The organism is Thioalkalivibrio sulfidiphilus (genome assembly GCF_000377945.1).
GTDB lineage: Bacteria > Pseudomonadota > Gammaproteobacteria > Ectothiorhodospirales > Ectothiorhodospiraceae > Thioalkalivibrio_A > Thioalkalivibrio_A sulfidiphilus_A.
Window position 1 is genome coordinate 1 of sequence record NZ_KB898931.1, and the last position, 56,241, is coordinate 56,241.

Sequence of the window (56,241 nt, forward strand, 5' to 3'; positions counted from 1 at the left end):
CAGGATGCGAAAGTGTTCGGTACAAGGAAATGTCCTGACGCGGTGATCTCCGCCATAGCGTGTGACGATGCGGGCGAAAGTCGTCCAAGGCAGAAAGTCCATCAACTGCGCGAACAAGGTCTTTCCGGTGTACATAGGGGGTCCTCGATGAAATACCCCTTGTACGATCCCTTGAACACGACCTCGCGCTCAAGTCGACACCACCAATTTTCAGAAAAATATGACTAAAAGTCATATTGTTATGCGAATATGCATCAGAGTTAACCGGACACTAGTGAAATGCGCTATTAAATTCAAGGATTTTTCTTCGCGCCTTCGCGCCTTCGCGTCTTTGCGAGAGACTCGGTTTTGGTTTTGATTTACCCCGCGCCGCTGCGTCTCCGCGAGAGAACAGGGTTTTCCAGACCTCAAGCGCAGATACAAAAAAGCCCACACCTTTCGGTGCGGGCTTTTTCACCGGCTGTGTTGGATGATCAGCCGACGTTGCGGCGACGCACACCGAAGGCCAGGGCCAGCAGGCCGATGCTCAGCAGGAGCAGGGTGCCGGGCTCAGGCACACCCACGGGCCGGGGCTTGATCACCAGAAGATCCTGGGAGTTGCCGGCAGTGAGCACATACATGGCGAACTGTCCTGCAAAATCGCCCATGTTGTTGAGCCAGTTGTCGGCCGTGCTCGCCGCGCCCCCGAAGCCGGTGGCGGTGAAATTGCCAGTACCCAGGCTGTAGCTGCTGCTGTTTTCGTTGATGATCTCCCACAGGGCCAGCTGGAAGGCCACGTTGCCAGCAGTGGTGCCAAGGCTTTCATGATAATTGCCGTACAGGCTTTGGATGGCGCCCAACTGGGTTGCGCCGAAGTAGTCGCCCGCATCCATCACGCTGTAGTGTGTAGTGCCGGTGTTCAGGGCGATACCCGTCTGGACGCAGAACGCCTCAACCCGGTTACCCCAGTCCATGTCGCCACTGCTGCCAAGGACGTCGAAGCCGAACAGGCCCGCATTGACGCCAAGGCTGGATCGGTTGCCGATCAGGCTGCTGGGGCTCGCGCTGTCGTAGAGCGTGCCGCTGGCGGAGCCACCGACGAAGCCGGTGTATCTCAGGTCGACGGTGTTAGCACTGGCGCTGCTGAATGCGAAGACACCGATGAGCAGCAGTACAACGGCGGATGTCCTTTTGATGAGTTTCATGTCCCCTGTCCTCATTGTCAGATTTCCTTACACAACCGCTCTTGCGGTGTGTCCCTGATCACAATGAAGCAGAAAGCGTGCCAGGATCCCAAGAACCTCATTGCGCATGGTTTTTTGTGATCTACGACGCGCGGGGCCAGGTGATTTTGTAAACTATTTCGACAAGGCGAAGTTGGGGCGCTGGGCAATCAACCCGTTTTCAGCGCCCGTTCCTTCTCCCTCTGCCAGTCCCGTTCCTTGATGGTGGCGCGCTTGTCGTGCTCCTTCTTGCCCTTGGCCAGGCCGATCTCCAGCTTAGCCCGGCCGCGCTTCCAGTAGAGTGCGAGCGGGGTGAGGGTGTAGCCCTTGCGCTCCACCTGGCCGATGAGCTTGTTGAGCTCTTCCTTGTGCAGCAGCAGCTTGCGGCTACGCATGGGGTCGGGGTGGATGTGGGTGGAGGCGGTGGGCAGGGGGCTGATGTGGGCGCCGAACAGCCAGGCCTCGCCGTCCTTGATGAGCACGTAGCTCTCATTGAGCTGTACGCGCCCGTCGCGCAGGCTCTTGACCTCCCAGCCCTCCAGGGCGAGGCCCGCCTCGAAGCGTTCCTCGATGAAGTATTCGTGGCGCGCCTTCTTGTTGAGCGCAATGGTGCTGGTGCCCGCTTGTTTGGCCTGTTTCGACATGGGGCGGGATTATACGCGAAGGCGGGCGCGGTTGAGCGCCGGGTTGGTATTGCTCACAATAGCGACGCCGATCAGGGAGATAGATAACGATGAGAAAAGAATCCTCCATCCACGGGCAGTGGTCGTCGAAACTGGTGTTCATCCTGGCGGCCACGGGTTCGGCCGTGGGGCTTGGCAACATCTGGCGCTTCCCCTACATCGCGGGCGAGCATGGCGGCGGGGCCTTCGTGCTGGTCTACCTGCTGTGCATCCTGCTCATCGGCCTGCCCATCATGATGGCGGAGATCCTCATCGGCCGGCGCGGGCGGCAGAGTCCCATCAACACCATGACCTCCCTGGCCCGCGAGGAGGGCCTGTCCCGGGGCTGGGGGCTGATGGGCTGGATGGGGGTGGTCGCCGGATTCCTGATTCTTTCTTATTACAGCGTGATCGCCGGCTGGGCGCTCTCCTACGTGTTCCGGGCCGGCACCGGCAGTTTCGTGGGGCTGGACGTGCAGGGTGTCCAGGCCATGTTCGAGGGCCTGGTGGCGGATCCGGAGCGCCTGCTGGCCTGGCACACCGTCTTCATGTGCATGACCCTGATCGTGGTGGCCCGGGGGGTGCGCTCGGGTCTCGAGCAGGCGGTGAAGTTCCTCATGCCCCTGCTGCTGCTCATGCTGGTGCTGCTGGTGGGGTATGCCATGGCCGAGGGGCATTTCATGGAGGGCCTGCGCTTCATGTTCACCCCGGACTTCAGCAAGCTCAGCGGAAATTCGGTGCTGGTGGCCATGGGCCAGGCCTTCTTCACCCTGAGCCTGGGCATGGGGGCCATCATGATCTACGGCTCCTACCTCAGTTCCCGGGCCTCCATCGCCAGGACCTCCGCCACGGTGGTGGGTGCCGATACCCTGGTGGCCATCCTGGCGGGCCTGGCCATCTTCCCCATCGTGTTTGCCGCGGGACTCGAGCCGAGCCAGGGGCCCGGGCTGATCTTCATCAGCCTACCGCTGGCCTTTGCCCAGATGCCCGGCGGGGTGCTGTTCGGCACGGTGTTCTTCGTGCTGCTGGTGGTGGCGGCCTGGACCTCGTCCATATCGCTCATGGAGCCGGCGGTGACCTACCTGGTGGAGAACCGGGGCATGACCCGGGTGAGCGCGGCCACGCTGGTGGCGGTGCTGTCCTGGCTGCTGGGCATCGGCACGGTGCTGTCCTTCAACCACTGGTCCGGCTACACCCTGTTCGACATGACCTTCTTCGGCGCGGTGGACTACCTCACCTCCAACATCCTGCTGCCCCTGGGCGGACTGCTCATCGCCCTGTTCGTGGGCTGGCGCATGACCGAACGCTCCGTGGCCTCGGAGCTGGACGTGCAGCGGCCGGTGCTGTTCCGCACATGGTATTATCTGCTGCGTTTCGTCGCGCCCATCGGCATCCTGCTGGTGTTCCTGCGCGCCATCAACGTCATCTGATCTGCCCGTCACTATGCCTTCCATCAGCCGCAGCGCCCTGGTGCCCTACAGCCCCGCCCAGATGTACGACCTGGTGAATGACATCGAGTCCTACCCGCGCTTCTTGCCCGGCTGCCGCAGCGCCAAGGTGCACGCCCGGGACGAGGACACCATCAAGGCGAGCCTGGAACTGGCCAAGGGGGCGGTGAGCAAGTCCTTCACCACCTGCAACCGCCTGCAGAAGAACAAGATGATCGAGGTGCGCCTGGTGGAGGGGCCGTTCCGGCACCTGGAAGGCTTCTGGCGCTTCGACGCCCTGGAGAGCGGCGCCAGCCGCGTGTCCCTGGACCTGGAGTTCGAGTTCTCCAGCCGCCTGGTGGGCCTGGCCATCGGCCCGGTGTTCAACCAGATCGCCAATACCCTGGTGGATTCCTTCGTGCGCCGGGCCCGGGAAGTCTATGGCGTCCGCTGAAGCCGGTGCCCGCGAGGGCATGACCGTCGAGGTGGCCTACGCCCGTCCCGACACCCAGCTGATCCTGGAGGTCATCGTCCCCGAGGGGGCCACGGTGGAGGATGCCCTGCGTGCCTCGGGGATCGACGCCCGTTTCCCGGAGATCGACCTGGAGGCGGCCAAGGTGGGTATCTTCGGCAAGCTCACCAAGCGCGACACGGTGCTCAAGCCCCGGGATCGGGTGGAGATCTATCGTCCGCTCTTCGCCGACCCGAAGGAGGTGCGCAAGCAGCGCGCCGCGGCCGGCAAGCGCATGAAGAAGGGGGGTGGAGACATAGAGGAGCCAGAGACAAGTAACTAGAGGCAAGAGACAGGATGGCGTCGGCTGTGGCCTTCACTTGTCTCTAGCCACTTGCCTCTTGTCTCTGTGCCTTACTGTCTCTGCGCCTTACTTCAGACCACTGTCCTCGATGCTGGACACCCGGTAGGCTCCGTCGAACAGGATGGTCAGGCGACGACGCTGCGCCTGACCGTCGCCGGGCTTGAGGTAGTAGACGTACTCCCACCGCCGGTCCCCGTGGAAGGGATCACGCAGCACCGGCTCGCCGAGCAGGAAGCGCACCTGCTCCGGGCTCATGCCCGTCTCCAGCTGGGCGATGCGCTCATCATCCAGGTGGTTTCCCTGTTGCAAGTCGGGGCGGAACACGGAGAACAGCCCCGTGCCGCAACCCTGGAGCAGCAGGCTTGCAATGAGCACGAGTCCGGTGAGAATCTTTCCCATATGAGATCGGTTATCCTTCATTGGGCCGCCCGAGTGGTATCCGGAGCGCCGGTGAGTGTGGCCGGATTGTACATCGATTCAGGGCCCGAACGGAGGACCCCTTGGAAAGCCAGGATCTGAAAAAGGCCGGATTGAAGGTGACCTTACCCAGGATGAAGATCCTGGAATTGCTGGAAAATTCCGACGATCGCCATCTGAGTGCCGAGACCATCTATCGCCAGCTGCTGGAAGGCGGTGAGGAGATCGGCCTGGCCACCGTCTACCGGGTGCTGACCCAGTTCGAGCAGGCCGGTCTGGTGAACCGCCACCACTTCGAGGGCAACCAGGCGGTGTTCGAGCTGGAGCGGGGCCGGCACCACGACCACATCATCTGCGTGAACTGCGGCCGGGTGGACGAATTCATGGACAGCGTCATCGAGGAACGCCAGAAGGCCATCGCCGAGAAGCTCGGCTACACCATCAAGGATCATGCGCTCACCCTCTACGGGGAGTGCAACAAGCCGGATTGCCCGAATCGGGACAAGGCGTAAAGACAATTCAATATTTAAGATTCAAGATTCAATGAAGACGCTGCGGCTGCACGTTCAGCCGGCGTCGGGTGTCACCCCTTTGAACCTTGAATATTGAATCTTGAATTGTCTTTCGCCTTCTCCACCATCTCCCGCGCGTGGGCCACGGTCTGCTCGGTGAGGTCCACGCCGCCCAGCATGCGGGCCACTTCCTGGATGCGGCTGTCGGCGTCCAGTACCTGGATGCGGGTGCGGGTGTCGGCCTTGCCCTTGTGCTTGCTCACCTGCAGGTGATGGTGGGCCTGGGCGGCCACCTGGGGCAGGTGGGTGACGCACAGCACCTGGCGGTGCTCGCCCAGGCTGCGCAGCTGCCGGCCCACCACCTCCGCCACCGCGCCGCCGATGCCGGAATCCACTTCGTCGAAGATGAGCGTCGGGATGGGCAGGGCCTTGGCGGCGATCATCTGGATGGCCAGGCTGATGCGCGACAGTTCGCCGCCGGAGGCCACCCTGGTCAGCGCTTGCAGGGGCTGACCAGGGTTGGCGGTGACCAGGAACTCGATGCGGTCCAGGCCATGGGCGGCGGGGCGGGTCTCCGGGTCGCTGTCCACGGCCACCTGGAACTTGCCGCCCTCCATGCCCAGGCCCTGCATGGCCTCGCTCACCTGCTTGCCCAGTTTCTTCGCCGCCGCCTGCCGTGATCGGGACAGGGCCGCCGCCGCCTCCCGGTATTTCGCTTCCGCCGCCTCGGCCTTGCGGGTCAGGGCGTCCAGGTCCTCGTCGTCGCTTTCCAGCTGTGCCAGTTCCTCCAGGAGTTCGCGCGCCAGCCGGGGCAGGTCCTCGGGGGGCACCCGGTGCTTGCGCGCGAGGTCGTGGATGTCGGAGAGGCGTTGTTCCACGAAGCTCAGCCGGCCCGGGTCCAGTTCCACCCGGTCGGCGTAGTGGCGCAGGGCATCGGCCGCCTCGCGGATCTGGATCTGGGCGCTGGCGATCAGCTCCAGCGGCTCTTTCAGGGATGGGTCCAGGCGGGTGACTTCCTCCAGCAGGTGGTGCAGCTGGCCCAGCTGGGTGTCGATGCTTTGGTCGTCGGCGTACAGGCTCTGGTGCACTGATTCGGCCACTTCCAGCAGGCGCCCCGCATGGGCCAGGCGACGGTGCTCCTCGTCCAGTTGCGCGACCTCGTCGTCGCCCAGCTCCAGGGCCTTGAGCTCGCCGGTCTGAAAGCGCAGCAGGTCACGTCGGGCGCTGCGGGCCTCGTCGTCACCGGCGGCCCTGTCCAGGCGTTCCTGGATCTCGCGCCAGGCCATGAAGTGGCTGCGGGTCTCGTCCAGCAGTTTCGGGTGGTCGGCGAACTCGTCCAGGATGCGGCGCTGCACCTCGCGGCGGGTGAGGGATTGGTGGGCGTGCTGGCCGTGGATGTCCACCAGCATCTCGCCCAGGGACTTGAGGTTCTGCAGGGTGGTGGGGGTGCCGTTGATCCAGGCGCGGCTCTTGCCATCCGCGCCCACCATGCGACGCAGCAGGCATTCATGGCCGGTCTCCAGGGCCTGCTCATGCAGCCAGACCAGGGCGTCGGCGTCGTCGGAGAGGTCGAAGCCGACGCTGATCTCCGCCCGTTCCGCCCCGGCACGCACTGCGGTGCTGTCCGCCCGGTCCCCCAGCGCCAGCCCCAGGGCATCCACCAGGATGGACTTGCCGGCGCCGGTCTCTCCCGTGAGCGCGCTCATGCCGGAACCGAGTTCTAGGCTCAGTTCGTCGATGATGGCGAAGTCGCGGATGTGGATGGAGGTGATCATTGTTATGAGGTGGGAAGGGGGAATTTGGAAGGGGGAATTAAAACCACCCTCACCCCGGCCCTCTCCCTGAGGGAGAGGGAGATAAACGTCCTGAGGGAGGTGGAGATCTGCGGCGTAAAGTGGCTGTCTCTTGCCACTAGCCACTGCCTTCAAGGCTGCTCCCCCCACCCCAGCTTCGCACGCAGGATCTGCAGGTAGTCGTAGCCCACCGGGTGGATCAGGCGCAGGCGGGTCTTCTTGCGGCGCACGATGAGGCGGTCGCCGGGTTCGAGGAAGGTGCTGGCCTGGCCGTCGAAGGCGGCCTGGGCGTTGCTGCGGTTCTGTTCGCAGACGCGGATCTCCACCTCGCTGTCCCCGTGGACCACCAGGGGGCGGTTGGACAGCCCGTGGGGGCAGATGGGCACCAGCACCAGGGCGTCCAGGCTCGGGGCAAGGATGGGGCCGCCGCCGGACAGGGCGTAGGCGGTGGATCCGGTGGGGGTGGCCACGACGATGCCGTCGGCCCGCTGGGTGTTCACGTGGCGGCCGTCGATGCGGGTCTCGAACTCGATCATGCGTACTACGTCGCGGATGTGCAGCACCACGTCGTTCAGGGACAGTTGCTCCACCGCATCGCCGTTCTGGGTGACCACCCGGGTGGCGAGCAGGCTGCGGTAATCCTCATCGTATTCACCGGCCAGGATCTCGTCCAGGCGGCTCTGCATCTCGTGGGGGGAGACGTCCACCAGGAAACCCAGGCGTCCCACGTTGATGCCCAGGAGCGGCACCTGGTGGTCCACCATGGCCCGCCCGGCGGCCAGGAAGGTGCCGTCGCCGCCGATGACGATGGCCAGATCCGCCGCCTGCCCCATGGCGTCCAGGTCCGCGGTCTCGCAGCCCAGGTCATCCTCCAGCCACTGGCATGCGCTCTCGTGCAGCAGCACGCGGCAGCCGTGACCGAGCAGGTGTCCCACCAGGGTCATCAATATGTGTACCAGGCGCTCGTCACTGGTCTTGGTGATGATGCCGACGGTCTGGAAATGGGGCTTGGACATGGTTGGGCATTATCGGCAAAAGACGGGGCTCGTGTATATGAGGGCGCAGAGACAAGAATTTTGAGATTACCGTGTGTGCAGGGGCATAACCTGAGATCATTACTTGTCTCTTGTCTCTTGTTACTTGTCTCTTGTCACTTGCATCTTGCCTCTGTGCCGTACTTGACTCCTGACCCCGCGCCTATACTATGGGATTTGGCACTCTCAAGCCGCGAGTGCCAAGCCCCGGAATCCCTGAATACCCGAGCTGCCATGACCGATACGCCGCCCATCACCGACCTCAGCGACCGCGCCCAGCGGCTGCTGCGCACCCTGGTGGAGAGCTACATCCGGGAAGGCCAGCCCGTGGGTTCGCGCACCCTGTCGCGCACCGCCGGCCTGGACCTGAGTGCGGCCTCCATCCGCAACGTGATGGCGGACCTGGAGGAGATGGGGCTGGTCAGCTCCCCGCACACCTCCGCCGGGCGCATCCCCACCGCCGCCGGTTATCGCCTGTTCGTGGACAGCCTGCTGGAGGTCAAGCCCCTGGACAGCCGCGAGGTGCAGACCCTGCGCGAGCGGCTCAGCCCGGAGCTGGAGACCAAGGCCCTGGTGGAGTCCGCCTCGGGGCTGCTGTCGGCGGTGACCCAGATGGCGGGCATGGTACGGGTGCCGCGCCGCGAGCACGCCTCCCTGCGCCAGATCGAGTTCATGAAGCTCTCCGAGCGCCGGGTGCTGGTGATCCTGGTGATGAACAAGAACGAGGTGCAGAACCGCATCCTGGAGCTGGACCGGGACTACAGCGCCGGCGAGCTGCAGCAGATGGCCAACTACCTGAACGACCGGGTGGTGGGCCGGGACCTGGCCTCGGTGCGCCAGCAGCTGCTGCGGGAGATGAAGGCGGTGCGCGAGCACATGAACTCCCTGATGCTGGCCGCCATCGAGCTGGGCGAGCAGGCGGTGGCCGCCGACCAGGGCGCCGATGACGTGGTGCTGGCCGGACAGTTCCACCTGCTGGATTACGCCGAGCTGACCAGCGTCGAGAAGCTCAGGCAGCTGTTCGAGGCCTTCAACGAGAAGCGCGAGATCCTGGGCCTGCTGGACCAGTGCATCCATGCCCAAGGGGTGCAGATCTTCATCGGCCAGGAGTCCGGGCACCGGATCCTGGACGACTGCAGCGTGGTGACCGCCCCCTACGAGGTGGGTGGTCACGTGGTGGGGGTGCTGGGGGTCATCGGCCCCACCCGCATGCCCTATGACCGGGTGATCCCCATCGTGGATATCACCGCCCGCCTGCTGGGCGCGGCCTTGAATTCCCGGCTCTGAATCCCACATTGAAACCAGTTGCTCTCGGGACACGCTCGTCCGTGGCCCGGAAATGCTTTTAGATTCAAGATCCTGAAGGGAGATGACCCATGTCCAATGAGGAACAGCAGCAGCCCAATCCCGCCGCGCAGGCGCCCGAGGGCGCGGCCACCGAAGGTGCGGCCCCGGAGTTCAATCCCGCCGTCCTGCTCAAGCAGCTGGAGGAGGCCCAGGCCCAGGCCCAGGAGCACTTCGACAAGGCGCTGCGCACCCAGGCGGAGATGGAGAACCTGCGCAAGCGCACCGCCCGTGACGTGGAGAACGCCCGCAAGTACGCCCTGGAGAAGTTCGCCGGCGAACTGCTGGCGGTACGTGACAGCCTGGAGATGGGTCTGGACGCCGCTCGGGGCGAGACCGACGTGGAGAAGATCCGCGAGGGCACCGAGCTGACCCTCAAGATGCTGGCCCAGGTGATGGAGAAGTTCGGTGTCGAGGCCGTCGACCCCCAGGGCCAGCGCTTCGACCCGGACCGGCACCAGGCCATGTCCATGCAGCCCAACGCGGAACTGGAACCCAACACGGTGATGGCGGTGCTGCAGAAGGGCTACCTGCTCAACGACCGCCTGCTGCGCCCGGCCATGGTGGTGGTCAGCAAGGCGCCCGAAGGGGAATAGGCGGTTTTGCCGTCGGAATCCCTTGAAATCCCCCGGATTGCCCCAAACCTAGCGGGTAACCGGAACATTCCACACAGAATTCAGACATTTTTGGAGACACACCATGGGTAAGATCATCGGTATCGACCTGGGCACCACCAATTCCTGCGTGGCCGTGATGGAGGGTGACAAGGCCAAGGTCATCGAGAACGCCGAAGGCGCCCGCACCACCCCTTCCATCGTCGCCTTCACCGAGGATGGCGAGGTGCTGGTGGGCCAGGCCGCCAAGCGTCAGGCGGTCACCAACCCCAAGAACACCCTGTTCGCCGTCAAGCGCCTGATCGGCCGCCGCTTCGAGGAGCCGGAGGTCCAGAAGGACATCAAGCTGGTACCTTATAAGATCATCAAGGCGGACAACGGCGACGCCTGGGTAGAGGTGCGTGGCAAGAAGATGGCCCCACCGGAGATCTCCGCCCGGGTGTTGCAGAAGATGAAGAAGACCGCCGAGGACTATCTCGGCGAGCCGGTCACCGAGGCGGTGATCACGGTGCCAGCCTATTTCAACGACTCCCAGCGCCAGGCAACCAAAGACGCCGGCAAGATCGCCGGTCTCGAGGTCAAGCGCATCATCAACGAGCCCACCGCGGCGGCGCTGGCCTATGGCCTGGACAAGAAGCGCGGCGACAGCAAGGTGGCCGTGTACGACCTGGGTGGCGGCACCTTCGACGTGTCCATCATCGAGATCGCCGAGGTGGACGGCGAGCACCAGTTCGAGGTGCTGGCCACCAACGGTGACACCTTCCTGGGCGGTGAAGACTTCGACATGCGCCTCATCGACTACCTGGTCGATGAGTTCAAGAAGGAGCAGGGCATCGACCTCAAGGGCGACCCGCTCGCCATGCAGCGCCTGAAGGAGGCTGCCGAGAAGGCCAAGATCGAGCTGTCCTCCAGCCAGCAGACCGACGTGAACCTGCCCTATATCACGGCGGACGCAACCGGCCCGAAGCACATGAACATCAAGGTGACCCGCGCCAAGCTGGAGTCCCTGGTGGAAGAACTCATCAAGCGCACCATCGATCCCTGCAAGGTGGCGCTCAAGGACGCCGGCCTGTCCGTGTCCGACATCGACGACGTGATCCTGGTGGGCGGCCAGACCCGCATGCCCAAGGTGCAGGAGGCGGTGAAGAACTTCTTTGGCAAGGAGCCGCGCAAGGACGTGAACCCGGACGAGGCCGTGGCCGTGGGTGCGGCGATCCAGGCCGGCGTGCTGGGTGGCGAGGTCAAGGACGTGCTGCTGCTGGACGTCACCCCCCTGTCCCTGGGTATCGAGACCCTGGGCGGCGTGATGACCAAACTGATCGAGAAGAACACCACGATCCCCACCAAGGCGACCCAGGTGTTCTCCACCGCCGACGACAACCAGACCGCGGTGACCGTGCACGTCCTTCAGGGTGAGCGCGAGATGGCCAGCGCCAACAAGTCCCTGGGCCGCTTCGACCTGACCGACATCCCGCCCGCCCCCCGCGGCGTGCCGCAGATCGAGGTCACATTCGACATCGACGCCAACGGTATCCTCAACGTATCCGCCAAGGACAAGGCTACCGGAAAGGAGAACAAGATCGTCATCAAGGCCTCCTCCGGTCTTTCCGAGGAAGAGGTGCAGCGCATGATCCGCGACGCCGAGGCCCATGCCGACGAGGACAAGCGCTTCCACGAGCTGGTGGCCGCCCGCAACCAGGCCGACAACCTGGTGCATGCCACCGAGAAGTCCCTGAAGGAGCTGGGCGATCAGGTGGAGGCCGGCGAGAAGCAGGCCATCGAGTCCGCGCTCTCCGAACTGCGTGAGGCCATGAAGGGCGACAACAAGGACGAGATCGAGGCCAAGACCCAGAAGCTGGCCGAGGCCTCCGGCAAACTGGCCGAGCGGGTCTACGCCAAGCAGTCCGCCGAGGGCGGCGCCGGCGAGGCCGCCGGGGCCGAGCAGGCCTCCGCCCAGCAGGACGACGTGGTGGACGCCGAGTTCGAGGAAGTGGACGACAAGAAGAAGTAAGCCCGACCTACGGGAAAGCGAACCGCCAAGGTCGCGAAGGTCTGCGCGAAGGACGCGAAGGATCAAGGTGTTTTTCTGACCTGATTTCCTTTGCGTCCTTCGCGTATCCTTTGCGCCCTTTGCGTTCCGGCTTTTGACTTTCCAGACACGAATACGGACCGAACAACTTCATGGCAAAGCGTGACTACTACGAGATTCTCGGCGTGGCGAAGAACGCCAGCGAGGCGGAACTGAAAAAGGCGTTCCGGCGCCTGGCCATGAAGCACCACCCGGACCGCAATCCCGGGGACAAGGAGTCCGAGGAGAAATTCAAGGAGGCCAAGGAGGCCTACGAGGTCCTCGCCGATCCCCAGAAACGGGCCGCCTATGACCAGTTCGGCCATGCGGGCGTGAGTTCCTCCGCGGGCGGTGGCGGCCGGGGCGGGGCGAGCTTCAGCGACATCTTCGAGGACATCTTCGGCGACATCTTCGGCGGCGGCCGGGGGGGCGGCAGCCGGGTCTACCGGGGCTCCGATCTGCAGTACAACCTGGAGCTGACCCTGGAAGAGGCGGTATTCGGCACCGAGGTGAAGATCCGCGTGCCGAGCCTGGTGGAGTGCGCTGAGTGTCACGGCAGCGGTGCCGAGAAGGGCACCGCGCCCGAGACCTGCGGCACCTGCGGCGGTGTCGGCCAGGTGCGCATGCAGCAGGGTTTCTTCTCTGTGCAGCAGACCTGTCCCCGCTGTCACGGCACCGGCAAGGTGATCACCCACCCCTGCAAGGCCTGTCATGGCCAGGGCCGCATCGAGGAGCACAAGACCCTCTCCGTGAAGGTGCCGGCCGGCGTGGACAGCGGCGACCGCATCCGGCTCTCCGGCGAGGGCGAGGCGGGTATCAACGGCGGCCCGCCGGGGGATCTCTATGTGCAGATCCACGTCAAGGCCCACAAGTTGTTCACCCGCAAGGGCAACGACCTCATGTGCGAGGTGCCCATCAGTTTCGCCACCGCGGCGCTCGGCGGGGAGCTTGAGATCCCCACCCTGGATGGCCGCGTCAACCTCAAGATCCCCGAGGAGACCCAGAGCGGACGGCTGTTTCGCCTGCGTGGCAAGGGCGTGAAATCGGTGCACGGCGGTGCCCAGGGTGACCTGATCTGCCGGGTCAGTGTGGAGACCCCGGTCAACCTCACCAAGCGTCAGAAAGAACTGCTCAAGGAACTGGACGAGACCATGAAGGCCGGCGGCACCCGCCACAGCCCCCAGGAGGAGGGCTGGCTGGACGGGGTGAAGGGCTTCTTCGAGGATCTGAAGTTCTGGAATAAGTAAGCGCGCCGGGGGCGCGCAGAGGCAAGAGGCAAGATACAAGAGGCAAGTAAAAGCGTTTTGTCTTGTCTCTTGCCTCTTGTATCTTGTCTCTGGTCCACGCGGCTTTCGAAGCCGCGCCATCCAAATTCAAAACCACACCCAGAAGAATAAACCATGACCAACCTCTGCATCGTCGGCGCCGGTGGGCGCATGGGGCGCACCCTGATCGAGGCCATCCAGCAGACCGAGGGGCTTAAGCTCACCGTGGCTACCGAGCGGGCAGGCAGTTCCCTGATCGGCGCCGATGCCGGCGAGCTGGCGGGGGTGGGGCGCCTGGGGGTCGCCATCAGCGAGGATCCGGCCGCCCAGGTGGCGGCCTTCGACGTGCTCATCGACTTCACCCGGCCGGAAGGCACGCTTGCGCACCTGGAGGTCTGCCGCAAGGCGGGCCGGGCCATGGTGATCGGCACCACCGGCTTCACCGAGGCGCAGAAGCAGACGATCCGCGAGGCGGCCAAGGAGATCCCCGTGGTGTTTGCCCCCAACATGAGCGTGGGCGTGAACCTGTGTCTCAAGCTCCTGGATCTGGCCGCCCGGGTGCTGGGGGACGAGGTGGACATCGAGGTCATCGAGGCCCACCACCGCCACAAGGTGGACGCCCCCTCCGGCACGGCCCTGCGCATGGGCGAGGTGGTGGCCGAGGCCCTGGGCCGGGATCTGGCCCAGTGCGCCGTCTACGGCCGGGAAGGGCACACCGGCGAGCGAGAGCGCAAGACCATCGGTTTCGAGACCATCCGCGCCGGCGACATCGTCGGCGAACATACGGTCATGTTCGCCGGTATCGGTGAGCGGGTGGAGATCACCCACAAGGCCTCCAGCCGCATGACCTTCGCCAAGGGCGCGGTGCGCGCCGCCGCCTGGCTCAAGGGCCGGTCCGCCGGCCTCTACGACATGCAGGACGTGCTCGACCTGCGCTGATTTTCCCGCCTTGCAAGGGGTGCATTCTGGTTGCGCCTTCGGCCCCGGGTCAGGCGCCCCGCGCCGGGCGTCGATTGGACAAAACCCCCGCAAATCGCGTAAAATTCAACACATTAAATCCCCCATACATTCGATCCCCGGCGGGAGTGCTGTCCCGATCATCGTCCCGCTCGTCCCAAGCACGCCGGAGGTTTTCCCTTGAATTTCACACCTGCCCTGCTGGCACTGGAAGACGGCAGTCTGTTCCATGGCATCTCCATTGGTGCCCCGGGTCAGACCGTCGGCGAGGTGGTGTTCAACACCGCCATGACCGGTTACCAGGAGATCCTGACCGACCCGTCCTACGCCCGTCAGATCGTCACCCTGACCTATCCCCACATCGGCAACACCGGTGTGAATCCGGAGGACGAGGAATCTGCCGGTGTGCACGCGGCCGGTCTGGTGATCCGTGACCTGCCGCCCCTGGTGAGCAGCTGGCGCAGCCGCGAGTCCCTGCCGGACTACCTGACCCGCTTCGGGGTGGTGGCCATCGCCAACATCGACACCCGGCGCCTGACCCGCATCCTGCGGGAGAAGGGCGCTCAGAACGGCTGCATCATGGCCGGCGAGATCGACGAGCAGGCAGCCCTTGCGGCGGCCCGGGGCTTCCCCGGCCTCAAGGGCATGGACCTGGCCAAGGAGGTCAGCACCGCCGAGATCTATGACTGGACCGAGGGCACCTGGCAGCTGGGCAGCGGCCATGCCCCGGCGCCGGCCAACACTCCCTACAAGGTGGTGGCCTACGATTTCGGCGTGAAGCGCAACATCCTGCGCATGCTGGTGGACCGCGGCTGCCAGGTCACGGTGGTGCCCGCCCAGACCCCCGCCGCCCAGGTGCTTGCGATGCAGCCCGATGGCGTGTTTCTGTCCAACGGCCCCGGCGACCCGGAGCCCTGCGACTACGCCATCTCCGCCATCCGCGAGATCGTCGACACAGGCATCCCCACCTACGGCATCTGCCTGGGTCACCAGTTGCTGGGCCTGGCCAGCGGCGCGCGCACGGTGAAGATGAAGTTCGGTCATCACGGCGCCAACCACCCGGTGCAGGATCTGGACAGCAAGCGGGTGATGATCTCCAGCCAGAACCACGGCTTTGCGGTGGACGAGAACACCCTGCCCGATAACGTGAAGGCCACGCACCGCTCCCTGTTCGACGGCACCCTGCAGGGCATCGCCCGCACCGACCGTCCGGCCTTCAGCTTCCAGGGTCACCCCGAGGCGAGCCCCGGCCCCCACGACGTGGCGCCCTTGTTCGACCGTTTCATCGAGTTGATGAAACCACGGGGAGTCCGCAAATAAACGCGAATGGACGCAAAGAGGAAAAGGATTTCCGAACGGGTGATCGGCTGCGCATTCGAGGTCAGTAATACCTTGGGGGCCGGGTTCCTGGAAAACGTTTATGAGAACGCGCTGGCAGTGGAGTTCGCGCGTGCGGGAATGGATTTTGAGAGGCAAGCCGTGCTGCCTGTCAGTTACAAGGGTGAGCTCATCGGTCAATACGTGGCCGATTTCGTGGTCGAGCAGCGCTTGATTGTCGAGATCAAAGCGTTGTCGCGATTGGTGCTGGAGCATGAGGCTCAGGTCATGAACTACCTCAAAGCGACAGGGCTGACGGTAGGCTTGTTGTTGAATTTCGGGACTCCGCGTCTGGGTGTGCGGCGCATCGTCTGGGGTCACGATGACAATCAAGCACTTTGAGGATTTTATTTGCGTCCATTCGCGTTCATTTGCGGACTAAAGATTTAACAATATGCCTAAGCGTACAGACATCAACAGCATCCTCATCATCGGCGCCGGCCCGATCATCATCGGTCAGGCCTGTGAGTTCGACTACTCCGGCGCCCAGGCCTGCAAGGCGCTGCGCGAGGAGGGCTACCGGGTCATCCTGGTGAACTCCAACCCGGCCACCATCATGACCGACCCGGAGATGGCGGACGCCGTCTACATCGAGCCGGTGGAATGGAAGACCGTGGCGCGCATCATCGAGCGCGAGAAGCCGGATGCCATCCTGCCCACCATGGGCGGCCAGACGGCGCTCAACTGCGCCCTGGATCTGGCGAAGCACGGCGTGCTCAAGAGGCACAACGTGGAACTGATCGGCGCCAGCGAGGACGCCATCGACATGGCCGAGGACCGGGAGCGATTCCGCGACGCCATGACCGAGATCGGTCTTGAGTCGCCCATGGCCTTCGTGGTCAACACCTGGGAACAGGCCCAGGAGGTGCAGCCGAAGATCGGCTTCCCGGTGATCATCCGCCCGTCCTTCACCATGGGCGGCAGCGGCGGCGGCATCGCCTACAACCGCGACGAGTACGAGGAGATCGTCAAGCGCGGCCTGGACCTCTCGCCCACCAACGAGGTGCAGGTGGAGGAGTCCGTGCTGGGCTGGAAGGAGTACGAGATGGAGGTGGTGCGCGACAAGGCGGACAACTGCATCATCATCTGCTCCATCGAGAACCTGGACCCCATGGGCATCCACACCGGTGACTCCATCACCGTGGCCCCGGCCCAGACGCTGACAGACAAGGAATACCAGATCATGCGCAACGCCTCCATCGCGGTGCTGCGCAAGATCGGCGTGGATACCGGCGGTTCCAACGTGCAGTTCGCCGTGAACCCGGACGACGGCCGCCTGGTGATCATCGAGATGAACCCGCGCGTGTCCCGCTCCTCGGCGCTGGCCTCCAAGGCCACCGGCTTCCCCATCGCCAAAGTGGCGGCGAAACTGGCCGTGGGCTACACCCTGGACGAGCTGCGCAACGAGATCACCGGCGGTGTCACGCCCGCGTCCTTCGAGCCGTCCATCGACTACGTGGTCACCAAGGTGCCGCGCTTCACCTTCGAGAAATTCCCCCAGGCCGAGGCCAAGCTCACCACCCAGATGAAGTCCGTGGGCGAGGTGATGGCCATCGGGCGCTGCTTCCAGGAGTCCTTCCAGAAGGCCCTGCGGGGTCTGGAGACCGGTGCCGACGGCCTCAACCCCATGGTGGACCTGAACGACCCGGACGCGGAGATGGTGGTGCGCCAGCAGCTGGTGGCCAACGGTCCGGATCGCATCTGGTACGTGGGCGATGCCTTCCGCCTGGGAATGAGCATCGAGCAGGTCCACGAGCTGACCCGGATCGATCGCTGGTTCCTGGCCCAGATCAACGAGCTGATCTTCACCGAACAGTCGCTGCAGGGCCGCAGCCTCAAGGACCTGGATCGCCTGGCCCTGCTGGATCTCAAACGCCGGGGCTTCTCCGACCGTCGCCTGGCCACCCTGCTGGGCGAGAAGGAGCAGGCCGTGCGCGAACATCGCCATGGCCTCGATGTACGCCCGGTGTACAAGCGCGTGGACACCTGCGCCGCGGAGTTCGCCTCCAACACCGCCTACATGTATTCCAGTTACGACGAGGAGTGCGAGGCCGCGCCCTCGAGCCGCGAGAAGATCATGGTGCTGGGCGGAGGCCCCAACCGCATCGGCCAGGGCATCGAGTTCGACTACTGCTGCGTGCACGCGGCGCTCGCCATGCGCGAGGATGGCTATGAAACCATCATGGTCAACTGCAACCCGGAGACCGTGTCCACGGACTACGACACCTCCGATCGCCTGTACTTCGAGCCCCTGACCCTGGAAGACGTGCTGGAAATCGTGGCGGTCGAGAAGCCCAAGGGCGTGATCGTGCAGTACGGTGGCCAGACCCCGCTCAAGCTCGCCCGGGACCTGGAGGCCGCCGGCGTGCCCATCATCGGCACCAGTCCCGACTCCATCGATCTGGCCGAGGACCGGGAGCGCTTCCAGCAGCTCATCGACCGGCTGGAGCTGGTGCAGCCCCCCAACCGCACCGCGCGCAGCGTGGAGGACGCCATCAGCAAGGCCGAGGAGATCGGCTATCCGGTGGTGGTGCGTCCCTCCTACGTGCTGGGCGGCCGGGCCATGGAGATCGTCTACAACGAGGAGGACCTGCGCCGTTACATGCGCAGCGCCGTGCAGGTCTCCAACGATGCCCCCGTGCTGCTGGACCGGTTCCTGGATGACGCCGTGGAGGTGGACGTGGACGCCATCTGCGACGGTGAGGAGGTGCTCATCGGTGGCGTCATGCAGCACATCGAGCAGGCCGGCGTGCATTCCGGCGACTCCGCCTGCTCCCTGCCGCCGTACTCCCTGGACAAGAAGATCCAGGACGAGCTGCGCGAGCAGGTGCGCAAGATGGCCTTCGGCCTCAAGGTGGTGGGTCTGATGAACACCCAGTTCGCGGTGCAGGGCGATAAGGTCTACGTGCTGGAGGTCAATCCCCGCGCCTCGCGCACCGTGCCCTTCGTCTCCAAGGCCATCGGCAAGCCTCTGGCCAAGATCGCCGCCCGCTGCATGGCCGGGCGCAGCCTCAGGGAGCAGGGCGTGGACGGCGAGGTGATCCCGTCCTACTTCTCCGTGAAGGAAGCGGTGTTTCCGTTCATCAAGTTCCCCGGTGTGGACACCATCCTGGGGCCGGAGATGAAGTCCACCGGCGAGGTCATGGGCATGGGCCGCAGCTTCGGCGAGGCCTTCGCCAAGAGCCAGCTGGGCGCGGGCGTGACCCTGCCCCAGCGCGGCAAGGCCTTCGTCAGCGTGCGCGAGGCGGACAAGGGCGGTGTGGCCAAGGTGGGCCGTGCCCTGGTGGAGCAGGGCTTCGAGGTCATCGCCACCCGCGGCACCGCCGAGGTCCTCAAGGCGGCGGGCATCGAATGCACCCCGGTGAACAAGGTCACCGAGGGCCGCCCGCACATCGTGGACATGATCAAGAACGACGAGATCAGCCTGATCGTCAACACCACCGAGGGCCGCCAGGCCATTGCGGATTCCTTCACCATCCGCCGCGAGGCCTTGCAGCACAAGGTCAGCTACACCACGACCCTGGCCGGCGCGCTGGCCACGGTGTCGGCCTTGAGCTACCTGGCCCACGAAGAAGTCTACAGATTGCAGGACATGCATCAGGAGAATCGGTAATGAGCAAGACCCCGCTCACCGTGGCCGGCGCCAACAAGCTCAAGGCCGAACTGCAGAAATTGAAGAGCGAGGATCGCCCCCGGGTGATCGCCGCCATCGCCGAGGCCCGTGAACACGGCGATCTCAAGGAGAACGCCGAGTACCACGCCGCCCGCGAGCAGCAGGGCTTCATCGAGGGCCGCATCAAGGAGATCGAGGCCAAGCTCTCCAACGCCCAGATCATCGACGTGACCACCCTCAACGCCGGCGGCAAGGTGGTGTTCGGTGCCACGGTGGACCTGTCCGACGAGGAGACCGGCAAGGAAGTCACCTACCAGATCGTCGGCGACGACGAGGCGGACATCAAGGAAGGCAAGATCTCGGTGAACTCCCCGATCGCCCGTGCACTGATCGGCAAGGAAGAGGGTGACGTGGTGACGGTGCGTGCGCCGGGTGGCGACAAGGATTACGAGATCGTGGCGGTGAAGTACGTCTGAGAGACAAGATGCAAGAGACAAGAGTCAAGTTGGGGTGCGAGGCATTCATTTGAATGCCTCGGTAAACGAAGCAACCGCGATCTTTCTTGCCTCTGGAAACTTGCCTCTTGTCTCTAGAGCTCTACTACCGGCTTCTTGAGGTTGCGCCGGAACAGCGTGGCGATGAAGCCGATGCGCTGCACCAGGTCGGCGCCGGTCTGCTGGCAGATCTGTTCCACCGCCGCGCCGCGTTCGTCCCGGTCGGCCACGTTGACCTTCACCTTGATGAGCTCGTGATGCTCCAGGGCCAGGTTGATCTCTTCCATGACGTTGTCGGTCAGGCCCTTCTGACCCACGATGACGATGGGCTTGCGGGGATGGGCAAGGGTTCGGAGTTGTTTGCGTTGTCGGTCGGTGAGGGCCATGGATCTGCTGGGGCTGCTGTTCAAAGGGCGGAGCTTAGCACGACTTGGTGTGGGCTGGCTGTCCTTGGGTTTCTTTAAAGTCAAAGGCTTCCGATCCCCGTTGCACGGGGCTCGGGTTACTTTTCTTGCTTGTCCAAGAAAAGTAACCAAAAGAAGGACACCCCGATGCCGCACCCGCTATTCGCGGGTGCCCTGCGTTGCTCGGCTTCGAGGGGGTCGCCTGACAGGCCGTCCGTGGCCTGGCAGGCGACGCGCCGCATCCCTGCGGCGCCCCTTCGGGCTATTTCCCTCGAAGCCTGCGCTACTCGGTGCGGCATAAGGGGGCAGGCAGGTCAAAACCGCTTCGAACAGTCTTTGGTTTTCATTGTAGGAGCCCCGACCCCGGGGCGAATGGTGTGAAATTCGCCCCGGGGTCGGGGCTCCTACAAAACCAGGCAAGACAACCTAATTTGTGGAGGTTGCTGCCTTTGACGTCCCCCCCGTTTTTCTCGCCGAGCACGGGGGTGTTCCGGGGTCAAAGCCCGCAGGGGCGCCGCAGGGATGCGGCAGCGTCGGCTGCCAGGCCACGGACGGCCTGTCAGCCGACCTCCCCGGAACGCCTCCGCGCGCAGGGCACCCCGCAGGGGCGAGAAACTCGGGTGTCTTTTCTTTGGTTACTTTCTTTGGACAAGCAAAGAAAGTAACCCGAGCCCCGCGAAAAGCGGGGATCGGAAGCCTTTGATTTTGATTTCTTAACGAACCTAACCAACTGACGACAGCAAACCCCATGCCCCGAAGCAAAAGCAGCCACCGCTGGCTCAAGGAGCATTTCGACGACGAGTACGTCAAACGTGCCCAGCAGGAGGGCTATCGTTCTCGCGCCGTCTACAAGCTCCAGGAGATCCAGGAGCGGGATCGCCTCCTGCGCCAGGGCATGACCGTGGTGGACCTGGGCGCCGCCCCGGGCGGCTGGACCCAATACGCGGCGGGCCTGGTGGGCAAGCACGGGCGGGTGGTGGCCTCGGACATCCTGCCCATGGATCCCCTGCCGGGGGTGACCATCGTCGAAGGGGACTTCCGCGAGGCCGAGGTGCTGGAACGCCTGCTGGCCGTGTTGGGCGAGGGCGGGGCAGACCTTGTGATGTCGGACATGGCCCCCAATATGAGTGGTATGGACGCGGTGGATCAGCCCCGCGCCATGTACCTGGCGGAACTGGCGGCGGAACTGGCGCGCACGGTACTGAAACCGGGCGGGGATTTTCTGGTCAAACTTTTTCAGGGCGCGGAATTCGACGAGTACGTCCGGATGCTGCGCACCGAATACGATAAGGTCAGCATACGCAAACCCAAGGCCTCAAGACCCCGCTCCCGTGAGGTGTATGCGGTGGCCCGGGGCCGGAAAGTGGTGTAATGTCCCAACCGGGGCTCATACGTTGATTACCGAGGTAACACCTTGAACGACTTGGTCAAAAACCTGATTATCTGGGCGGTCATTGCCGTAGTGCTGATGTCCGTGTTCAACAACTTCAGCCCGCGCACGACGGCGCCGCAGACCCTGTCCTATTCTCAATTCATCAATGAAGTGAAGAGTGGGCGCATCAAGAGCGTCTACATCGAGAACAATTCCATCGAGGGGCGCACCATCACGGGCGAGCGTTTCACCACCTACAGCCCCAATGACCCGGGCCTGATCGGTGATCTGCTGAACAACAACGTGGAGATCCTGGCCCAGGAGCCCCAGCGCCGTTCCCTGCTGATGGACATCCTGATCAGCTGGTTCCCGATGCTGCTGCTCATCGGTGTGTGGATCTACTTCATGCGCCAGATGCAGGGCGGGGCCGGTGGCCGGGGGGCCATGTCCTTCGGCAAGAGCAAGGCCAAGATGATGAGCGAGGACCAGGTCAAGGTCACCTTCGCCGACGTGGCCGGCTGCGACGAGGCCAAGGAAGAGGTGGCCGAGCTGGTGGAATTCCTGCGCGATCCAAGCAAGTTCCAGAAACTTGGCGGCAAGATTCCCCGAGGTGTGCTGATGGTCGGTTCCCCGGGTACCGGTAAGACCCTGCTGGCCAAGGCCATCGCCGGCGAGGCCAAGGTGCCCTTCTTCAGCATCTCGGGCTCCGATTTCGTGGAGATGTTCGTGGGCGTGGGTGCCAGTCGCGTGCGTGACATGTTCGATACCGCCAAGAAGCATGCCCCGTGCATCATTTTCATTGACGAGATCGACGCCGTAGGCCGTCATCGAGGTGCCGGTCTGGGCGGTGGTCACGACGAGCGCGAGCAGACCCTGAACCAGCTGCTGGTGGAGATGGATGGCTTCGAGGGCACCGAGGGCGTGATCGTGATCGCCGCCACCAACCGTCCCGACGTGCTCGACCCGGCGCTGCTGCGTCCCGGTCGCTTCGACCGCCAGGTGGTGGTGCCCCTGCCGGACGTGCGCGGCCGCGAGCAGATCCTCAAGGTGCACATGCGCAAGGTGCCCCTGGCCGAGAACGTGCGCCCGGACCTCATCGCCCGCGGCACCCCCGGTTTCTCCGGCGCGGATCTGGCCAATCTGGTCAACGAGGCGGCCCTGTTTGCCGCACGGAGCAACAAGCGCCTGGTGGACATGCACGATTTCGAGCGTGCCAAGGACAAGATCATGATGGGCGCCGAGCGCAAGTCCATGGTCATGAACGACGCGGAGAAGAAGCTCACCGCCTACCATGAGGCCGGTCACGCCATCGTCGGCCGGCTGGTGCCCGAGCACGATCCGGTCTACAAGGTGAGCATCATTCCCCGCGGGCGGGCCCTGGGTGTGACCATGTTCCTGCCCGAGGAAGACCGCTACAGCCATAGCAAGACCCGGCTCGAAAGCCAGATCTGCTCCCTGTTCGGCGGGCGCATCGCCGAGGAGTTGATCTTCGGGCCTGACAAGGTCACTACCGGCGCCTCCAACGACATCGAGCGGGCCACCGCCATCGCCCGGAACATGGTGACCAAGTGGGGCCTGTCCGATCGCCTCGGGCCGCTGTCCTACAGCGAGGACGAGGGTGAGGTCTTCCTGGGGCGCCAGGTGACCCAGCACAAGCACATGTCCGACGAGACGGCCCATGCCATCGATGAGGAGATCCGGCGCGTGATCGATACCAGCTACGAGCGCGCCAAGAAGATCCTGGAACAGAACATGGACAAGCTTCACTTGATGGCCGAGGCCCTGATGAAGTACGAGACCATCGACGTCGAGCAGATCAACGACATCATGGAGGGCAAGACCCCCCGTCCGCCCAGCGAGTGGAGCGATGACGAGCCCAAGGCGGGCGGCGGCTCCCCTGTCGAGGACGAGCACGCCAAGGGCGGCGTGATCGGCGGGCCAGCCAGCCAGCATTGAAGGCAAACCCTCCGGGCATGAAAATGGCCGCCTCATGGGCGGCCTTTTTCATGCCCGGAGGGCAGAGACAAGAGGCGAGAGGCAAGAGGCAAGTGACAAGATGGGTGAGGGCGCCGAGATTCTGGACTGCGGTGGGCGAGCGCTGGATCTCTCACGCCCACGGGTGATGGGGATCCTCAATGTGACCCCGGATTCCTTCTCTGATGGTGGGCGCCATGCCGGCCTGCAGCAGGCCGTGGACCATGCCCTGGCCATGGTGGAGGCGGGGGCGGCTATCATTGACGTGGGTGGGGAGTCCACCCGGCCCGGCGCCGAGCCGGTGCCGGTGGAGGAGGAGCTGACGCGGGTGATTCCGGTGGTCGAGGCCCTGGCACGGGCCATCCCGGTGCCCATCTCCGTGGACACCAGTCGGCCGGAGGTGATGCGTGCCGCAGCTGGTGCAGGTGCCGGGTTGATCAACGACGTGCGGGGTCTGAGGTTGCCGGGGGCCCTGGAAGCGGCCCGGGACATCGGCCTGCCCGTGTGTCTCATGCACATGAGCACCCTGGATCCGCGCACCATGCAGCAGGAAGCCCGCTACGCGGACGTGGTGGCCGAGGTCGGGGCCTTTCTCGCCGAGCGGGTGCAGGCCTGCGGGGCCCTGGGTATCGGCCGGGAGCGCCTGGTGCTGGACCCTGGATTTGGCTTTGGCAAGACCCTGGATCACAATCTGGCCCTGTTTCGCGCCCTGCCGGAACTGGTATCCCTGGGCCTGCCCCTGCTGGTGGGGGTCTCGCGCAAGGGTATGATCGGTGCGCTGCTGGGTGATCGGCCCATCGACGGGCGTCTGCATGGCAGCGTCGCGGCGGCCCTGCTGGCCGCCCGGGCCGGTGCTCGCATCCTGCGGGTCCATGACGTGGGGCCCACGGTGGATGCCCTGCGCATGCTCGAGGGCCTCGAGGCCCGGGGTGACTGAGGCCTTGAACAGACCCATTCGCCGGGGCTCGGCGATTCTGCAACATCATATATATGTATGCGCCGGCTGATGCCGGCGGCACAGGGAGGACTCAAGGGGTGGAAAGACGTTATTTCGGTACCGATGGCATTCGTGGCCGGGTGGGGCGTACGCCCATGACGCCGGATTTCGCCCTGCGACTGGGCTGGGCGGCGGGCAGGGTGCTGGCGCCGGACGGCAATGGCCTGGTGATCATCGGCAAGGACACCCGGGTCTCCGGCTACATGTTCGAGTCCGCTCTGGAGGCGGGGCTGTCCGCGGCGGGCACCGACATCCGCCTGCTCGGTCCCATGCCCACGCCGGCGGTGGCCTACCTGACGCGCACCTTCCGGGCCTCGGCGGGCATCGTCATCAGCGCCTCCCACAACCCCTTCTACGACAACGGCTTCAAGTTCTTCTCCGCCCAGGGCACCAAGCTGCCCGACGAGGTGGAACTGGCCATCGAGGCGGAGCTTGAAAAGTCCATCGAGACCGTGGATTCCGCGGATATCGGCAAGGCGGAGCGGGTGGTGGACGCCGCCGGGCGTTACATTGAGTTCTGCAAGAGCACCATCCCCAACGGTACCGCCTTCCATGACATGAAGCTGGTGGTGGATTGCGCCCATGGCGCCACCTACGCGGTGGCGCCCAGCGTGTTCGAGGAACTGGGGGCCCAGGTGGTGGCCATCGGCGCCGAGCCGGACGGTTTCAACATCAACGAGAAGGCCGGCTCCCTGCACCCGGAGAACCTGCGTGCCGCGGTCCTGGCCCAGCGCGCGGACGCGGGCATCGCCCTGGACGGGGACGGTGACCGCCTGGTGCTGGTGGACGAGCAGGGCGAGGTCCTGGACGGGGACGAGGCCCTGTGCATCATCGCACTGGCCCGGGCCGGGGAGGGCGCCCTGGGCGGTGGGGTGGTTGGCACCCAGATGAGCAACCTGGGCCTGGAACTGGCCCTCAAGGCCCAGGGCATCGCCTTCGAGCGCGCTGCCGTGGGGGACCGCTACGTGATGGAGATGCTCCAGCAGCGCGGCTGGCTGCTGGGCGGCGAGTCCTCCGGCCACATCCTGTGCCTGGACCGCACCAGCACCGGCGACGGCATCGTCTCCGCCCTGCAGGTGCTGGCCATCATGCAGGCCACCGGTCGGCCCCTCTCGGAGCTGCGCAAGGTCATGGCCAAGTTCCCCCAGACCCTGCTGAACGTGCCCTTGAACGGCGGCGTGGCCCGGGATGCCCTGCTCTCCGCCAAGGCCGTCAAGGAGGCCGTGCGCGCCGCCGAGAGCGCCCTGGGCGGGGAGGGCCGGGTGCTGCTTCGGCCCTCCGGGACCGAGCCCCTGATGCGGGTCATGGTGGAGGGCCGGGAGCGCCGCCAGGTGGAACAGATCGCCCGGGAGATCGCCGAGGCGGTGCGCTCCGTGGCGGATCATGCTGGCTGAGACCTACGGCGGAAGTCGGTGAAATTGATTTATTGGGTGCCGGGCAGTATGCTTGCGCGCTTTCTGGAGAAAAGCTAATACAACGGGGGTATTGCATGCGACAGCCACTGGTGGCAGGCAACTGGAAAATGAACGGTTCCCTGAAGGCCAATGAGGCGTTGCTGGGCGACCTTCGCAAGGCCCTCTCAGGAGGTATCAAGGCCGAGGTTGCAGTGTGTCCCCCCTTCGTGTATCTCCCCCAGGTGGCGGGTCTGGTCGATGGTCAGCCTATTGCCCTAGGTGCCCAGGATCTCTCCGACCAGGATGCCGGCGCCTTCACCGGTGAGGTCTCCGGCGCCATGCTCAAGGACCTGGGTTGTGAATATGTCATCGTGGGTCATTCGGAGCGTCGCAGCCTGTACGGCGAGGACGACGAGTTCACGGCCCGCAAGTTTGCCGCCGCCCGGCGCCACGGCCTCAAGCCCATCCTGTGTGTGGGCGAACTGCTCGAGGAGCGCGAGTCCGGCGTGACCGAGCAGGTGGTCGCGCGGCAGCTGGATGCGGTGATGGATCTGGAGGGCGTGTCCGCCCTGGCCGACGCGGTGGTCGCCTACGAGCCCGTGTGGGCCATCGGCACCGGCAAGACCGCCACCCCGGAGCAGGCCCAGGCAGTGCATGCCTTCATCCGCGCTCGCGTGGCCGAGCGGGATGCGCAAGTGGCCGAAGGTCTGCGCATCCTCTACGGCGGCAGCGTGAAGGCCGACAATGCTGCGGAACTGTTTTCACAGCCGGATATCGACGGAGGCCTGATCGGCGGCGCCTCCCTGAAGGCTGAGGATTTCATGGCCATTTGCCGCGCGGCCGAACAGGCGAGTTGAACCTATGTTGTATGGATTGTTACTGGTGGTGCAGGTGGTCGTGGCCCTGGCCCTGATCGCCCTCATCCTGATGCAGCACGGCAAGGGTGCCGACGCGGGCGCGGCCTTCGGCAGCGGTGCCTCCTCGACGGTGTTTGGTGCCCGGGGCTCGGCCAATTTCCTGAGCCGGACCACGGCCATTCTGGCGACGGTGTTCTTCGTCAACAGCATGGGACTGGCGTACCTGGTATCCAACCAGCCCGCGCCCGCCAGTGTGATCGACCGGTTGCCCGCCATCGAGCAGCCCGCTCCGGTTCGTCCGGATCCGGTGGAGCCCGGGGCCCCGGCCGACGTGCCGCGCTGAGCGGCATTTCACCGGACAAAATATTAGTACATGCAGATGTGGTGGAATTGGTAGACACGCCGTCTTGAGGGGGCGGTGGCGCAAGCCGTGTCGGTTCGAGTCCGACCATCTGCACCAAATTCCGGCCCGGAATGAAATTCCGTGCCGTGACATCAGGGTATAAGGCATCACCCTGATTCACTAAGGCCCGAATCACCAGGGCTCAGGGCAATACGCCCTTCAGCAGCAGAAGCAGACATATAAGACGACCCGGGCGTCACGAACGCCCGGGCACAACAGCAAGCCGAGTCCCGTTGATGTGGCCCGACCACTGGCGGGGGGAGTGAAAGCATGTTGGAAAACTATCTGCCGATCCTGATCTTCATCGGTGTGGGGCTTCTGGTGGGCATCATCCCGCTGGCCCTGGGTATGGTGATCGGTCCCCATCGTCCCGACGGGGCCAAGAACTCCCCCTATGAATGCGGTTTCGAGGCCTTCGAGGACTCGCGCATGAAGTTCGACGTCAGGTTCTACCTGGTCGCCATCCTGTTCATCATCTTCGATCTGGAAATCGCCTTCCTGTTTCCCTGGGCCGTGGCCCTGGACAGCATCGGCCTGTTCGGCCTGCTGGCCATGGCGCTGTTCCTGGGGATCCTGGTGATCGGCTTCATCTATGAGTGGAAGAAGGGGGCCCTGGAATGGGAATAGAAGGCGTCCTTGAAAAGGGCTTCGTCACCACCTCGGCCGACAAGCTCATCAACTGGGCCCGTACCGGGTCCCTGTGGCCGATGACCTTCGGTCTGGCCTGCTGCGCGGTGGAGATGATGCACGCCGGCGCGTCCCGCTATGATCTGGACCGCTTCGGTGTCGTGTTCCGTCCCAGCCCGCGTCAGTCCGACGTGATGATCGTGGCCGGCACCCTGGTGAACAAGATGGCGCCCGCGCTGCGCAAGGTCTACGACCAGATGGCCGAGCCCCGCTGGGTGATCTCCATGGGTTCCTGCGCCAACGGCGGCGGCTACTACCACTACTCCTATGCGGTGGTGCGCGGCTGCGACCGGATCGTGCCCGTGGACATCTACGTCCCCGGTTGCCCACCCACGGCGGAAGCGTTGCTTTACGGCATCCTGCAGTTGCAGAACAAGATCCGCCGTACCAACACCATCGCCCGATAAACCCGTCCCAACCCGGTCTTAGATCATGAGCGAGCGACTCGAGAAACTGGCTGCGCGCCTTACGGAACGCTTCAAGGCGGCGGGTGGCAAGGTGGACAGCGCCTTCGGCGAGCTGACCCTGACCGTTCCGGCGGCTGCCCTGAGCGACACGGCCACGGCGCTGCGTGACCATCTGGGCTTCGAAATGCTGATCGACCTGTGCGGCGTGGACTACCAGGAATACGGCGTGGCCGAATGGTCCACGGATGAGTCCTCCAACCAGGGCTTCAGCCGCGGTGTGGAGAAGGCCACCTTCGGGCGCTTCACCTTCGACGAGGCCCCCAGCCGCAAGGCCCACGAAGGACCGCGTTTTGCCGTGGTCTACCACCTGCTGTCCATCAGCGCCAACCAGCGCCTGCGCATGAAGGTGTTCTGCGATGACGAGGAGTTCCCCGTGGTTTCCACGGTGACCGATGTCTGGACCTCCGCCGACTGGTACGAGCGCGAGGCATTCGACCTGTTTGGCATCATGTTCGAGGGACATCCCGACCTGCGCCGCATCCTCACCGACTACGGTTTCGTCGGCCACCCGTTCCGCAAGGACTTCCCCCTGGTGGGTCACGTGGAGATGCGCTACGACCCCGAACAGGCCCGCGTCGTCTACCAGCCGGTGACCATCGAGCCCCGGGTGCTGGTGCCCAAGGTGATCCGCCACGATCATCGCTATGTCCATGAATCGGCCCAGGAGAAGTCCGCCGATGCCTGAGATTCGCAATTACACGCTGAACTTCGGTCCTCAGCATCCCTCCGCCCACGGCGTGCTGCGCCTGGTGCTGGAGCTGGACGGCGAGGTGGTGCAGCGCGCCGACCCGCACATCGGCCTGCTGCACCGCGGCACCGAGAAGCTGGCCGAGAGCAAGCCCTACAACCAGAGCATCGGTTACATGGACCGTCTCGACTACGTGTCCATGATGTGTAACGAGCACGGCTACGTGCTGGCCATGGAAAAGCTCCTGGGTGTCCAGGCGCCCATCCGCGCCCAGTACATCCGGGTGATGTTCGACGAGATCACCCGCATCCTGAACCACCTGCTGTGGCTTGGTGCCCACGCCCTGGATATCGGCGCCATGACCGTGTTCCTGTACGCCTTCCGCGAGCGTGAGGACCTGATGGACTGCTACGAGGCGGTGAGCGGCGCGCGTCTGCACGCGACCTATTACCGTCCCGGCGGCGTGGCCCGTGACCTGCCGGGCAGCATGCCCCAGTACCAGGCCTCCCGCTTCAAGAGCCAGAAGGAAGTGGATGCCCTTAACGCCACCCGTCAGGGTTCGTTGCTCGATTTCATCGAGGCCTTCACGGAGCGCTTCCCCGGCTGCGTGGACGAGTACGAGACCCTGCTCACCGACAACCGCATCTGGAAGCAGCGCACCGTGGGTGTGGGCGTGGTCAGCCCCGAGCGCGCCATGCAGATGGGCTTCACCGGCCCCATGCTGCGCGGCTCGGGTATCGAGTGGGACCTGCGCCGCAAGCAGCCCTACGAGGTCTACGACCGGCTCGACTTCCAGATCCCGGTGGGCGGGAACGGCGACTGCTACGACCGCTACCTGGTGCGCGTCGAAGAGATGCGCCAGTCCAACCGCATCATCAGGCAGTGCGTGGACTGGCTGCGCAAGAACCCCGGCCCGGTGATGCTGGAGGATCACAAGATCACCCCGCCGCGCCGCGAAGAGATGAAGGCGGACATGGAGTCCCTCATTCACCACTTCAAGCTGTTCACCGAGGGTTTCTGCCTGCCCGAGGGCGAGGCCTATGCCGCGGTAGAACATCCCAAGGGCGAGTTCGGCGTGTACCTGGTCTCCGACGGGGCCAACAAGCCCTACCGGCTCAAGGTGCGTGCCCCCGGATTCGCCCACCTGGCCGGCCTCAACGAGATGGCCACGGGCCACATGCTGGCCGACGTGGTGGCCATCATCGGCACCCAGGACATCGTATTCGGGGAGATTGACCGCTGATGCCCAAGATCCAGACCGTACACAAGGCTGCGCTGCTCAACGATCACCTGCGCGAGGAGATCGACGACTGGCTGCGCCGCTACCCGGAAGACCAGCGCCAGTCGGCGGTGCTCGGCGCCCTGCGCGCCGTGCAGCACGAGCACGGTTATCTCAGCACCGAGATGATGGACGCCGTGGCTGAGTACATCGGCATGCCCGAGATCGCCGTCTACGAGGTGGCGAGCTTCTACTCCATGTTCGAGTTGAAGCCCGTGGGCCGGCACACCATCGCCGTGTGCACCAATATCTCCTGCATGCTGCGCGGCTCCGACAAGATCGTCGAGCACATCGAGAACAAGCTGGGCATCAAGACCGGCGAGAGCACCCCCGACGGCAAGTTCTACATCAAGCGCGAAGAGGAATGCCTCGCCGCCTGCTGCGGCGCGCCCATGATGCAGGTGGATCACGTCTACTACGAGCATCTCACCCCCGAACGGGTGGACGAGATCCTCGACGGTCTGGAGTGAGCAAGCCATGAACCGAATCTGCTTCACGACCCTTCAGTTCGACGAGCCCTGGACCCTGGAGAGCTATCTCAAGGTCGGCGGTTACCAGGCGTGGAAGAAGATCCTCACCGAGAAGATGTCCCAGGAGGACGTCATCGAGGAGGTAAAGAAATCCAACCTGCGAGGCCGCGGCGGCGCGGGCTTCCCCACGGGCCTGAAGTGGAGCTTCATGCCCCGCAATGCCCCGGGCCAGAAATACATCGTGTGTAACTCGGATGAATCCGAGCCGGGCACCTGCAAGGACCGCGACATCCTGCGCTTCAACCCCCACGCCCTGGTGGAGGGCATGGCCATCGGCGGCTACGCCATCGGCGCCACGGTGGGTTACAACTACATGCGCGGCGAGTTCATGGACGAGCCCTACCAGCGCTTCGCCCAGGCGGTGCGCGAGGCCTACGAGCAGGGCTTCCTGGGCAAGAACATCCTGGGCTCCGGCGTGGACTTCGACCTCTACCCGACGCTGGGTGCCGGCGCCTATATCTGCGGCGAGGAGACCGCGCTGCTGGAGTCCCTGGAAGGCAAGAAGGGCCAGCCCCGCTTCAAGCCGCCGTTCCCGGCCAACTTCGGCCTCTACGGCCGGCCCACCACCATCAACAACACCGAATCCCTGTCTTCCATCCCGAGCATCATCCGCGAGGGTGGCGACTGGTTCGCGTCGCTGGGCATCCCCAAGTCGGGCGGCGAGAAGCTGTTCTCCGTCTCCGGTCACGTGAACAAGCCGGGCAACTTCGAGATCCCCCTCGGTACCCCGTTCAAGGACCTGCTGGAGATGGCCGGCGGCGTGCTGGGCGGCCGCAAGCTCAAAGCGGTGATCCCCGGCGGCTCCTCGGTGCCCGTGGTGCCCGGCGACGTGATGCTGACCGCCAACATGGACTACGACTCCATCGCCAAGGCCGGTTCCATGCTGGGCTCAGGCGCGGTGATCGTGATGGATGAGACCACCGACATGGTCAAGGCCTTGCAGCGCATCTCGCGCTTCTACTTCTCCGAGTCCTGCGGCCAGTGCACCCCCTGTCGCGAGGGCACCGGCTGGCTGTACCGCATGCTCACCCGCATCGTGGAAGGCAAGGGCCGGCCCGAGGACCTGGAGCGCCTGGACGACGTGGCCAGCAAGATCGAGGGCCGCACCATCTGCGCCCTGGGTGATGCCGCCGCCATGCCGGTGCGCAGCTTCGTGAAGCACTTCCGCCACGAATTCGAATACTACATTCAGCACGGGCGCAGCCTGGTCGCGAACGCGGCCTGAACCTGCCCTGACTGAACCCCAGCGAGTCGAGACACAGAACATGAGTCAGGACCTGGTCAACATCGAGATCAACGGCATTCCCCTGCAGGCACGCAAGGGCGCCATGCTGATCGAGGTGGCGGACGAAGCGGGCATCAAGATCCCGCGCTTCTGCTACCACAAGAAGCTGTCCGTGGCGGCCAACTGCCGCATGTGCCTGGTGGAGGTGGAGAAGGCGCCCAAGCCGCTGCCCGCCTGCGCCACGCCGGTGATGGACGGTATGAAGGCCTTCACCCAGTCGCCCAAGGCCCTGGCCGCCCAGAAGGGCACCATGGAGTTCCTGCTCATCAACCATCCGCTGGACTGCCCCATCTGCGACCAGGGAGGCGAGTGCGAGCTTCAGGACGTGGCCATGGGCTACGGCGAGGACGTGTCCCGCTACAGCGAGGCCAAGCGCGTGGTGAAGGACAAGGACATCGGTCCCCTGATCGCCACCGAGATGACCCGCTGCATCCACTGCACCCGCTGCGTGCGCTTCGGCGAGGAGATCGCCGGCATCCGTGAACTGGGCGCCACCGGCCGCGGCGAGTTCATGCAGATCGGCACCTACATCGAGAAGTCGGTCAGCTCCGAGATGTCCGGCAACGTGATCGACCTGTGCCCGGTGGGCGCGCTCACCGCCAAGCCGTCCCGCTATACGGCGCGTCCCTGGGAGCTGGTGCAGCATGCCACCGTGGCGCCCCATGACAGCATCGGCTCCAACCTGTTCCTGCACACCCGCGAGGGTCGCGTGATGCGCGCCGTGCCCCGGGACAACGAGTCGGTCAACGAGACCTGGATCTCCGACCGGGACCGATTCAGCTACACCGGTCTGTATGCCGATGACCGCCTCACCACGCCCATGGTGAAAGACAACGGCAAGTGGGTGGCCACCGACTGGGAGACGGCCCTGGCCCGCACCGTGGAAGGCCTGAAGGGCACCGCCGCCAGCGAGATCGGCGCACTGCTCTCGCCCCACGCCACCCTGGAAGAACTCTACCTGGCCCAGAAGCTGCTGCGCGGCCTGGGCGTGAGCGCCATCGATCACCGCCTGCGCCAGGTCGATTTCGCGCATGGCAACGCCGATCCCGCGTTCCCCTATCTGGGTCTGCCCATCGCGGATCTGGAAAACGTCAACGCCGCCCTGCTGGTGGCCTCCAATGTGCGCAAGGAACAGCCCATTGCGGCCCATCGCCTGCGCAAGGCGGGGCTCAAGGGTGCCAGCCTGATGGCCATCAACACCCGGGACTACGGCTTTGCCTTCCCGGTGATGGCCCAGTGCATCACCGACCCCCACGGCATGGTCGGTGTCCTGGCGGGTGTGGCCGGTGCCGCGCTCGAGGCCGCCGGCGCCAAGGCACCGGCGAGCCTGGCGAAGATCATCGACGCCGCCGAGATCGACGAGGCCGCCCGCGCCATGGCCGAACAGCTCAAGGCCGGCGAACAGGCCGTGGTGCTGCTGGGCAGCCAGGCCTTTGCCCATCCCCGCTTCAGCCTGCTGCGTGCCCTGGCCGCCGTGGTGGCCGAGCACACCGGCGCCACCCTGGGCTATCTGCCTGAGGCCGCCAACAGCGCCGGCGCCTGGCTGGCCGGTGCCGTGCCCCATCGGGGGCCCGCCGGTGAGCGGCTGGGCAGCCCGGGCCTGGATGCCCAGGCCATGCTGGACAAGCCCCGTCAGGCCTATGTGCTGCTGGGCGTGGAGCCGGATCTGGACTGCGCCGACGGCGTGCGTGCCAGGGAGGCCATCGAGGGGGCGAACTTCGTGGTGTCGCTCAATGCCTTCGCCTCCGAGGCCACCCGCAACCTGGCCGACGTGCTGCTGCCCATCGCCACCTTCGCCGAGACCTCCGGCACCTTCGTCAATGCCGAGGGCCGCTGGCAGTCCTTCCAGGGTGTCACCCGGCCCCTTGGCGAGGCCCGTCCCGCCTGGAAGGTGCTGCGCGTGCTGGGCAACATGGCCGGGCTCAATGGCTTCGAGCACGTCTCTTCCGAGAACGTGCGCGATGAACTCAAGGGGCTGTTCGGCGCCGACCTGGCCTTCGACACCGGCGTCCCCCTGGAAGGCGCGGCCTTCGAGACGGCCACGGTACCCACCGGCCTGCAGCGCGCTGGCGGCGTGGCCATATACGCCCTGGATTCCCTGGTGCGCCGCGCGCGGCCGCTGCAGGAGACTGCCGACGGCCGCCAGGCCGGTGCCTATATCAGCGAGGCCCAGGCCCGCGCCCTGGACCTGCTCAATACGGACCGGGTGCTGGTGCGCCAGAACGGCCGCACCGCCACCCTGGACCTGGTGATCGACGACGGCGTCGCCATGGGCTGTGTATGGATTCCCGCCGGGATGCCGGAGACCGCTGCCCTGGGCGCGGCCTTCGGACCTGTGGAACTGCAGAAGCTCTAAGGGCGCTGGGGATACGAGATGCTGGAAACCATCATGAATGTCTGGGAAGGGTTGCCGCTGGTCATGCAGATCATGGCCAAGATCACCCTGATCGTCGCGCCCCTGATGCTGGCGGTGGCCTATGTCACCTACGCCGAGCGCAAGGTGATCGGCTACATGCAGGTGCGCCTGGGTCCGAACCGGGTGGGTCCCAAGGGCTGGCTGCAGCCCATCGCCGATGCGGTCAAGCTGCTGACCAAAGAGGTGATCATCCCCACCAACGCCAACCGCTACCTGTTCCTGATCGCGCCGGTGCTGTCCATCGCTCCGGCGCTGGCGGCCTGGGCGGTGATCCCCTTCGACGACGGCATGGCGCTGGCCAACATCAACGCCGGCCTATTGTACATCCTGGCGCTGAGCTCCCTGGGCGTGTACGGCGTGATCATCGCCGGCTGGGCCTCCAACTCCAAGTACGCGTTGCTGGGCGCCATGCGTTCCGCGGCCCAGATCGTGGCCTACGAGATCGCCATGGGCTTCGCCCTGGTGGGCGTGATCATGGTGGCCGGCAGCCTGAACCTGGGAGAGATCGTCAGCGCCCAGTCCGGCAGCATCTACCACTGGTACCTGCTGCCTCTGCTCCCTCTGTTCCTGGTGTTCTTCATCTCCGGCGTGGCCGAGACCAACCGCGCGCCCTTCGACGTTGCGGAAGGCGAGTCGGAGATCGTGGCCGGTTTCCACGTGGAGTATTCGGGCATGGCCTTCGCCGTGTTCTTCCTGGCCGAATACGCCAACATGATCCTGATCTCGGCGCTCACCGCGCTGCTGTTTTTAGGCGGCTGGCTGTCTCCCTTCCAGGGCATCCTGCCGGAGTCCGCCTTTGCGATTCCCGTGATCGGCTGGTTCCTGGACAGTGGTATCCACTGGTTCCTGATCAAGACCGCCTTCTTCCTGTTCTGCTTCCTGTGGTTCCGTGCCACCTTCCCCCGTTACCGCTATGACCAGATCATGCGCCTGGGCTGGAAGGTGCTGATCCCGGTGACCATCGTGTGGCTGTTTGTCCTGGGCGTGGGTGTCGCCTTCGGCATCGGCCCCTGGTTCGCGTGAGAGGTTCGATGATGAGTGCTGCGATTCGCAACTTCTTCAAGAGTTTCATGCTGTGGGAACTGCTCATCGGCATGCGGCTGACCGGGCGCTATCTGTTCGCCCGCAAGATCACCGTGCAGTACCCGGAAGAGAAGACGCCCATGTCGCCGCGCTTCCGCGGCCTGCACGCCCTGCGCCGCTACCCCAACGGCGAGGAGCGCTGCATCGCCTGCAAGCTGTGCGAGGCGGTGTGTCCGGCGCTGGCCATCACCATCGAGTCCGAGCAGCGGGCCGACGGCACCCGGCGCACCACCCGCTATGACATCGACCTGTTCAAGTGCATCTTCTGCGGTTTCTGCGAGGAGGCCTGCCCGGTGGATTCCATCGTCGAGACCCACCTGTTCGAGTACCACTTCGAGAACCGGGGCGAGCAGATCATGACCAAGGACAAGCTGCTGGCCATCGGCGACCGGTACGAGCAGCAGATCGCGGCCGCCCGCGCCGCCGACGCGCCGTACCGATAAGTTTCGAGGACGACTCAGACCATGAACTTTGAAGCCTTCCTGTTCTACTTCTTCTCCGTGATCCTGGTGGGCGCGGCGGTGGCCATGATCACCGTGCGCAACCCGGTGCACGCGGCCCTGTTCCTGGTGCTCACCTTTTTTACCAGCGCCGCCCTGTGGATCATGCTGGAGGCGGAGTTCCTGGGCATCGTGCTGGTGCTGGTCTACGTGGGCGCGGTGATGGTGTTGTTCCTGTTCGTGGTGATGATGCTGGACATCAACCTGGCGCGCATGCGCGAGGGCTTCATCCGCTTCCTGCCGGTGGGCATCGTGGTGGCGGTGGCCATGGTGAGCGTCATGACCCTGGTGATTGTGCGCCACTTCCACATGGAGGCACCGGAGCGGGCGGGCGCGGATTACAACAACACCGAGGCCCTGGGCCAGATCCTGTACACGGAATACGTCTACCCCTTCGAGATCGCCGCGGTGATCCTGCTGGTGGCCATCGTCGCGGCCATCGCGTTGACCCTGCGTCGCCGTCCGGGTACCAAGGCCATCGATCCGGCGCAGCAGGTGCGCATCACCCGCAAGGGCCGGGTGCGCATGGTGGACATGAAGTCGGAAGACAAGTCCTGATCCGGGACACGCATACACGAACAGACATGAAGTGGCGGGCCGGTCGACGGTCTGCCCGGGCTAACAAACGGGACCCATCATGATTTCTTTGTCACATTATCTGGTCCTCGGGGCGATCCTGTTCTCCCTGAGCATCGCCGGGATCTTCCTCAACCGGAAGAACGTCATCATCCTGCTCATGTCCATCGAGCTGATGCTGCTGGCGGTGAACATGAACTTCGTCGCCTTCTCCCATTTCTCCGGGGATCTGGCCGGCCAGGTGTTCGTGTTCTTCATCCTCACCGTCGCCGCCGCCGAGGCCGCCATCGGCCTGGCCATCCTGACCCTGCTGTTCCGCAATCGCCAGACCATCAACGTCCAGGATCTGGACGAGATGAAGGGATAAGGTCATGGAGAACATCTATCTCGCCATCGTCCTCGCTCCCCTGTTCGGCGCCATCGTGGCCGGCCTGTTTGGCCGCCAGATCGGCCGGGTAGGGGCCCACACGGTCACCATCCTGGGCGTGGCCGTGTCCTTCCTGCTGTCTCTGTGGGTGTTCAAGGCCCACGTGTTCGACGGCGCGGAGGTCTACAACGCCACCGTCTACACCTGGATGGTGAGCGACGGGATCCGCTTCGAGGTGGGCTTCCTGGTGGACAACCTCACCGCCATGATGATGCTGGTGGTGACCTTCGTGTCCCTGATGGTGCACATCTACACCATCGGCTACATGCAGGACGATCCGGGCTACCAGCGCTTCTTCGCCTACATCTCCTTGTTCACCTTCTCCATGCTCATGCTGGTGATGGCGAACAACTTCATGCAGCTGTTCTTCGGCTGGGAGGCCGTGGGCCTGGTCTCCTACCTGCTGATCGGCTTCTGGTACAAGCGCCCCACGGCCATTTACGCCAACATGAAGGCCTTCATCGTCAACCGCGTGGGCGACTTCGGTTTCATCCTGGGCATCGGCGCGCTGCTGTTCTACGCCGGCAGCCTGGATTACTGGGAGGTGTTCGCCGAGGCCGAGGGCATGTCCCAGGCCACCATCAGCATCATCCCGGGCACCGAGTGGTCCCTGCTGACGGTCGCCTGCATCCTGCTGTTCATCGGCGCCATGGGCAAGTCCGCCCAGGTGCCCCTGCACGTGTGGCTGCCGGACTCCATGGAGGGCCCGACTCCCATCTCCGCCCTGATCCACGCAGCCACCATGGTGACCGCCGGCATCTTCATGGTGGCGCGCATGTCGCCCCTGTTCGAGCTGTCCACGGCGGCCCTGTCCTTCGTGCTGGTGATCGGCGCGCTGACCGCCTTCTTCATGGGCCTGATCGGCATCGTGCAGAACGACATCAAGCGGGTGGTGGCCTACTCGACCCTGTCCCAGCTGGGCTACATGACCGTGGCCCTGGGTGCGTCGGCCTACGCCGCCGGCGTGTTCCACCTGATGACCCACGCCTTCTTCAAGGCCCTGCTGTTCCTGGCCGCGGGCTCGGTGATCATCGCCATGCACCACGAGCAGGACATGCGCCGCATGGGCGGCCTGCGCAAGTACATGCCCATCACCTACATCACGGCCCTGATCGGCTCGCTTGCCCTGATCGGTTTCCCGGGCTTCGCCGGCTTCTTCTCCAAGGACGGCATCATCGAGGCGGTGTCCCTGTCCACCACGCCGGGGGCGACCTTCGCCTACGTGCTGGTGCTGGCCGGCGTGTTCGTGACCGCGTTCTACTCCTTCCGCATGTTCTTCCTGGTGTTCCACGGCGAGGAGCGCTTCCGCAACGTGGAGCACCACGCCCATCATGACGCGCATCACGCCGATGATCATGGCGACGACCATGGCGATGACCACGGCCATGGCCACCACGGTCCGGTGGAGCCGAAGGAGTCACCCTGGGTGGTGACCGTGCCCCTGATCCTGCTGGCCATCCCCTCGGTGCTGGCCGGTTACGTGGTGGGCCCGATGCTGTTCGGCGATTTCTTCGGCGATGCCATCTTCGTGGCCGAGGCCAACGACGTGCTGGCCCGCCTGGGCGAGGGCTATACCGGGGTGATGGGCTTCATCGTCCACGGCATGATGATGCCGCCCTTCTGGCTGGCCATGGCCGGTCTGGCCAGCGCCTGGTACATCTACATGCGCAAGCCCTCCATCGCCGCCGCCGCCAAGGCGCGCTTCGAGTGGCTGTACAAGGTGCTGGACCGCAAGTACGGCTTCGATGAGTTCAACGCCTTCGTGTTCGCCGGCGGCAGCGTCGGCCTGGGCCGCGCCCTGTGGCGCTTCGGAGACCGGCTGTTCATCGACGGCCTGCTGGTCAACGGCAGCGCCCGGGCGGTGGGCTTCATCTCCAGATACGCCCGCTTCAGCCAGACCGGATACCTGTATCACTACGCCTTCGCCATGATCATCGGCCTGCTGGTGCTGATCACGGTATTCGCGTTCTGAGCGCGGACCATAACGACAAGACGATCCGGCAGGATCGAATCGCGGAACATTTTGGGACTGATCAATGTTTGCTGACTGGCCACTTCTGAGTCTGGTGATCTGGACGCCGATCATCGGCGGCATCCTGGTGCTGATGGCGGGGGACAAGATGCCCGACGGCGCGCGCCGTCTGGCGCTGTTCTTCTCGGTGCTGACCTTCCTGATCAGCATCCCGCTGTTCGTGCACTTCGACCGGGGCACCCACGAGATGCAGTTCGTGGAGCTGCTGCCCTGGATCAGCACCTTCAACGTCAACTACCACCTGGGCGTGGACGGCATCTCCATGCCGCTGATCCTGCTCACCACCTTCACCACGGTGCTGGTGGTGATCGCCGCCTGGGAGGTGATCCAGAAGCGGGTGTCCCAGTACATGGCCGCCTTCCTGATCATGGAAGGCTTCATGAACGGCGTGTTCGCGGCCCTGGACTCGGTGCTGTTCTACGTGTTCTTCGAGGGCATGCTGATCCCCATGTTCCTGGTGATCGGCCTGTGGGGCGGCCCGAACCGGGTCTACGCCACCCTCAAGTTCTTCCTCTACACCTTCCTGGGCTCGGTGTTCATGCTGGTCGCGCTGATCTACATGTACACCCGCTCCGGCAGCTTCGCGATCCTGGACTTCCACCAGCTGCAGCTGGGCATGACCGCCCAGGTGCTGATCTTCCTGGCCTTCCTGGCGGCCTTCGCGGTGAAGATCCCCATGTGGCCGGTGCACACCTGGTTGCCGGACGCCCACGTGGAGGCGCCCACCGGCGGCTCGGTGGTGCTGGCGGCCATCATGCTCAAGATCGGCGGCTACGGCTTCCTGCGCTTCAGCCTGCCCATCACCCCGGACGCCTCCATGGCCCTGGACTGGCTGCTGATCACCATGTCGCTCATCGCCGTGGTCTACATCGGCTTCGTGGCCCTGGTACAGCAGGACATGAAGAAACTGATCGCCTATTCGTCCATCGCCCACATGGGCTTCGTGACGCTGGGCATCTTCATCGTGTTCATGATCTACAACAACACCGGCAACTGGCAGGGCGCGGCACTGGGCATCGAGGGCGCCATGGTGCAGATGATCTCCCATGGCTTCATCTCCGCGGCCATGTTCCTGTGCGTGGGCGTGCTCTACGACCGCCTGCACAGCCGCCAGATCGCCGACTACGGCGGGGTGGTGAACACCATGCCCTGGTTCGCCGCCTTCTTCGTGCTGTTCGCCATGGCCAACACCGGCCTGCCCGGCACCTCCGGGTTCGTGGGCGAGTTCATGGTGATCCTGGCCAGCTTCAAGGCCAATTTCTGGATCGCCTTCCTGGCCGCCACCACCCTGATCCTGGCCGCCGGCTATACCCTGTGGCTGGTCAAGCGGGTGGTGTTCGGCGAGATCGCCAATGACAACGTGGCCAAGCTCCAGGATCTCAACCCCCGCGAGTTCCTGGTGCTGGGCATCCTCGCCTTCGTGGTGCTGCTGCTGGGCGTGTGGCCCGCGCCGCTGCTGGAGGTGATGCATGCCACGGTGGACAACCTGATCCAGCACATCGCTGTATCCAAGCTCTGACCCGGATAACGACATGACCTTCGAGATCCCAGACTTCATGCCCGTGATCCCCGAGCTGTTCGTGCTCGGGATGGCCTGCGCCATTCTCGTGATCGACCTGTTCGTGCCCCAGGCGCGCCGGGACATCACCTACGGGCTGTCCCAGTTCACCCTAATCGGTGCAGCAGTCCTGACCATCGCCCTGGCGAGCCCCGAGACCCGCTTCACCTTCAACGACACCTTCATCGCCGACGGGCTCTCGGACCTGCTCAAGGTGGCGGTCTACCTGATCACCGCCGTGGTGTTCCTGTATTCCCGCCCCTACCTGCAGGACCGGGACATCTATAAGGGGGAGTACTACGTGCTCGGCCTGTTCGGCGTGCTGGGCATGATGATCATGATCTCCTCCTACAGCTTCCTGACCCTGTACCTGGGCCTGGAGCTGCTGTCCCTGTCCCTGTACGCCATGGTGGCCTTCAACCGGGATTCCGCCCGGGCCTCCGAGGCGGCCATGAAGTACTTCATCCTGGGTGCGATTGCCTCGGGCATGCTGCTCTACGGCATGTCCATCCTCTACGGCATCACCGGCAGCCTGGACATCAAGGAGGTCAGCGATTACTTGATCACCTCCAGCGCCGGCCTGAACGTGCCCCTGGTGTTCGCCCTGTCCTTCGTGATCGTGGGTCTGGCCTTCAAGCTGGGCGCCGTGCCCTTCCACATGTGGGTGCCCGACGTCTATCACGGCGCGCCCACCTCGGTGACCCTGTTCATCGGCACCGCCCCCAAGCTGGCGGGCCTGGCCATCATCATGCGCCTGCTGGTGGACGGCCTGGGCCCCCTGCACCACGACTGGCAGGGCATGCTCACCATCCTGGCGGTGCTCTCCCTGGCGGTGGGCAACGTGGTGGCCATCGCCCAGACCAACATCAAGCGCATGCTGGCCTACTCGACCATCTCCCACGTGGGCTTCATCCTCATGGGCATCCTGGCCGGGACCCACGAGGGTTATGCCGCGGCCCTGTTCTACACCCTGGTCTACGCCATCGTGGCCGCCGGCGGCTTCGGCATGATCATCCTGCTGTCCCGCCGGGGCTTCGAGGCGGAGAACCTGGACGACTTCCGGGGCCTGAACGAGCGCAGCCCCTGGTTCGCCTTCATCATGCTGCTGATCATGTTCTCCATGGCCGGCGTGCCGCCGACCGTGGGCTTCTACGCCAAGCTCGCCGTGCTGCAGGCGGTGGTGCAGGTGGACATGATCTGGCTGGCCATCTTCGCGGTGATCTTCTCCATCGTCGGCGCCTTCTACTACCTGCGGGCGGTGAAGATCATGTATTTCGACAAGCCCGAGGACGAATCCCCGCTGCCGAAGGCCCTGGACATGAACGTGGTGCTGAGCATCAACGGTCTGCTGGTCATCGTGCTGGGGATCTTTCCCGGCCTGCTGATGTCTCTAGCTACCGGAGCCATTAGTTGGTAAGGGGAATCTGAATCATGGGTATGAGCGCAACCTGGCTGGCCTGGGTGTTCTTCGGGCTGGCCTTCGTGGTGGCCAACCTGCCCTGGCTCAGCGAGCGGATCTTTTTCGTCATCGAACCGAAGAAGGGCGAGAAGGGGCCGGCCATGCGGCTGCTGGAGTGGTTCGTGCTCTACCTCGTGGTGGGCCTGATCGCCCTGGCCTTCGAGCGCCAGGTCACCGGCAGCAACCATCCCCAGGAGTGGGAGTTCTACGCCATCACCCTGTCCCTATTCACGGTGTTCGCCCTGCCGGGCTTCATCTACCGCTACGACCTGCGCAAGCTGCTGCAGCGGCGCTGAAGCACGGTGCGTGGGTCGGGCTTCAGCCCGACGGCCAGACCTCAGGACGGCAGCCTCGTCGGGCTAAAGCCCGACCCGCGTGCATGTTTCGGGGCTGCGGCCCGATTCCGAAGCCGCACTTGAAATCCCATGCGCAAGTGACTATAGTATGCAACCTCTGATGCGGGGTGGAGCAGTCTGGCAGCTCGTCGGGCTCATAACCCGAAGGTCGCAGGTTCAAATCCTGCCCCCGCTACCAAGGACTTAGAAAAGGCCCCATCAGGGGCCTTTTTGTTACCGGGTCCCGGCAGGCGGTCGCCGGGAATCCGATCAATGCCTGGGTATTTCGACAAGGGCCGCGTGCCCTTTTTTTGTGGGTGGTGAACGGTGGCGGATTCGGATTCCTTGCAGCTCAAGGCCCTGCTGGAGCCCCTGGTGACCCGGATGGGATACCAGCTCTGGGGCATGGAGTTTCGTGTCGCCAAGCACAGCGCCCTGCTGCGTCTGTTCATCGACAGCGAGCAGGGCATCACCCTGGACGACTGCACCGAGGTAAGCCGCCAGGTGAGCGCCCTGATGGATGTGGAAGACCCCATCCAGGTGCCCTATACCCTGGAAGTGTCCTCCCCCGGCGTGGACCGGCCCCTGTTCGAGGCCAGCCACTACGCCCGCTACGTGGGCGAGCAGGTGCGGGTGCGTACCCAGTGGCCCATCGACGGACAGCGCAACTTCGCCGGCGTGATCGTCTCGGCGGATGCGGACTCGGTGACCCTGGACGTGGACGGCCGCGAGGTGCGCCTGCCCCTGGAGGCCATTGCCAGGGGCCGGCTCAAGGGCACCCTGCCGCCGGCCACCCAGGTCGAGGAATAGGGCGCAGACAGGTTTTTTGACGCCCGGCGCGGCTTGCGCGGGGTAGAGATCGAGGATTGAGTCGCCGGAATGGCCTGTGGCGGATGCCCAGCCCCCGGGGGGCTTTCGGTTTACTGGAGATGCAGTCATGAACAAAGAGATCCTGATGGTGGTGGACGCCGTTTCCAACGAGAAGGGCGTCGAGAAGGAAGTGATCTTCGAGGCCATCGAGGCCGCGCTCGCCTCTGCCACGCGCAAGAAGCATGGCGGCGAGATCGACGTGCGCGTCAGCATCCACCGGGAGACCGGCGACTACGAGACCTTCCGCCGCTGGCTGGTGGTGGACGACGAGGATCCGGAGTTCGAGAGCCCGGAGCGCCAGAAGCTGCTGTCCTACGCGCGCCAGACCCATCCCGACATCCAGGTGGGTGAGTACATCGAGGAGCCCATGGAGTCCGTGGACTTCGGCCGCATCGCCGCCCAGACCGCCAAGCAGGTGATCGTGCAAAAGGTACGCGAGGCCGAGCGTGCCAAGGTGGTCGAGGAGTTCAAGCACCGGGTGGGCGAGCTGGTCATGGGCGTGGTCAAGCGTACCGAACGCAGCGGTGTGTTCCTGGACCTGGGGGGAAATGCCGAGGCCTTCATCCCCCGCGAGGAGATGATCCCGAGGGAGACGGTGCGCCCCAACGACCGCCTGCGCGGTTACCTCAAGGAAGTGCGTTCCGAGCCCCGCGGCCCGCAGCTGTTCGTCAGCCGCACGGCGCCGGAGTTCCTCATCGAGATGTTCAAGCTGGAAGTGCCCGAGGTGGGCCAGGGCCTGATCGACATCATGGGTGCCGCCCGTGATCCGGGTCTGCGCGCCAAGATCGCGGTGCGTTCCAATGATCCGCGCCTGGATCCCGTGGGCGCCTGCGTGGGCATGCGCGGCTCCCGGGTGCAGTCGGTGTCCAATGAACTGGCCGGCGAGCGCATCGACATCATCCTCTGGGACGAGAACCCGGCCCAGTTCGTGATCAACGCCATGTCGCCCGCCGAGGTGCTGTCCATCGTCATGGACGAGGACCGTCACAGCATGGACATCGCCGTGGCCGATGAGAAGCTCTCCCAGGCCATCGGCAGGGGCGGTCAGAACATCCGCCTGGCCTCCCAGCTCACCGGCTGGGAACTGAACGTGATGAACGAGGCCCAGGCCGCCGAGAAGAGCGAGGCCGAGGCCGCCGAGCTGCAGCGCATGTTCATGGAGAACCTGGACGTGGACGAGGAGGTCGCTGCCATCCTGGTCCAGGAAGGTTTCTCCAGCATCGAGGAAGTGGCCTACGTGCCCACCTCGGAGATCATGCAGATCGAGGAGTTCGACGAGGAGATCGTCGAGGAGCTGCGCGCCCGTGCCCGGGACGCCCTGCTCACCAAGGCCATCGCCACGGAGGAACAGGGCGGCGGCGACCCCGCCGAGGACCTGCTCAACATGGAGGGCATGGACCGGGATCTGGCCTTCAAGCTGGCCGCCAAGGGCATCTGCACCATGGAAGACCTGGCCGAGCAGGCCGTGGACGACCTGGTGGAGATCTCCGGCCTGGATGCAGAGAAGGCCGGCGAACTGATCATGACCGCCCGGGCGCCCTGGTTCGCGGAGGATGCGGGCGAGGTCAAATGATTCAGCGCGTCACGACGCCCGCAGCGGCGTCGCCGGCGCAGGCGCCCGGAAAGGGTGCAAGACAAGATCGATACGGCGCCAGCACGGGCCCGGGTCGCGACGGTCATACCGGAAGGGATGGCGCGGAGCGCGACGAGGGGCCTGAACGGGGCCGATACAGCAAGTTAGCGGAGGTGATGGTTTATGACCGATGTAACGGTTAAACAGTTGTCCGAGGTGGTGGGCACCCCGGTTGAGCGGCTGATCGAGCAGCTCGGCGAGGCGGGTGTGAGCGTCTCCGGTGCGGATCAGACTGTCACCGAGGAACAGAAACTCAAGCTCCTGGAGCACCTGCGCAAGAGCCACGGCAAGTCGGCCGCCGGCGAGGGCAAGAAGATCACCCTGCGGCGCAAGAGCACCACGGAGTTGCGGGTCACCGGCTCACAGGGCCGCGCGAAGACCGTCAGCGTGGAGGTGCGCAAGCGCCGCACATACGTCAAGCGCGACGAGGCCGAGGCTGCCGCTCCCGTTGAGGAGGCCGCCCCGGCCCCGGTGCTGGAGAGCAAGGCCGCGTTGATCGCCAAGCAGGTGGAAGAAGAGCGCAAGGCCGCCATGGACGCCTCACGCAGGGCCGATGAGGAGCGCAAGGCCGCCGAGGCCGCCCGCAAGGCCGAGCAGGAGCGCAAGGCCGCCGAGGAGGCTGCCCGTCTGGAGGCCGAGGAGGCCGCCCGTCGCGAGGCAGAAGAGGCCGCCAGGGCCGCCGAGCCGGAGACCGTCGCCGAGGCCGTGGAGGCCGCTGTCGCGCCGCCGCCCGCCGAGGCCGCACGTCCCGCCCGCCGCCGTCGCGGCCCCAAGGAGCGCGAGGACGAGAAGGGCGGTCGTCGCGAGGAATTGCACGTGGCCAGCGACAAGCGTGGCCGCCGCAAGGGCAAGGGCAAGGGCGCCACACGCGTCGCTGCGGCCGCCGTGGCCAGCAAGCATGGTTTCGAGCGTCCGACCGCGCCGGTGGTGCGCGAGGTGGCCCTGCCCGAATCCCTCACCGTGGGCGAACTGGCGCAGAAGCTCGCCATCAAGGCCCCGGAACTGATCAAGTCCCTGATGGGGATGGGCGTCATGGCCACCATCAACCAGGCCATCGACCGGGATACCGCTACCCTGGTGGTGGAGGAACTGGGCCACGTGGCCGTGCCCATGCAGGCGGAGGACCTGGACGAGGAACTGGCCGTCGCCACCGCAGAGCCGGTGGGCGAGCTCATGCCCCGTCCGCCGGTGGTCACCATCATGGGTCATGTGGACCATGGCAAGACCTCGCTGCTGGACTACATTCGCTCCTCCCGGGTCGCGCACGGCGAGGCCGGCGGCATTACCCAGCACATCGGTGCCTACCATGTGCAGACCGACCGGGGTGGTATCACCTTCCTGGATACCCCGGGCCACGCGGCCTTTACCGCCATGCGTGCCCGCGGTGCCAAGGTGACCGACATCGTCATCCTGGTGGTGGCAGCCGATGATGGCGTCATGCCCCAGACCCTCGAGGCCGTGCAGCATGCCAAGGCCGCCGGTGTGCCTCTCATCGTGGCGGTGAACAAGATCGACAAGCCGGAGGCCGATCCGGACCGGGTGAAGAACGAACTCTCCGCCCACCAGGTGATCCCCGAGGAGTGGGGTGGCGACACCCAGTTCGTGCATGTGTCCGCCCTCAAGGGCACCGGCGTGGAGGATCTGCTGGAGGCCGTCAACCTGCAGGCCGAGGTGATGGAGCTGAAGGCCCCTGTTGAAGGTCCCGCCGCGGGCGTGGTCATCGAGTCGCGGCTGGACAAGGGCCGCGGCCCCGTGGCCACGGTGCTGGTGCAGCGTGGCACCCTGAACAAGGGCGACGTGATCCTCACCGGCCAGGAGTTCGGCCGGGTGCGCGCCATGTTCGACGAGAACGGCAAACCGGTGAAGTCCGCCGGTCCGTCCATGCCCGTGGAGGTGCTGGGCCTGTCCGGCACACCCAATGCTGGTGACGACGTGCTGGTGCTGGAGGACGAGCGTAAGGCCCGTGAGGTGGCCCTGTTCCGTCAGGGCAAGTTCCGCGAGTCCAAGCTGGCCACCCAGCAGGCCGCCAAGCTGGAGAACCTGTTCAGTCAGATGCAGGAAGGTCAGGCGGGCACCGTGAACATCCTGCTCAAGGCGGATGTTCAGGGCAGTGCCGAGGCCATCCGCGACGCCCTGGAGAAGCTCTCCACCGACGAAGTGAAGGTGAAGATCATCGCTGCCGGCGTGGGCGGTATCACCGAGTCCGACATCAACCTGGCCAAGGCCTCCGACGCCATCGTCATCGGCTTCAACGTGCGTGCCGATGCCGGTGCCCGCAAGGCCGTGGCCGAGCAGGACGTGGACCTGCGCTACTACAGCGTGATCTACGAGGCCATCGACGACGTGCGCCAGGCCCTGACCGGTCTGCTGTCTCCGGAGACGCGCGAGGAGATCATCGGCCTCGCCCAGGTCAAGGACGTGTTCAAGTCCTCCCAGTTCGGCGCGGTGGCCGGCTGCCTGGTGGTGGAAGGCACCATCAAGCGCGGCAATCCCATCCGTGTGCTGCGCAACAACGTGGTCATCTACGAGGGCGAGCTGGAATCCCTGCGCCGCTTCAAGGACGACGTCAACGAGGTGCGCGCCGGTACCGACTGCGGTATCGCGGTGAAGAACTACAATGACGTGAAGCCGGGCGACCAGATCGAGGTCTACCAGCGCGTCGAGGTGGCCCGCACCCTGTAAGGCGGTCCGCCGCCCTGCAGGGGGTCATGTCCTATGCCCAGAGACTTTTCCAGAACCGAGCGGGTGGGTGACCAGATCCAGCGTGAGCTGGCCGAACTGATCCGCTTGGAGCTCAAGGACCCCCGGGTGGGCATGGTGACGCTCGCAGGCGTCGAGGTCAGCCGCGACCTGGCCCACGCCAAGGTGTGGTTCACGGTGCTGGGCAGCGAGCAGCAGATCGCCGACACCACCGAGGGCCTGCAGCGCGCCGCCGGTTTCCTGCGCCGGGAACTGGGCCGGCGCATGCGTCTGCGTACCGTGCCCCATCTGCACTTCCAGTACGACGACACCCAGGAAAAGGGTGCGCGCCTGTCCGCCCTGATCGACAAGGCCGTGGCCGAGGATCGCGCCCGGCATCCGGACGACGACGAAGAGCGGTCGTAAAGAGCCTTGCCGCAGAGGCGGGGAATCAATAAAAGAACGACAGGATTAACAGGATTGTTCAGGATTGACAGGATTCAAGACATATCGTGTTTCGGGCCTTTTCGCTCTCGCCAAATCCTGTAAATCCGCATTTATCCTGTTCATCCTGTCCATTGGTTTTGCTTCGCCTGATCGTCTCCGCGGCAACCCCTTTCGAGCCAGCACCAGATGAACAAACCCAAGATCCAGCGCCGGGACGTGCATGGCATCGTGTTGCTGGACAAGCCCCAGGGCTACAGTTCCAACCAGGCCCTGCAGCGGGTGAAGTACCTGTTCCGGGCCCGCAAGGCGGGTCATACCGGCAGCCTGGATCCGCTGGCCACCGGCCTGCTGCCCCTGTGCTTCGGCGAGGCCACCAAGGTGTCGGGCTTCCTGCTGGATGCGGATAAGCATTACCGTACCCGTTGCCGTCTGGGGCAGACCACCGACACCGCCGATGCCGAGGGGCAGGTACTGGAGACTCGGCCGGTGCCGGCCCTGAACGAAGCGCTGATCGAGGCCGCCCTGGCCCCGTTTCGCGGCCCCATCCACCAGGTGCCGCCCATGTACTCGGCGCTCAAGCACCAGGGGCAACGGCTCTACGAACTGGCCCGCAAGGGCGAGGAAGTGGAGCGCAAGGCCCGGGATGTCACCATCCATGCCCTGAGCTGTCTGGGATTTACGGCGGACACACTGGAACTGGACGTGCACTGTTCCAAGGGCACCTACATCCGCACCCTGGTGGAGGACATCGGCGAGCGGCTCGGCTGTGGTGCCCACGTGATCGAGTTGCGCCGTCTGGGGCTCGGACCCTTCGAGACCCCGACCATGGTCACCCTGGAGGAGATCGAGGCCCGCGCTGAGCAGGGCGAAGCGGCCCTGGATGCCCTGCTGACCCCCATCGACAGCGCGCTCACCCAGTGGCCCGCGGTGCGCCTGGACCGGGACAGCGCCTATTATCTGCGCCAGGGGCAGGCGGTGTTCGTGCCCGGCGCGCCGACCCGGGGCCTGGTGCGGGTCTATGGCCCGGGGGAGACCTTCCTGGCCATGGGCGAGATCCTGGACGATGGCCGGGTGGCCCCCCGGCGTCTGATGATGATGGGGCAGGCCTGACAGGCAGGATGGGCAGCACGCTGTACCCCTTGCAAATCCGGCCAATGCCTATTCCATCGGCCCCCCGGCGTGATAGAATTCCCGACCTTTACCATAAGCACAGCCTTCTCGAGAGAGTTTTTCAGGAGTAAATGAAGTCATGTCTCTGAATGCCGAAACCAAGGCCGGTATTGTTGAAAAGTACCGCCGCGACCCCTCCGACACCGGTTCCCCTGAAGTCCAGGTGGCCCTGCTGTCCGCCCGTATCGATCACCTGATGGGGCACTTCGCCAGCCACAAGAAGGATCACCATTCCCGTCGTGGTCTGCTGAAGATGGTCAACCAGCGCCGCAAGCTGCTGGACTACCTGAAGTCTCAGGATCAGCAGCGCTACCAGGACCTGGTCAGCAGCCTGGGTCTGCGTCGCTAAAAAAGCCATTACAAGAAACGCAGGGAGTCACCGTGACAGCCATCAAGAAGTCCTTCCAGTACGGTCAGCATACCGTCACCTTCGAAACCGGAGAGATTGCGCGCCAGGCCAGCGGCGCGGTCCTGGTCAACATGGCCGACACCGTGGTGCTGGTCACCGCCGTGGGTCTGAAGGACGTGGCGCAGGGCCGGGACTTCTTCCCGCTGACGGTGAACTACCAGGAGCGCACCTACGCCGCGGGCCGCATCCCTGGCGGGTTCTTCAAACGTGAGGGTCGTCCCACCGAAAAGGAGACCCTGACCTCCCGGCTGATCGACCGTCCTATCCGGCCGCTGTTCCCGAAGGGTTTCATGAACGAGGTGCAGGTCATCGCCACGGTGATGTCCATGAATCCCGAGGTGGATCCCGACGTCCCGGCCATGCTGGGCGCCTCCGCTGCCCTGGCCCTGTCCGGCCTGCCCTTCAAGGGCCCCATCGGTGCCGCCCGCGTGGGTTACCTGAACGGCGCCTACGTGCTCAATCCGAGCCTGTCCGAACTCAAGCACTCCGACCTGGACCTGGTGGTCGCCGGCACCGAGAAGGCCGTGCTCATGGTGGAGTCCGAGGCGAAGCTGCTCTCCGAGGAGGTCATGCTGGGCGCGGTGATGTACGGTCATGAGCAGATGCAGGCCGCCATCAAGGTGATCAACGAACTGGCCGCCGAGGCCGGTAAGCCCGCCTGGGACTGGGTTGCGCCGGAAGAGAACGTGGCGCTCAAGGAAGCCGTGGCCGCCGCCTGCGAGGCGGATCTGACCGCCGCCTACCAGATCGCCGAGAAGCAGGCCCGTAATCAGCAGGTCAACGCCCTGCGTGATGCCGTGGTTGCCAAGCTGGCCACCGGGGAGGAGGACGCTCCCTCCGCCGAGAAGGTCAAGGCTGCCTTCGGCGCCTTGGAAAAACGCATCGTGCGCAGCCGGGTGCTCAAGGGCGAGCCCCGCATCGACGGACGCGATACCCGCACCGTGCGCCCGATCACCGTCAAGACGGGCGTCTTGCCGCGCACCCATGGTTCCGCTCTGTTCACCCGTGGCGAGACCCAGGCCATCGTGGTGGCCACTCTGGGTACGGATCGTGATGCCCAGCTGATCGAGGCCATCGAAGGTGAGCGCCGCGAGCGTTTCATGCTGCATTACAACTTCCCCCCCTTCTGCACCGGTGAGACCGGCATGGTGGGTTCGCCCAAGCGCCGCGAGATTGGTCACGGCCGTCTCGCCAAGCGCGGCGTGCAGGCCGTGATGCCCAGCGAGGCGGAATGCCCCTACGTGCTGCGCGTGGTCTCCGAGATCACCGAGTCCAACGGCTCCAGTTCCATGGCCTCCGTGTGCGGCACCAGCCTGGCCCTGATGGACGCCGGCGTGCCCCTGAAGGCCCCCGTGGCCGGTATCGCCATGGGCCTGATCAAGGAAGGCGACGCCTTCGCCGTGATCTCCGACATCCTGGGTGACGAGGATCACCTGGGCGACATGGACTTCAAGGTGGCTGGCAGCAAGGACGGCGTGTCCGCCCTGCAGATGGACATCAAGATCGACGGCATCACCCGCGAGATCATGGAAAAGGCCCTGGCCCAGGCGAAGGAAGGCCGTCTGTACATCCTGGAAAAGATGAACGCGGTGCTCAGCGAGCCCCGCACCGAGGTGTCCGCCTACGCGCCGCGCTTCACCACCCTCAAGATCCATCCGGACAAGATCCGCGACGTGATCGGCAAGGGCGGCGCCACCATCCGCGCCCTGACCGAAGAGACCGGCACCAGCATCGACATCTCCGACGACGGTACGGTGAAGATCGCCTCCGTGGACAAGGCCGCCGGTGATGAGGCCCGCCGCCGTATCGAGGAACTCACCGCCGACGTGGAAGTGGGCCGCGTCTACGAGGGCCGCGTGGTCAAGATCATGGACTTCGGCGCCTTCGTTACCATCCTGCCCGGCCGCGACGGCCTGGTGCACATCTCCCAGATCTCCGAAGATCGGGTGGAAAGTGTCTCCGATCGCCTCTCCGAGGGTGATCTGGTGAAGGTGAAGGTGCTGGAAGTGGACAAGCAGGGGCGTATTCGTCTCAGCATGAAGGAAGTTGGTTGAGGGGTTGATCTCTGAAGTTGTGTGATGAAAAGGGGCCTGATCGGGCCCCTTTTCATTTTGGGTTCGTTGGGTTGTCTGGTTGAAGTGTTCGCGTTCTTGGGCGGAAATTGAGTTCAAGCCGAGGCGAAAGCCGATGTCCAATACAAAGGCGTTTCGATCCGGCTTGCAGCCGGCTCGAGTTACTTTTCTTGGACAAGCAAGACAAGATCGCCGGGAGCGATCTTGCGCGCAAGCCCCGAAGGGGTGAGGCGCATGGACGCGCCGAACAAAAGTAACCCGAGCCCCGTGCAACGGGGATCGGAAGCCTTTGATCTCGGTTTTGTCTTAGGTCTGCAATTGCGTACCGGATCGCAGATCTTTGATTTGATGACTCCAGCCGAAACACAACAGATCCTCAGGCCGGCTCGAAACAGCTATCCAAATCTCTCCCCCAACCACGCCACACACCGCCGCTCCAACCAGGACCGCCCGAGACTGTCCATGAACCCCACATGCCCACCCCCCTCGGCCACCTCGAGCCGAACTGAATCAGAGAGCTCGTCCGCCCCGGGAATGACGTCGGGCGTCATGAAGGGATCGTTGCGGGCATGCAGGATCAGGGTCGGTACCCGGATGCCGCGCAGCCAGGGGCGGCAACTGGCCCGGGTGTAGTAATCGTCCACGTCCCGGTAGCCGGCCAGTGGGGCGGTCACCGCATCGTCGAAGCTGCGGAAGTCCCGCAGCCGGGCGATCTCGCGGCAGTCCAGGGGCATGTCCATGCGCCGGCACTTGCGCAGCACGGAGCGGCGCAGCTGACGGACCAGATGCCACTGATACATCCGGGACAGGCCCCGTTCCATGCGGTCGGCCGCCCGGTGCAGATCGAAGGGCACGGAGATGCCTATGGCGGCATCCACCCGGGGGCTTGTGGCAGGATCCCCCAGCCAGCGCAGCAGGGCGTTGCCGCCCAGGGACACGCCGATCAGCGCCAGTGGCCGGTTGGGCTCCCGTCGGCGCAGGTGATCCACCACGTCGGCAATGTCGCCGGTCTCACCGGCGCTGTAGGCCCGGGGCAGACGGTTGGGTTCTCCGCTGCAGCCCCGGAAATGCATCACCAGGCCCTGGCAGCCGGCCAGTGTCAGGCGGCGCATCAGGCCGGCGGCGTAGGGGCTGCGGCTGGAGCCCTCCAGGCCATGGAGCAACATCACCAGGGGCCCCTCGCGTTGAGGACCCCAGTCCAGGTCCAGGAAATCCCCGTCGTGCAGTTCCAGACGTTCCCGGTGCAGGGCGACGCCACGACGGGGCAGCAGATTGGGGATCAGGGTCTGCAGGTGGGCGCCCGGCAGCCACCAGGCGGGGGTGAAATCGGCAGGCTGGATCATGACTTAAGACCGGTTATAAAAGAGGGCGGCCCTTGAAACCCGGGGCTGGAGCCGGTACAACAGGGGCACGCCTTCATCCAAGGGTTGCCATGGATCTCCCTTCCATTCGAAGCGCCTACAAGCGCTATGCGCGTACCTATGATGCACTGTTCGGCCCGATCTTCTCCGGCGGCCGGCGCATGGCCGTCAGACTCGCCAATACCGAACCAAACCAGCGCATCCTGGAGGTGGGGGTCGGTACTGGGCTGTCCTTGCCGGACTACCGGGAGGATGCCCGGGTGGTGGGCGTCGACATCAGCCCCGATATGCTGAAGATCGCCCGGGAACGGGCGCAGGGTCTGCCCCAGGTGGAGGCCCTGCTGGAGATGGATGCCGAACAGCTGGCCTTTCCGGACAACAGCTTCGACAGCGTGGTGGCCATGTACGTGGCCTCGGTGGTGCCCCATCCGGAGCGCCTGCTGGCGGAGATGCAGCGGGTCTGCGTGCCGGGCGGGGATGTGCTGGTGATCAACCACTTTGCCTCCAGCCACCCGGTGATCCGGCGCATGGAGCGCACCCTGCGCCCGCTGTCCAAGGTGTTGGGCTTTCGCACCGACATGGAACTGGACGCCCTGCCGCGGTTGCCGGGGCTCGATCGCCTCGACGTGCTCAATGCCAATCTGTTCGGTTACTGGAAGCTGGTGCATTACCGCAATGGTGAGGCGGTGTCTGAACAGACCGTGGGTGAAGAGGCGCTGGCGGGGTGAAGAGAGTATTCAAGATTCAAAATTCAAAATTCAAGATTCAAAGGCTGGGTTTAATCTCTTTGAATTTTGAATTTTGAATTTTGAATTATGACTTTCGTGTCAGCAGCGGCAGTTCATGCCTACGCGCGTTGGCCGCCAGAAAGGTTCCCCGGCCGTTCTGTTCCAGATCCAGGCTTTCCCGACACTCCGAGGCCTCGCCCAGGATCGTGGCGAAGATCACTTCCAGTTCACAGGCATCCACCCGCAGTGTCCCGAAGGGGCCGCCCCTGTCATCGGGCAGCCAGAACAGTCTGGGCGCCCAGTTCCTGCCCTGGATGGTCTCGTGCCGGTACCAGCGGATGAGTTTCTCTTCCAGGCTTTCCCGCGACTCGCTCATTCAGCCTCCCGTGGGACCTTGACCTTGGGTTGCAGGGCGCGGCCGCTGTTTGCGTCGTAGAAGGTCGCGCCGATCTCCGGCAGTTCCGGGCAGGCCGATTTGAGGCGCTGATACCAGCCGGCGGGCAGGGCGTTAAATACCAGGTGCTGCAGTTCGCGCCGGGTCAGCACCACCTCCACGCCGCCGCTGCGGTAGCGGTAGCCCGGTTCGCCGCTGATCACACTGGCGGGACCGGGTTCACCCAGGTCCAGGGGCTTGTGCCCGGCATAGTCGCCGGCCATGGCCACCAGCAGGGCCTCGTCGTCAAAACGGCGCAGCTTGCCGTCCGCACCCTCGATCTCGATATTCATATCCCTCACCCGAAAAAATGACCGTCGCTAAATTGTCAGGCATTGTCCACCGGATGCCGGATCGTGATTGTGACTGAAAGTCTGCCGCTTCTCTAATCCCCATGGCGATGCACGGGGCATGGGCACTTGTTTATCGTGGCCTCAGGGCTTAACGTGAAAACTCGAGCATTCGAACCCGGATCCGATCACCCATGAGCATCGACTGGAAGAGTTACGACCCCAACGGCTTCTACGATGAACTGATCAGTTCACCCGGCTATCCCCGCGCCGCAGCCCGCACACTGACCTCCTATCTGCGCTCCCTGAGCGACGAGGAGATCCACGAGCGCAAGGCAGCCGCGGAACACGCCATCGTGGAAATGGGCATCACCTTCACGGTGTACACGGAGGGGGGCAACATCGACCGGGCCTGGCCCTTCGACATCATCCCGCGCATCATCCCGCGCAAGGAATGGATGCGCGTGGAGGAGGGCCTCAAGCAGAGGGTCACCGCGCTCAACCTGTTCATCAACGATCTCTACAACGAGCAGAAGATCGTCAAGGACAAGGTGTTCCCCAAGGAGGTGCTGGCCCAGTCCAAAAATTTCCGTGAGCAGTGCGTCGGCATCCAACCGGCCCACGGGGTCTGGGCGCACATCTGCGGCTCCGACCTGGTGCGTGACAAGGACGGCACCCTATACGTGCTCGAGGACAACCTGCGCGTGCCTTCGGGGGTCTCCTACATGCTGGAGAACCGCCAGGTCACCAAGCGGGTGTTCCCGGAACTGTTCGAGAACTACTCCATCCTGCCGGTGGACGAATACCCCTCGCAGCTGTTCGACATGCTGGCCTCCCTGTCGCCCCGGCCCCTGGATTATCCGGAGGTGGTGGTGCTCACGCCGGGCATCTACAACTCCGCCTATTTCGAGCATTCCTTCCTGGCCCAGCGCATGGGCGCGGAACTGGTGGAGGGCAGTGACCTGCTGGTGGGCGAGGACGACTGCGTGTACATGCGCACCATCGGCGGCCTGGAACGGGTGGACGTGATCTACCGTCGCGTCGATGACCTGTTCCTGGACCCCGAGGCCTTCAACCCCGACTCCATGCTGGGGGTGCCCGGGTTGATGCGCGCCTGGCGCAAGGGCAACGTGGCACTGGCCAATGCGCCCGGGGCGGGCGTGGCCGACGACAAGGTGGTCTACGCCTTCGTGCCGGAGATCATCCGCTACTACCTGGACCAGGACCCCATCATCCCCAATGTGCCTACCTACCGCTGCATGTACCCCGACGAGCGCGAGCACGTGCTTAAGCACCTGGACGAACTGGTGATCAAACCCGCCAACGAGTCCGGTGGTTACGGCATGCTCATCGGCCCCCATGCCAGCAAGCGCCAGCGTGCGGAGTTCGCCGACCTGATCAAAAAGGATCCGCGCAATTACATCGCCCAGCCCACCCTAGCCATCTCCACCACGCCGACCCTGTGCGACGGACACCTGGAGCCCCGTCACGTGGACCTGCGCCCCTTCATCCTCCAGGGTGTGCGCACCGACGTGACCGCCGGCGGCCTGACCCGGGTGGCCCTGCGCAAGGGTTCCCTGGTGGTCAATTCCTCCCAGGGCGGGGGCAGCAAGGACACCTGGATCGTGGATACGGAGTCATAAGCGATGCTTTCACGCGTAGCCGAACGCCTGTACTGGATGGCCCGCTATATCGAGCGTGCCGAGAACACCGCGCGCATGGTGATGGCCTTCTCCCACCTGGCCCTGGACATGCCCCGCTCGGTGCAGCTGTCCTGGAAGAGCATGGTCTCCACCACCGGCGGTGATGCCGCCTTCGATCATCACTACCAG

At 64.7% G+C, this 56,241-nt stretch carries 54 protein-coding genes and 2 tRNA genes (1 of these 56 only partly in view); 46 read left to right on the forward strand and 10 right to left on the reverse strand.

All coding sequences use genetic code 11. The annotated features are described in order from the left end of the window. The 3 genes from D580_RS16105 to smpB all read right to left on the reverse strand — a co-directional run. Positions 1-135 (reverse strand): DUF4372 domain-containing protein (locus D580_RS16105; RefSeq protein WP_155999743.1); only part of this gene is annotated, 135 nt, incomplete at its 3' end. A 338-nt stretch (positions 136-473) separates the two neighbouring features. Beyond that, positions 474-1,184, reverse strand: coding sequence for a PEP-CTERM sorting domain-containing protein (locus tag D580_RS0105840; protein WP_018953494.1), 711 nt, complete (start codon positions 1,182-1,184; stop codon positions 474-476). A 188-nt stretch (positions 1,185-1,372) separates the two neighbouring features. Beyond that, positions 1,373-1,846, reverse strand: coding sequence for an SsrA-binding protein SmpB (gene smpB, locus D580_RS0105845; RefSeq protein WP_018953495.1), 474 nt, complete (start codon positions 1,844-1,846; stop codon positions 1,373-1,375). Positions 1,847-1,935: 89 nt separating this feature from the next. Here smpB and D580_RS0105850 point away from each other — a divergent pair, with 89 nt between their 5' ends. From D580_RS0105850 to D580_RS0105860, 3 genes are read left to right on the forward strand one after another with little or no spacing between them, the layout of a single operon-like run. Continuing rightward, the gene (locus D580_RS0105850; protein WP_018953496.1) at positions 1,936-3,294 is read left to right on the forward strand and encodes a sodium-dependent transporter; all 1,359 of its coding nucleotides are present in this window, start codon (positions 1,936-1,938) and stop codon (positions 3,292-3,294) included. 13 nt (positions 3,295-3,307) lie between these two features. Then, positions 3,308-3,745: a type II toxin-antitoxin system RatA family toxin gene (locus D580_RS0105855; protein WP_018953497.1), complete on the forward strand. Its 438-nt coding sequence runs from the start codon at positions 3,308-3,310 to the stop codon at positions 3,743-3,745. Beyond that, a complete protein-coding gene (locus tag D580_RS0105860; RefSeq protein ID WP_018953498.1) occupies positions 3,732-4,085 on the forward strand; it encodes an RnfH family protein in 354 nt (117 codons plus the stop codon). The genes D580_RS0105855 and D580_RS0105860 overlap by 14 nt, the downstream gene beginning before the upstream one ends. A gap of 87 nt (positions 4,086-4,172) precedes the next feature. On the opposite strand, the gene D580_RS0105865 is transcribed toward D580_RS0105860, so the two are convergent. Next, on the reverse strand, positions 4,173-4,505 hold the full coding sequence (locus D580_RS0105865) for an outer membrane protein assembly factor BamE (protein ID WP_018953499.1): 333 nt from the start codon (positions 4,503-4,505) through the stop codon (positions 4,173-4,175). A gap of 101 nt (positions 4,506-4,606) precedes the next feature. Here D580_RS0105865 and fur point away from each other — a divergent pair, with 101 nt between their 5' ends. Further along, positions 4,607-5,035, forward strand: a complete 429-nt coding sequence (fur, locus tag D580_RS0105870; protein ID WP_026289749.1) for a ferric iron uptake transcriptional regulator — start codon at positions 4,607-4,609, stop codon at positions 5,033-5,035. 71 nt (positions 5,036-5,106) lie between these two features. On the opposite strand, the gene recN is transcribed toward fur, so the two are convergent. Continuing rightward, positions 5,107-6,810: a DNA repair protein RecN gene (recN, locus tag D580_RS0105875; RefSeq protein ID WP_018953501.1), complete on the reverse strand. Its 1,704-nt coding sequence runs from the start codon at positions 6,808-6,810 to the stop codon at positions 5,107-5,109. Positions 6,811-6,959: 149 nt separating this feature from the next. Further along, entirely contained in the window at positions 6,960-7,844 is an 885-nt protein-coding gene (locus tag D580_RS0105880; protein ID WP_018953502.1) for an NAD(+) kinase, read from the reverse strand. A gap of 252 nt (positions 7,845-8,096) precedes the next feature. Between D580_RS0105880 and hrcA the strand changes: the two genes are divergently transcribed. The 9 genes from hrcA to greA all read left to right on the forward strand — a co-directional run bounded on the left by hrcA (position 8,097) and on the right by greA (position 19,576). Further along, positions 8,097-9,149: a heat-inducible transcriptional repressor HrcA gene (hrcA, locus tag D580_RS0105885; RefSeq protein WP_018953503.1), complete on the forward strand. Its 1,053-nt coding sequence runs from the start codon at positions 8,097-8,099 to the stop codon at positions 9,147-9,149. A gap of 89 nt (positions 9,150-9,238) precedes the next feature. Further along, on the forward strand, positions 9,239-9,802 hold the full coding sequence (gene grpE / locus D580_RS0105890; protein WP_018953504.1) for a nucleotide exchange factor GrpE: 564 nt from the start codon (positions 9,239-9,241) through the stop codon (positions 9,800-9,802). Positions 9,803-9,905: 103 nt separating this feature from the next. After that, positions 9,906-11,831, forward strand: a complete 1,926-nt coding sequence (dnaK, locus tag D580_RS0105895; protein ID WP_018953505.1) for a molecular chaperone DnaK — start codon at positions 9,906-9,908, stop codon at positions 11,829-11,831. Positions 11,832-12,001: 170 nt separating this feature from the next. Then, a complete protein-coding gene (dnaJ, locus tag D580_RS0105900) occupies positions 12,002-13,135 on the forward strand; it encodes a molecular chaperone DnaJ (protein ID WP_018953506.1) in 1,134 nt (377 codons plus the stop codon). 153 nt (positions 13,136-13,288) lie between these two features. Then, positions 13,289-14,092, forward strand: coding sequence for a 4-hydroxy-tetrahydrodipicolinate reductase (dapB, locus tag D580_RS0105905; RefSeq protein ID WP_018953507.1), 804 nt, complete (start codon positions 13,289-13,291; stop codon positions 14,090-14,092). A 198-nt stretch (positions 14,093-14,290) separates the two neighbouring features. After that, a complete protein-coding gene (carA, locus tag D580_RS0105910) occupies positions 14,291-15,430 on the forward strand; it encodes a glutamine-hydrolyzing carbamoyl-phosphate synthase small subunit (RefSeq protein ID WP_018953508.1) in 1,140 nt (379 codons plus the stop codon). 6 nt (positions 15,431-15,436) lie between these two features. Next, the gene (locus D580_RS0105915) at positions 15,437-15,829 is read left to right on the forward strand and encodes a GxxExxY protein (protein WP_018953509.1); all 393 of its coding nucleotides are present in this window, start codon (positions 15,437-15,439) and stop codon (positions 15,827-15,829) included. 52 nt (positions 15,830-15,881) lie between these two features. Then, on the forward strand, positions 15,882-19,100 hold the full coding sequence (gene carB / locus D580_RS0105920; protein WP_018953510.1) for a carbamoyl-phosphate synthase large subunit: 3,219 nt from the start codon (positions 15,882-15,884) through the stop codon (positions 19,098-19,100). Beyond that, entirely contained in the window at positions 19,100-19,576 is a 477-nt protein-coding gene (gene greA, locus D580_RS0105925) for a transcription elongation factor GreA (RefSeq protein ID WP_018953511.1), read from the forward strand. The genes carB and greA overlap by 1 nt, the downstream gene beginning before the upstream one ends. 113 nt (positions 19,577-19,689) lie before the next feature. On the opposite strand, the gene yhbY is transcribed toward greA, so the two are convergent. After that, positions 19,690-19,980, reverse strand: coding sequence for a ribosome assembly RNA-binding protein YhbY (gene yhbY / locus D580_RS0105930; RefSeq protein ID WP_018953512.1), 291 nt, complete (start codon positions 19,978-19,980; stop codon positions 19,690-19,692). Between the two features lie 766 nt (positions 19,981-20,746). On the opposite strand from yhbY, the gene rlmE reads away from it, so the two are divergent. The 30 genes from rlmE (at position 20,747) to pnp (ending at position 51,579) form a co-directional block, all read left to right on the forward strand. Then, positions 20,747-21,370 (forward strand): 23S rRNA (uridine(2552)-2'-O)-methyltransferase RlmE, encoded by a 624-nt coding sequence (gene rlmE / locus D580_RS0105940; RefSeq protein ID WP_012637552.1) that lies wholly within the window; start codon positions 20,747-20,749, stop codon positions 21,368-21,370. A 42-nt stretch (positions 21,371-21,412) separates the two neighbouring features. Continuing rightward, positions 21,413-23,326 carry an ATP-dependent zinc metalloprotease FtsH gene (gene ftsH, locus D580_RS0105945; RefSeq protein WP_026289750.1) on the forward strand — a complete coding sequence of 638 codons (1,914 nt, stop codon included), beginning with the start codon at positions 21,413-21,415 and terminating at the stop codon, positions 23,324-23,326. Positions 23,327-23,426: 100 nt separating this feature from the next. After that, the gene (gene folP, locus D580_RS0105950) at positions 23,427-24,281 is read left to right on the forward strand and encodes a dihydropteroate synthase (RefSeq protein WP_018953515.1); all 855 of its coding nucleotides are present in this window, start codon (positions 23,427-23,429) and stop codon (positions 24,279-24,281) included. 98 nt (positions 24,282-24,379) lie between these two features. Beyond that, positions 24,380-25,735 (forward strand): phosphoglucosamine mutase, encoded by a 1,356-nt coding sequence (glmM, locus tag D580_RS0105955; RefSeq protein WP_026289751.1) that lies wholly within the window; start codon positions 24,380-24,382, stop codon positions 25,733-25,735. 95 nt (positions 25,736-25,830) lie between these two features. Further along, positions 25,831-26,592, forward strand: coding sequence for a triose-phosphate isomerase (gene tpiA, locus D580_RS0105960; RefSeq protein WP_026289752.1), 762 nt, complete (start codon positions 25,831-25,833; stop codon positions 26,590-26,592). Between the two features lie 4 nt (positions 26,593-26,596). Then, positions 26,597-26,935 (forward strand): preprotein translocase subunit SecG, encoded by a 339-nt coding sequence (gene secG, locus D580_RS0105965; protein ID WP_026289753.1) that lies wholly within the window; start codon positions 26,597-26,599, stop codon positions 26,933-26,935. Positions 26,936-26,967: 32 nt separating this feature from the next. Next, positions 26,968-27,052 (forward strand) — tRNA-Leu (locus D580_RS0105970). Between the two features lie 213 nt (positions 27,053-27,265). Further along, the gene (locus D580_RS0105975) at positions 27,266-27,622 is read left to right on the forward strand and encodes an NADH-quinone oxidoreductase subunit A (RefSeq protein ID WP_012637558.1); all 357 of its coding nucleotides are present in this window, start codon (positions 27,266-27,268) and stop codon (positions 27,620-27,622) included. Then, complete coding sequence (locus D580_RS0105980) at positions 27,613-28,089, forward strand: NuoB/complex I 20 kDa subunit family protein (RefSeq protein WP_012637559.1); 477 nt, start codon at positions 27,613-27,615, stop codon at positions 28,087-28,089. The genes D580_RS0105975 and D580_RS0105980 overlap by 10 nt, the downstream gene beginning before the upstream one ends. A 25-nt stretch (positions 28,090-28,114) precedes the next feature. After that, the gene (locus D580_RS0105985; RefSeq protein ID WP_018953519.1) at positions 28,115-28,834 is read left to right on the forward strand and encodes an NADH-quinone oxidoreductase subunit C; all 720 of its coding nucleotides are present in this window, start codon (positions 28,115-28,117) and stop codon (positions 28,832-28,834) included. Continuing rightward, positions 28,827-30,080, forward strand: coding sequence for an NADH-quinone oxidoreductase subunit D (locus tag D580_RS0105990; RefSeq protein ID WP_018953520.1), 1,254 nt, complete (start codon positions 28,827-28,829; stop codon positions 30,078-30,080). Before D580_RS0105985 ends, D580_RS0105990 begins: the two co-directional genes overlap by 8 nt. Further along, positions 30,080-30,586 (forward strand): NADH-quinone oxidoreductase subunit NuoE, encoded by a 507-nt coding sequence (nuoE, locus tag D580_RS0105995; RefSeq protein WP_018953521.1) that lies wholly within the window; start codon positions 30,080-30,082, stop codon positions 30,584-30,586. Before D580_RS0105990 ends, nuoE begins: the two co-directional genes overlap by 1 nt. Positions 30,587-30,593: 7 nt before the next feature. After that, positions 30,594-31,871, forward strand: a complete 1,278-nt coding sequence (gene nuoF, locus D580_RS0106000; RefSeq protein ID WP_018953522.1) for an NADH-quinone oxidoreductase subunit NuoF — start codon at positions 30,594-30,596, stop codon at positions 31,869-31,871. A 40-nt stretch (positions 31,872-31,911) separates the two neighbouring features. Further along, positions 31,912-34,287, forward strand: coding sequence for an NADH-quinone oxidoreductase subunit NuoG (gene nuoG, locus D580_RS0106005; RefSeq protein WP_018953523.1), 2,376 nt, complete (start codon positions 31,912-31,914; stop codon positions 34,285-34,287). An 18-nt stretch (positions 34,288-34,305) separates the two neighbouring features. Then, the gene (gene nuoH / locus D580_RS0106010) at positions 34,306-35,370 is read left to right on the forward strand and encodes an NADH-quinone oxidoreductase subunit NuoH (protein ID WP_018953524.1); all 1,065 of its coding nucleotides are present in this window, start codon (positions 34,306-34,308) and stop codon (positions 35,368-35,370) included. Between the two features lie 11 nt (positions 35,371-35,381). Next, on the forward strand, positions 35,382-35,873 hold the full coding sequence (gene nuoI, locus D580_RS0106015) for an NADH-quinone oxidoreductase subunit NuoI (RefSeq protein WP_012637566.1): 492 nt from the start codon (positions 35,382-35,384) through the stop codon (positions 35,871-35,873). Positions 35,874-35,894: 21 nt separating this feature from the next. After that, positions 35,895-36,488 (forward strand): NADH-quinone oxidoreductase subunit J, encoded by a 594-nt coding sequence (locus D580_RS0106020; RefSeq protein ID WP_018953526.1) that lies wholly within the window; start codon positions 35,895-35,897, stop codon positions 36,486-36,488. A gap of 79 nt (positions 36,489-36,567) precedes the next feature. After that, positions 36,568-36,873, forward strand: coding sequence for an NADH-quinone oxidoreductase subunit NuoK (nuoK, locus tag D580_RS0106025; protein ID WP_012637568.1), 306 nt, complete (start codon positions 36,568-36,570; stop codon positions 36,871-36,873). 4 nt (positions 36,874-36,877) lie between these two features. Then, positions 36,878-38,905, forward strand: coding sequence for an NADH-quinone oxidoreductase subunit L (gene nuoL, locus D580_RS0106030; RefSeq protein WP_018953528.1), 2,028 nt, complete (start codon positions 36,878-36,880; stop codon positions 38,903-38,905). A gap of 64 nt (positions 38,906-38,969) precedes the next feature. Continuing rightward, positions 38,970-40,484 (forward strand): NADH-quinone oxidoreductase subunit M, encoded by a 1,515-nt coding sequence (locus D580_RS0106035; RefSeq protein ID WP_018953529.1) that lies wholly within the window; start codon positions 38,970-38,972, stop codon positions 40,482-40,484. 13 nt (positions 40,485-40,497) lie between these two features. Continuing rightward, entirely contained in the window at positions 40,498-41,940 is a 1,443-nt protein-coding gene (nuoN, locus tag D580_RS0106040) for an NADH-quinone oxidoreductase subunit NuoN (protein ID WP_018953530.1), read from the forward strand. Positions 41,941-41,960: 20 nt separating this feature from the next. Then, positions 41,961-42,278 carry a DUF2818 family protein gene (locus tag D580_RS0106045; RefSeq protein WP_018953531.1) on the forward strand — a complete coding sequence of 106 codons (318 nt, stop codon included), beginning with the start codon at positions 41,961-41,963 and terminating at the stop codon, positions 42,276-42,278. 161 nt (positions 42,279-42,439) lie between these two features. After that, a tRNA-Met gene (locus D580_RS0106050) sits at positions 42,440-42,516 on the forward strand. A gap of 146 nt (positions 42,517-42,662) precedes the next feature. After that, positions 42,663-43,127, forward strand: coding sequence for a ribosome maturation factor RimP (rimP, locus tag D580_RS0106055; RefSeq protein ID WP_018953532.1), 465 nt, complete (start codon positions 42,663-42,665; stop codon positions 43,125-43,127). Positions 43,128-43,254: 127 nt separating this feature from the next. Continuing rightward, complete coding sequence (gene nusA / locus D580_RS0106060; protein WP_018953533.1) at positions 43,255-44,760, forward strand: transcription termination factor NusA; 1,506 nt, start codon at positions 43,255-43,257, stop codon at positions 44,758-44,760. A gap of 183 nt (positions 44,761-44,943) precedes the next feature. Continuing rightward, the gene (gene infB, locus D580_RS0106065; RefSeq protein ID WP_026289756.1) at positions 44,944-47,502 is read left to right on the forward strand and encodes a translation initiation factor IF-2; all 2,559 of its coding nucleotides are present in this window, start codon (positions 44,944-44,946) and stop codon (positions 47,500-47,502) included. A 33-nt stretch (positions 47,503-47,535) separates the two neighbouring features. Then, positions 47,536-47,925: a 30S ribosome-binding factor RbfA gene (gene rbfA, locus D580_RS0106070; protein ID WP_018953535.1), complete on the forward strand. Its 390-nt coding sequence runs from the start codon at positions 47,536-47,538 to the stop codon at positions 47,923-47,925. Positions 47,926-48,132: 207 nt separating this feature from the next. Next, positions 48,133-49,056: a tRNA pseudouridine(55) synthase TruB gene (gene truB / locus D580_RS0106075; protein WP_018953536.1), complete on the forward strand. Its 924-nt coding sequence runs from the start codon at positions 48,133-48,135 to the stop codon at positions 49,054-49,056. Positions 49,057-49,195: 139 nt separating this feature from the next. After that, positions 49,196-49,465: a 30S ribosomal protein S15 gene (gene rpsO, locus D580_RS0106080; protein WP_012637578.1), complete on the forward strand. Its 270-nt coding sequence runs from the start codon at positions 49,196-49,198 to the stop codon at positions 49,463-49,465. A gap of 32 nt (positions 49,466-49,497) precedes the next feature. After that, on the forward strand, positions 49,498-51,579 hold the full coding sequence (gene pnp, locus D580_RS0106085; protein WP_018953537.1) for a polyribonucleotide nucleotidyltransferase: 2,082 nt from the start codon (positions 49,498-49,500) through the stop codon (positions 51,577-51,579). A gap of 413 nt (positions 51,580-51,992) precedes the next feature. Here pnp and D580_RS0106090 read toward each other — a convergent pair whose 3' ends face one another. After that, positions 51,993-52,940, reverse strand: coding sequence for a hydrolase (locus tag D580_RS0106090; RefSeq protein WP_018953538.1), 948 nt, complete (start codon positions 52,938-52,940; stop codon positions 51,993-51,995). 89 nt (positions 52,941-53,029) lie between these two features. Between D580_RS0106090 and D580_RS0106095 the strand changes: the two genes are divergently transcribed. Beyond that, on the forward strand, positions 53,030-53,686 hold the full coding sequence (locus D580_RS0106095; RefSeq protein ID WP_018953539.1) for a class I SAM-dependent methyltransferase: 657 nt from the start codon (positions 53,030-53,032) through the stop codon (positions 53,684-53,686). 85 nt (positions 53,687-53,771) lie between these two features. Here D580_RS0106095 and D580_RS0106100 read toward each other — a convergent pair whose 3' ends face one another. Further along, on the reverse strand, positions 53,772-54,062 hold the full coding sequence (locus D580_RS0106100) for a hypothetical protein (RefSeq protein ID WP_018953540.1): 291 nt from the start codon (positions 54,060-54,062) through the stop codon (positions 53,772-53,774). After that, the gene (locus D580_RS0106105) at positions 54,059-54,412 is read right to left on the reverse strand and encodes a hypothetical protein (RefSeq protein ID WP_018953541.1); all 354 of its coding nucleotides are present in this window, start codon (positions 54,410-54,412) and stop codon (positions 54,059-54,061) included. The genes D580_RS0106100 and D580_RS0106105 overlap by 4 nt, the downstream gene beginning before the upstream one ends. Positions 54,413-54,603: 191 nt before the next feature. On the opposite strand from D580_RS0106105, the gene D580_RS0106110 reads away from it, so the two are divergent. Together D580_RS0106110 and D580_RS0106115 are read left to right on the forward strand one after the other, a co-directional pair. Then, entirely contained in the window at positions 54,604-56,052 is a 1,449-nt protein-coding gene (locus tag D580_RS0106110) for a circularly permuted type 2 ATP-grasp protein (RefSeq protein ID WP_018953542.1), read from the forward strand. Positions 56,053-56,055: 3 nt separating this feature from the next. After that, positions 56,056-56,241, forward strand: the 5' portion of a protein-coding gene (locus tag D580_RS0106115) for an alpha-E domain-containing protein (protein ID WP_018953543.1). The gene runs 753 nt beyond the window's last position; only the first 186 of its 939 coding nucleotides appear in the window; it begins with the start codon at positions 56,056-56,058; its stop codon lies beyond the right edge, outside the window.

What these genes read in the sequence shown, in the direction of transcription:
- D580_RS0105840 (WP_018953494.1), bottom strand. Translation starts at nt 1,184, where the DNA reads ATGAAACTCATCAAAAGGACATCCGCCGTTGTACTGCTGCTCATCGGT.
- smpB (WP_018953495.1), bottom strand. Translation starts at nt 1,846, where the DNA reads ATGTCGAAACAGGCCAAACAAGCGGGCACCAGCACCATTGCGCTCAAC.
- D580_RS0105850 (WP_018953496.1), top strand. Translation starts at nt 1,936, where the DNA reads ATGAGAAAAGAATCCTCCATCCACGGGCAGTGGTCGTCGAAACTGGTG.
- D580_RS0105855 (WP_018953497.1), top strand. Translation starts at nt 3,308, where the DNA reads ATGCCTTCCATCAGCCGCAGCGCCCTGGTGCCCTACAGCCCCGCCCAG.
- D580_RS0105860 (WP_018953498.1), top strand. Translation starts at nt 3,732, where the DNA reads ATGGCGTCCGCTGAAGCCGGTGCCCGCGAGGGCATGACCGTCGAGGTG.
- D580_RS0105865 (WP_018953499.1), bottom strand. Translation starts at nt 4,505, where the DNA reads ATGGGAAAGATTCTCACCGGACTCGTGCTCATTGCAAGCCTGCTGCTC.
- recN (WP_018953501.1), bottom strand. Translation starts at nt 6,810, where the DNA reads ATGATCACCTCCATCCACATCCGCGACTTCGCCATCATCGACGAACTG.
- D580_RS0105880 (WP_018953502.1), bottom strand. Translation starts at nt 7,844, where the DNA reads ATGTCCAAGCCCCATTTCCAGACCGTCGGCATCATCACCAAGACCAGT.
- hrcA (WP_018953503.1), top strand. Translation starts at nt 8,097, where the DNA reads ATGACCGATACGCCGCCCATCACCGACCTCAGCGACCGCGCCCAGCGG.
- grpE (WP_018953504.1), top strand. Translation starts at nt 9,239, where the DNA reads ATGTCCAATGAGGAACAGCAGCAGCCCAATCCCGCCGCGCAGGCGCCC.
- dnaK (WP_018953505.1), top strand. Translation starts at nt 9,906, where the DNA reads ATGGGTAAGATCATCGGTATCGACCTGGGCACCACCAATTCCTGCGTG.
- dnaJ (WP_018953506.1), top strand. Translation starts at nt 12,002, where the DNA reads ATGGCAAAGCGTGACTACTACGAGATTCTCGGCGTGGCGAAGAACGCC.
- dapB (WP_018953507.1), top strand. Translation starts at nt 13,289, where the DNA reads ATGACCAACCTCTGCATCGTCGGCGCCGGTGGGCGCATGGGGCGCACC.
- D580_RS0105915 (WP_018953509.1), top strand. Translation starts at nt 15,437, where the DNA reads ATGGACGCAAAGAGGAAAAGGATTTCCGAACGGGTGATCGGCTGCGCA.
- carB (WP_018953510.1), top strand. Translation starts at nt 15,882, where the DNA reads ATGCCTAAGCGTACAGACATCAACAGCATCCTCATCATCGGCGCCGGC.
- greA (WP_018953511.1), top strand. Translation starts at nt 19,100, where the DNA reads ATGAGCAAGACCCCGCTCACCGTGGCCGGCGCCAACAAGCTCAAGGCC.
- yhbY (WP_018953512.1), bottom strand. Translation starts at nt 19,980, where the DNA reads ATGGCCCTCACCGACCGACAACGCAAACAACTCCGAACCCTTGCCCAT.
- rlmE (WP_012637552.1), top strand. Translation starts at nt 20,747, where the DNA reads ATGCCCCGAAGCAAAAGCAGCCACCGCTGGCTCAAGGAGCATTTCGAC.
- folP (WP_018953515.1), top strand. Translation starts at nt 23,427, where the DNA reads ATGGGTGAGGGCGCCGAGATTCTGGACTGCGGTGGGCGAGCGCTGGAT.
- tpiA (WP_026289752.1), top strand. Translation starts at nt 25,831, where the DNA reads ATGCGACAGCCACTGGTGGCAGGCAACTGGAAAATGAACGGTTCCCTG.
- secG (WP_026289753.1), top strand. Translation starts at nt 26,597, where the DNA reads ATGTTGTATGGATTGTTACTGGTGGTGCAGGTGGTCGTGGCCCTGGCC.
- D580_RS0105975 (WP_012637558.1), top strand. Translation starts at nt 27,266, where the DNA reads ATGTTGGAAAACTATCTGCCGATCCTGATCTTCATCGGTGTGGGGCTT.
- D580_RS0105980 (WP_012637559.1), top strand. Translation starts at nt 27,613, where the DNA reads ATGGGAATAGAAGGCGTCCTTGAAAAGGGCTTCGTCACCACCTCGGCC.
- D580_RS0105985 (WP_018953519.1), top strand. Translation starts at nt 28,115, where the DNA reads ATGAGCGAGCGACTCGAGAAACTGGCTGCGCGCCTTACGGAACGCTTC.
- D580_RS0105990 (WP_018953520.1), top strand. Translation starts at nt 28,827, where the DNA reads ATGCCTGAGATTCGCAATTACACGCTGAACTTCGGTCCTCAGCATCCC.
- nuoE (WP_018953521.1), top strand. Translation starts at nt 30,080, where the DNA reads ATGCCCAAGATCCAGACCGTACACAAGGCTGCGCTGCTCAACGATCAC.
- nuoF (WP_018953522.1), top strand. Translation starts at nt 30,594, where the DNA reads ATGAACCGAATCTGCTTCACGACCCTTCAGTTCGACGAGCCCTGGACC.
- nuoG (WP_018953523.1), top strand. Translation starts at nt 31,912, where the DNA reads ATGAGTCAGGACCTGGTCAACATCGAGATCAACGGCATTCCCCTGCAG.
- nuoH (WP_018953524.1), top strand. Translation starts at nt 34,306, where the DNA reads ATGCTGGAAACCATCATGAATGTCTGGGAAGGGTTGCCGCTGGTCATG.
- nuoI (WP_012637566.1), top strand. Translation starts at nt 35,382, where the DNA reads ATGAGTGCTGCGATTCGCAACTTCTTCAAGAGTTTCATGCTGTGGGAA.
- D580_RS0106020 (WP_018953526.1), top strand. Translation starts at nt 35,895, where the DNA reads ATGAACTTTGAAGCCTTCCTGTTCTACTTCTTCTCCGTGATCCTGGTG.
- nuoK (WP_012637568.1), top strand. Translation starts at nt 36,568, where the DNA reads ATGATTTCTTTGTCACATTATCTGGTCCTCGGGGCGATCCTGTTCTCC.
- nuoL (WP_018953528.1), top strand. Translation starts at nt 36,878, where the DNA reads ATGGAGAACATCTATCTCGCCATCGTCCTCGCTCCCCTGTTCGGCGCC.
- D580_RS0106035 (WP_018953529.1), top strand. Translation starts at nt 38,970, where the DNA reads ATGTTTGCTGACTGGCCACTTCTGAGTCTGGTGATCTGGACGCCGATC.
- nuoN (WP_018953530.1), top strand. Translation starts at nt 40,498, where the DNA reads ATGACCTTCGAGATCCCAGACTTCATGCCCGTGATCCCCGAGCTGTTC.
- D580_RS0106045 (WP_018953531.1), top strand. Translation starts at nt 41,961, where the DNA reads ATGAGCGCAACCTGGCTGGCCTGGGTGTTCTTCGGGCTGGCCTTCGTG.
- nusA (WP_018953533.1), top strand. Translation starts at nt 43,255, where the DNA reads ATGAACAAAGAGATCCTGATGGTGGTGGACGCCGTTTCCAACGAGAAG.
- infB (WP_026289756.1), top strand. Translation starts at nt 44,944, where the DNA reads ATGACCGATGTAACGGTTAAACAGTTGTCCGAGGTGGTGGGCACCCCG.
- rbfA (WP_018953535.1), top strand. Translation starts at nt 47,536, where the DNA reads ATGCCCAGAGACTTTTCCAGAACCGAGCGGGTGGGTGACCAGATCCAG.
- truB (WP_018953536.1), top strand. Translation starts at nt 48,133, where the DNA reads ATGAACAAACCCAAGATCCAGCGCCGGGACGTGCATGGCATCGTGTTG.
- rpsO (WP_012637578.1), top strand. Translation starts at nt 49,196, where the DNA reads ATGTCTCTGAATGCCGAAACCAAGGCCGGTATTGTTGAAAAGTACCGC.
- D580_RS0106090 (WP_018953538.1), bottom strand. Translation starts at nt 52,940, where the DNA reads ATGATCCAGCCTGCCGATTTCACCCCCGCCTGGTGGCTGCCGGGCGCC.
- D580_RS0106095 (WP_018953539.1), top strand. Translation starts at nt 53,030, where the DNA reads ATGGATCTCCCTTCCATTCGAAGCGCCTACAAGCGCTATGCGCGTACC.
- D580_RS0106100 (WP_018953540.1), bottom strand. Translation starts at nt 54,062, where the DNA reads ATGAGCGAGTCGCGGGAAAGCCTGGAAGAGAAACTCATCCGCTGGTAC.
- D580_RS0106105 (WP_018953541.1), bottom strand. Translation starts at nt 54,412, where the DNA reads ATGAATATCGAGATCGAGGGTGCGGACGGCAAGCTGCGCCGTTTTGAC.
- D580_RS0106110 (WP_018953542.1), top strand. Translation starts at nt 54,604, where the DNA reads ATGAGCATCGACTGGAAGAGTTACGACCCCAACGGCTTCTACGATGAA.